The organism is Nocardiopsis sp. NPDC006832 (assembly GCF_040635885.1).
GTDB lineage: Bacteria > Actinomycetota > Actinomycetes > Streptosporangiales > Streptosporangiaceae > Nocardiopsis.
This window is the reverse complement of the sequence record NZ_JBEYLC010000036.1, coordinates 1-55877: the sequence shown is the minus strand read 5'-3', so window position 1 is coordinate 55877 and position 55877 is coordinate 1. Positions and strand designations below refer to the sequence as shown.

The following is a 55877-nucleotide window of genomic DNA, read 5'->3' as shown; positions in this document are numbered from 1 at the left end:
TGGCGGGTGCTGCGCGGGTTGAGCAGTGTGAGCTTCAGGTACGGGCGCTCGTCCACGGTCGTGCGTGCCACCACGGCCAGGCCCGAGGCCAGCAGGGCCTCACGCGCGTACCGGTTGGCGCCGTCGGCGACCTCCGGGGAGACCCCCGGCAGCGCGCAACGGAACACCAGGGTGCTGAGGGTGGGCCGGGTGACCACGGTGAAGCGCGGATCGGCGTCCAGGAGCGCCCACCCCTCCACGGCCAGGCCCAGCACCTGGTCGAAGAGTTCGCCCACCCCGTCGGCGCCCATGATCCGCAGGGTCAGCCAGAGTTTGAGCGCGTCGAAGCGGCGCGTGGTCTGCAGGCTCTTGTCGACCTGGTTGGGGGAGAGCAGTGGGGTGCTGCCGTCGGAGCGGGAGTTCAGGTAGTCGGCGTGGTAGGTGACGTGACCCAGGGAGCGGGAGTCGCGCACCAGCACGGCGCTGGAACTGACCGGCTGGAAGTAGGACTTGTGGAAGTCCACGGTGACCGAGTCGGCGTGTTCGATGCCGGTGAGCAGGTGGCGGTGGCGCGAGACCAGCAGCCCGCACCCGTAGGCGGCGTCCACGTGCATCCACAGGCCGTGGCGGGCGCACTGGTCGGAGATCTGCGGGAGCGGGTCGATGCTGCCGAAGTCGGTGGTGCCTGCGGTGGCCACGACCGCGATGGGCAGCAGGCCCTCGCTGCGGCAGCGGCGCAGTTCGGCGGCGAGCGCGTCCGGTCGCATGCGACGGCGGTCGTCGCAGGCCACGGAGATGACGGACTCGTAGCCCATACCCAACAGCGCGGCCGACTTCGCGACGCTGAAGTGGCCGACCCGTGAGGTCAGCACCCGCATGCGCGGAAGCAGGTCGGCCAGGCGGCCTCCCTCGCGCCGGTGAGTCTCGTCGCGGGCCATCGACAGGGCCTGAAGGTTGGACTGGCTGCCGCCGCTGGTGAAGACGCCGTCGGCCCGGTCGCCGAGGCCGATGCGGTCGGTGGTCCAGCGGATCAAACGCTGTTCGATGAGGGTGCCGCCCGCGCTCTGGTCCCAGGTGTCCAGGGAGGAGTTGATCGCCGAGAGCACGGATTCGCCGAGCAGGGCGGGCAGGACCACCGGGCAGTTGAGGTGCCCCATGTAGCGGGGGTGGTGGAAGTAGACGGCGTCGTCGAGGTAGAGCCGTTCCAACTCGTCCAGGGCGGCGGAGGGGTCGCGCAGAGGACGTTCGAGGTCGACGGACTCGACCCCGGGACGCAGGTCCTCGGCGGTGGCCCCGGTGCAGGGGCGGTCGACACGGGCGATGCGGTCGGCGATCCGGCCGACGGCGTCGTCGGTGAGGTCGCGGTAGCGGCCGGCGCTGTACGCGTCGAACAGCTGGTCCCTGTGGTCGGGGGCCAAAGACCCGGGCGGATCCTCAAGGGACCTCGCGGGAGAGCTCATGGATCGTCCTCCTGAAGGCGGGCACGCCGAAGAAGCCCGTGGCACGGACTCGGTACGGGGGATCGGGCAGGTCGGCCTGGGGATAGCCAACTCAGGGGAGGCTAACCTAAGTTGGAAACCGGCGCACTGTGATGAGTATTACGAAAAGAGATGTTTCAGCTACCGATAGTCACATTCTTCGAGGTGATCCGGCCCTTGGGAATCCTCGCGTCGGTACCCACCGCACGGAAAACGGGCGAGGCGGCCGGCCTCCCGTGGAGTACCGACCGCCCGTGGTTCCGCTTTTGGGATCAGTGCTTGCGGATCGCCCGCGGCAACACCGTGACCGGAACGGTCGCCCGGTGCAGCACGCCCTGACTCACCGAACCCAGCAGCAGCCCTCGCACGCTGCCCCTACCTCGGGAGCCCACCACGATCATGTCCGCCGTCGCACCGGTGTCCACCAGCGCGTCGGCCGGGTCGGTGTCCAACCGCACGACCGAGACCCCCACGTGCCGGGTCTCCTCGTCCTGGACCAAGGCGAGCATGTCCGAGACCATCTCCTGCGACCGCTGGTCCAGCAGGTCGTTCGGCGGCGACCAACCGCTCTGGGCCAGTTCCTCGGAATCGAACGGCAACGGCATCCGCCAGCCGTGCACCACGACCACCGAACCGCCCTCGGCCCGGGCCGCCTCGCGCAGCGCGAAGTCCAGCGCGCCACGGGAGTAGTCGGAACCGTCCACGCCCACCACGATCCGGCGCGGGGCCGTGACCACGGAGGCCTCGCTTTCGGGCACCACGACCACCGGGCACTCGGCGCGCGCGGCCAACCGGACGCTCACCGACGACTCCAGGGCCGAACGCGCGGCGCCCAGACCCCGTGAACCCGTCACCAGTAGGTCCTTGGGCCCGGTGCGCCTCAACAGGGCCTTCGCCGGGTCCTCCAAGGCCAGGGCGGTCTCCACCGGAAGATCCGGTTCGAGTTCACGCACGTGGGCCTCGGCGCGGCTCAGAACCCGCTGCCCCTGCTCGGTGATCTCCTCGTTCGGCGGGAACCGGGTGGGCCCGGCGTACACCGACATCACCAACGGCATGGCCAGGGCGTGGACCACGTGCAGAGGCCACCCGCGATGCGCGGCCTCGGACGCGGCCCAGCCCAAGGCCCTCTCGGCCGTCGCCGACCCGTCGACACCCACGGCCACCTTCGGCGTTCCGTTCTCGGCCATCCGTGTTCCTCCCCCTCAACGGCGGTTTCCTTCGAGAGTGCCTCATGGGACCCCGCCGCGCCTCTCCAAGGTGGGTGTGGCGCGCGAATCGGGAGGAAGGGCCCAGGTGCGAAGTGCCGCACGACCCACCGGCATCAGGCCTTCCGACTCAGATCAGCACCGGGTTCAGGTTCGGGTTCGTCGGATTCAGGTACGGCCTCAGGAACGGGGTCGGTTCGGGGTGCGGTTCCGGTTCGGGTTCGGGGGTCAGGAGGTGGGTGAGGGTCGCGGCGTCGGGCACTTCGGCCAGGCCGGTGGAGGAGGCCACCCAGAACGAACCGGTCTTCTCCCCGTACCAGACGATCAGGTGTCGGTTGCGGGCCTGGACGGAGGCCGCGAAGGCGTGTTCGTCGCGGTACTCGGCCTTGTGACCTCCCAGGATGGGCAGCTCCTCGGCGCGGATCCGGCGGCAGGAGGGGTGGGCGCAGGTGGGGCAGACCGGGCCGATGAGCGGACCGCGCCGGGGCAGCCCCGGGCGGGTGCGGTAGAGCGGGTCACTGGAGGGGCGGGGTGCGGGGATAGGATGCGTCACTGATCCTGCTTTCTAAGCATGTGCAAGTGTGTGGATTTTGGGATCTGAGGGCCCGGAAGGCGTTGGCGCGCTTTCTGGGCCCGTTTCGCGTCTATGGCGCGATGTACTGCTGTGCTTGCTGGGGTGGGTGGGTCACAGCAGGCTGTTCCAGCTGCTGCCGGACAGGTCGTAGGCGAGGAAGAACCAGACCTGTCGGGTGCCGGTGAACCCGTTGTCGCCCCAGTTGGTGGCCAGGGAGTCGATCATCGCCAGTCCGCGCCCGGATTCGGCGTCGCCGGTCAGGCGTGAGGCGTGGGTGGTCAGGTGCTCGAACCGGTTCGGCTGATCCTTCTGGTCGGTGTGCTTGCTTCCTTGGTCGCGGCAGGTCAGGCGTAGTCCGTTGTCTCGGCGTTCGCACTTGAGGGTGTAGTGGCCGTAGGGCTGCCCGGAGCGGGTGTGGGTCAGCGCGTTGTTGGCGAGCTCTGAGCCGAGCAGGGTGAACAGGTAGCGGTAGTCGGTGCCGCGCTCGGCTGCGCAGGTGTCCAGGAAGGCGCGGACCAGCGGCATGTACTGGACCGAGCGGCCGAAGGTGTAGCAGCGGGACTTGAAGAAGCGGATGTCGTCGGGGCCGGTGAAGTAGTGCCGCTGGAACGGCGGGACGAGTTCGCCGAGCGGGAGGGTGACGTCGGGCAGATCGGCCAAAGGTGCGTTTACGGGCATGGCGAATAGAACTCCTGTCACAAAGGTGAGGGAAATGGACAATTCGACGCACCCGCTAGGCCAACGACCTTCACGATTTCCCGGAGGAGGGAAAGGGGCACGGCATAATCTGAGCGACTGCGACTCTCTGTGAGACTCCAGTCACCGACCTCGTGTCCATATTGATCTAGGAATCCTCAACTGTCAATGCTAAACTTAGGATTCCTCAATCTGTTCGTCTCCGTTAGGCTCACCGCATGCCCACGCCCTACAGCCCCAGTATTCGACGGCGCCGCCTGTCCTCCGAGCTCAGACGCCTGCGCTCTGAGGCGGGGCTGACTCTGAATGAGGCCGCAAAACAGACAGAATTGAGCAAATCGAACCTGGGCAAGATGGAGCAGGCCGAATCAAAGAGTGTTCCGACCAATGCCTTGGATAAGCTCCTCGACCTCTATGGGGTGAATGACCCCTCAACCAGGGAAGCGATGCACTCGCTCGCGCGCGACGCGAAGCAACGCGGTTGGTGGTCTCGCTACAAGGACGTACTCCCTCAAATGCTTCCCGACTTCGAAGCCGAAGCATGCGCGTTTCGGACTTATCACGCACAAGTTGTTCCAGGGATGCTGCAAACTCCTGCATACGCCGACGCCGTGTTTCGCGCCAACAAGGTTCGGAACGACGGCGAGATCGCTCAGCGAGTCGCTGCGCGGGTTGCCCGGCAAGGCATCCTGAACGAAGTGAACCCACCGAGCTACCAGGCCATCATCGATGAAGCCGCTCTACAGCGCATGGTCGGGTCAGAGGAGGTGATGCGGGAACAGTTGCAGCACCTGATCAACATGGCGTCACGTCACAACGTGGACATCTTCGTTCTCCCGTTCGCGGCAGGAGCACATCCTGCTACTGAGGGGACCTTCATCGTCATGGACTTCCCAGACATTCGAGATTCGAGCATTGCGTACCTAGAGAACCCGGCGACTAGCCTGTACCTCGAAGAGTGCGATCAGATCAGGATGTTCAACGACATGTTCGGAAACGCGCAGGGGTGTTCGCTCACGCCAGCGCAGTCTCTGTCCTTCATCGAACGCATCCTCGACGAGCTAGAAGAGTGAGAGCAGTGACTGAGCTGGCGTGGCGTAAGAGCAGCTACAGCGGTGTTAACGGCGAGTGTGTGGAGGTCGCCCACTTCCCCAGCTTCCACAAGAGCAGCTACAGCGGTGTCAACGGCAACTGTGTCGAGGTTGCACACATCCCCACCGACTTCCGGAAGAGCAGTCACAGTGGCGTCAATAACGACTGTGTCGAGGTCGCCGAACTCCCCTGTGGTGCGGCCCTCCGGGACTCCAAGCACCCCACCGACGGACACATCCCCTTCCCCTCCTCCGAGTGGGACGCCTTCCTCGCCATCACCCGAGCCTGACCCCTCCTCCACGACCAAGACCCTGATCAGACCCCGAACGAACCGCACCGACGCCGGCGTCTCACCCCTTTCCGGATGAGGCGCCGGCGTTCCCGTCAAGAGGCCGGACCCGGGTGGCGGTGAGGGTGGGCAGCGCGCCCGGGGCCGCCCGCCGCACCCGTCCGTGGACCACCACCAGGTCGGAGCCGAACACCGAGGCCGCCGAGTGCCGTTGGGCGTCCTCGAACAGGGCCACGTCGACCAACCCGGTCCGGTCCTCCACGGTGGTGAAGACGACCCTGCGCCCCGACCGCGTGGGCGGGGTCTGCGTGCAGACCCGCACCCCCGCGACCATGACCCGCGCCCCGTCCGGAACCCGGTGCAGGTCCTCGGCCTGTACGAGGTCGTGGGCGGAGGCAAGCCCGGCCAGGTGTTCGGCGTACCGGTCCAAAAGGTGCCCGGACAGCTCGTAGCCCAGCACCCGCAGCTCCTCGGCGACGCGTTCGTCGTGCGTCATCGCAGTCCCCGCCCTTATCCCCGCCCCCACCGGTACCTCCGTGGGGTCGGTGTCCAACGAGAGCTGGTCGGCCGTACTCGCCACGACGCGGCGACCTCCCCCACGGGCCACTCCGTGCGCACGGACCAGGGCGTGGGCGTGCACGAGGACGTCACGCCGGTCCGGGGCACCGGGGGCACCGGTGACCCCGGCCAGGGAGTCCAGGGCCCCGGCCAACACCAGGTTGTCCATCGACTCACGGGACAGGGACGCCCGGGCGAGCAGGTCGCGCGGGTCGGTGAACGGCCGCCGGGTCAGCAACCGGTCGAGTTCGGCCCTGGTGAGGGCGCCCACGTCCGACAGGGACGGCCGCAGACCCCACCGCCCCTCGGCGTCGGTGTCCACGTGCCAGTGCCGGCCGGAGACGTTCACGTCCAACGCGAGCACCGGAACCCCCAGCCTGCGGGCGTCGTGCAACAGCACCCGACGTGGGTACATGCCGGGATCATGGGACATCACCCCCGCGAAGAACGCCGCCGGGAAGTGCCGTTTGAGGTAGGCGGACTGGTGGGTGGGCAGGGCGAACGCGGCGGCGTGCGCCTTGCAGAACCCGAAGTTTCCGAAGGCCGCCACCAGCCGCCACGTGTCCTCGATCGTCCGCTCGTCGTGCCCGCGCTCGGTCATCAGGACACGAACCCGCGTCTCCACCTCCCGACGCCCCTGGTCGGTGGCCAGCGCGCGCCGCATCGCCTCGGCCTCGTCGGCCCCGCAACCGGTCATGGTGTCCAAGGCGCGCAGGAGCTGTTCGTGGTAGAGCAGCGCGCCACCGGTCTCGGCCAGCACGGGGGCCAGGGACGGATGGGGCAGCCGGGGCGGCTCCGTGCCCTCCCGCGCCCCCAGGTAGGCGCCGACCATGTCGGTGCCCATGGGACCCGGCCGGAACAGGGAGATGTCGGCGATCAGGTCGGCGACCCCGCGCGGGCGAAGCCGGGACACCAGTTCGCGCTGTCCCGGGCTCTCGATCTGGAAGCAGCCCAGGGTGTGGGAGGCACCGATCATGTGGGCGGTGGCCGGGTCGCTGTCCGGCAAGGCCTCCAGGTCCGGGCGCGTCCCCTCGGTTCGGCCGATCTCCTCGACGGTGTGCGCCAGTGACGACTGCATCCTCACCCCCAACACGTCCAGCTTGAGCAGACCCAGGTGTTCCACGTCCTCCTTGTCGGCCTGCACCATCGGGTAACCGGCGCCCGAGGGTTGGGTGGGGACCCGGTCGCCCAGGGCGTGGTCGGACAGCACTAGACCACAGGGGTGCATCGCCACGTGGCGGGGCAGCCCGGACAGCCGCTCGGCCAGCGCGAACAGCTTCTTCACGTGTGCGGTGTCCAGACCGTCCAGGTTCCGTAGTTCGGGGAGTTCACGCGCGGTCTCGGTGATCCGGGACGCCCGGACCCGGGGGAAGACCGAGGCGATCCGGTCGACCTCCGCCGAGGGCAGGGACAGGGCGGTCCCGGCGTCGCGCAGGGCGCTGCGCGCCCGATAGGTCTCCATCATCGCCACGGCCGCGCTCGCCCCTGGGTGGGCGGCGATCACCGCGTCGTAGGCCTCCAACCTGCGCGCCGACTCCACGTCCAGGTCCACATCCGGCAGGCCGGGCCGGCTCGGGGTGCAGAACCGCTCGAACGAGAGCCCGTGCTCCAGGGGGTCGATCGCGGATATCCCGAGCAGGTGCACGACGAGGCTGCCCACGGCCGATCCGCGCGCGAAGCAGCGGATGTCCTTGTCCCGGATGGCTCGGGCGGCGTCGGCCACGGTGAGGAAGTAGCTCGCCAGCCCCATCCGGTCGATGATCTCCAACTCGTGCCGGGCGCGTTCCTCGGCGGCCCGCCCCATACGAATGGCTCCGTCGCCGACCAGGGAACGCAGCTCGGCGGCGGCATCGGGCCGGGTGGGCAGGTGGAGACGGCCCCAGCCCAGGTCGGCGACGGGGTCCAGGGCGCAGGAGGTGGCCAGGGCCAGGGTGTGGGCGACCAGGCGTCGGGCGCGGGCGATGTCGCCGCCGCACACCCCGGTCGCGATGAGGCGCATCTCCTCGCCTGTGGCCAGGTGGGCGCGGTCGGTGCGGGGTTCGGGTCGGTACCCGCCGGGGGCGTGGGCGCGAATCCGGTCCAGGGCCCGTGCCACCCCGGCGTGTTCGCCGGTCGGATAGCGGGCGGCGTTGGTGAGCACCGCCAGCACGTGTTCGTCGTCGGCCAGACGAACCAGGTCCCGGGCGGTGCGGCGTTGCCCGGCGGCGCCGTGGTCGTGCGGGGCCAATGCGATCTCCACACCCAGGTCCCGCCAGGCGCGCAGCAGGTCGCGGGCGCGCACGGGGAGGCCCTGGGCCATGGCGCGGCCCACGTCGGAGTCGTTGCCGAGCAGCACCACCAGCCCTTCGCGGTGTTCGGCGATCTGCTCGGGGGTGGCGGCCACCGGACCGGGGGAGTGGTGGACGCAGGTGACCAGACGGCACAGGTTCGCCCAGCCTCGGGCGCCGCGGGCCAGCAGGACCACCCGGCCGCCCTCGGGCGAGGCCAGGGCCAGGTCGACCCCGAGCGCGGGACGCACCCCGCTTTCCGCGCAGGCGCGAAGGTGTTCGGCGACCCCGAAGAGCCCGTCCCTGTCGGTGAGGGCCAGCACCGGTTGTCGATTGAGGGCGGCCCGTTCGACCAGGGCCGCGGGCGGCACGGTGCCGTGCCGGAAGGAGAACGACGACGTCGAACGCAGATGCGCGAACACCGGTGACACCCCTTCCGTGACCGGCAGAAGGGGAAGACGCCGTTATCGAACCTATGTTCGAAATGGTAGCGCAGGACGTTCGCCTCCGCATCCTGACCAGTGCGAACGGCCGCTTCGCCACGCCGCGTGGCTATACCCGGGGCGGAGACCGTGCCATAAGCTCAGAACTTCGCCCTCGGGCTGCTACGACCGGTGAAACCGTTGGAGGAGAGGCATCATGGCCACCACACCCCCCGCTCGAACCACCGACCCGCACGGTTGGACCGCCACCACACCCCCCACCCGCGCCACCGACCTGCGCGACGAGATCGCCACCGCGATCTCCACTGCGCGCGAACTCGGCCCGGACTTCGACACCGAGATCGCCGATTCGCTGGCCACGCGTATGGAATCGGAGACCGCACCAAAGGATCAGGGGGAGCACGAGCGATCCGGCTCCGCCACGCGCTTCGAACGCACGCGCAAGGTCGCCGGGTGGGGCGCGCTCGGTATCGTCGCCGCCGCCTGGGCGGCCGAGTCCACCCCCGAGGGAATGGCGTGGGGGATCCTCGCCGTGATCGCGGTCGTGCTGCACGTGGTGCGAACCTGGCGGTCCTGATCCGCCGCCATGGGACACGGCCCGCTGCCCCACTTCTGTGGCGGCGGGCCGGCGGTGGTTCCCCCGGCCGATGCCCGGGCGACTTCGCGCGGGCCCATAGGCGGGTGGTTCAGGTCCTGAACGGATCGGTGCTCCGGCCCAGGACCGGCAGCGCCAGGTCCACACCCTCGTCCTCCGCGCGCCTGGACAGGAAGTCCAGGGTCGAGCCGAGGTCGTCGACCACCCGAGGCAGCGGCCGTGGCGGCTGCTTAAGGGAGATGGTGAAGTCGTCCCAGTGGATCGGCACCACGCGCCGCGCGCCGGTGCGCTCCACGACGTGGTGCCAGTAGTCGGACCGGAACCCCCGGTCCTGTTTGCCGAGCGTGCCCACCCCCAGGTAGACCGTGTCCGCCTGGTGGCCGTCGAGGGCACCCGGCAGCCAGTTGGCGCTGGCGTGGATCAGCAACTCCCCGTCGGGATGGGCCACGTGCAGCGAGTAGCAGTCACCCGTCTTGAAGTCGCCGGCGCGCCCGGCCCGCAACGGGCGGCCGATCACACCGGGGGCGATGTCGCCGGGGCTGTGCTCCGCCGACAGCGCGGTGAGCGTGAGCGAACCGAACCGCATCGGTTCGCCCAGGTTCGCTTGGTCGAAGCGGCCACCGTCCATCCCCTGACCGGCGGCGATGTTGTAGGTGGACCCCGAACCGATGAGCCGAGCCCCGGTCAGCTCGGCCACCATGGGGGCGTCGAGCGCGTGGTCGAAGTGGGAGTGCACCACGAACACCGCGTCCAGGCGGGAGATGCCGAAGCGCGCGAGTGCGGCCTCCACCCGGGCCCGGTTCGGGGCGAGCCGCTTGAACGCCAGGTCGAGCTTGCTCGGGCGACTGAAGAAACCGTCGGTCAGTACTGCGGTCTCGCCGTCGGTGAGCAGGATCGTGGAGACCCCGAGGAACACCGCGCGCAACCGTCCCGGGGCGTCGTCCGCCGCGGGTTCGCGCAGGTCGGCCCAGGGGGACATGGACGGACGAAGCAGACCGCCCCGTGCTCCGTGCGTGGGTCGTCGGGGGTGAGTGGTCATCGCGTGCCTCGTTCTTCGGAAGTAACCCTTGGGCGGATGGCCGTCCAGTCTGCCGAACGTCCCTCTTCCCGGAGTATCGGGGCTGCCCGACACATGCCGATGTGCTCGAAGGCTCATGACCATGGGCCCTTGAGAACCATGTGCCGCTCTGTTCTCGGTGTTCTCGGCGCGGCTGAGCTGAAGGGTTTTGGGTGGCCGGGTCCCCTGAAGGATGAGGCGGAGTTGGTGTGGGGTGTGTTGGTGGGGCGCCTGGGGTCGAGAGCCTGCCGGTGGTTGGGCGGGGTGGGGGTGGGTTCTCCCTCCTTCCCCGCCGCGTGATTGTTGCCGCCCGCACCACACGCGTCAAGGCAATGTCGGGTGCTCTGGCAGCGGTGCTGGTGGCCTTGACCCGTACGGCACGGGCGGCGGTTTGGCGGCTATCGGGGAAGGGGGGAGAGTGGTTGAGGTCCCAAGGCCCTGTGGGCCTTCGGCCCACTCCGGCCGCAAGCGGCCGGATCCCTTCCCTTCCGCCTGGTGTCCTCGTTGAGCGCGTCGCCACTACGTGACGGGCCCGGTCACGAAGGGCCCGCTACAGGCCAGGCACGGGGCCGGCCGCGTCCCTGCGGTAGCCGGCACTGGTAGCAAGACCACGCCGAGGCCCCCATCAGTCCCCGGCACCGGCGCCGGTAGCGGTGACGGGGGCGGGAGCAGTCTCGTTGCCGGTACCCGGCGGTGGGGGTGGCAGTGGTGCCGGTACTCGCAGTAGGAGCCGATGCTGGCATGTGTGCTGCCGACACCCCCCCAATGGGGCCACCCAGGGCCCTGGGATGTGGCTCTGGGTGGGGGTTCGGGGTGTGGGCATGCTGATATCCCCACAGGGCACGGGGCCCTTGGGGTCTGACACCCAGATGGGGTGGTCTCTCCGGGGTGGTGTTCCGCCTAGTGGAAACGGGTGGTGGTGGTCAGGGCGCGGTGGCTGGGGCTGGCTCTCCTTCCCCGTCCCTGTCCCCGCTGGTCTCGGTGTCCTGGCGGTTCTGGGCGTGGTGGTGTTCCCAGATCTTCCGGTTCATCTTGGTCTGGAGCCGGTGCTTGAGCCGGTTGTGGGTGGAGCACAGGATCTGCATGTTGTCGGCGCTGGTGGCCCCGCCGTGGGAGAAGGGGACGATGTGGTCGTATTGGGACCAGCTACGCGGCACATCACAGCCCTGGTGCCATTCGCAGTAGGACTTCTTGAACCCGGCCGCCTGACGGACCGGGTCCGGGGCGCACCGCTTCTTCTGCCCCACATCCAGCAGGGTTTGACCTTCCTCGTCGGTCACGAACCGGCGCAGCCAGCTGTTGGGGGTCAGGCGGGACACCATCTGGTCGGGGATGACCACACCGTCCTCCGTGACGGCGGGTTCAGCGGTTTCGTCTCCGAGGAAGCGTTTGAGGGGGACGGTGATGTTGAGGGTCGCCAACGGCTGCCGGCTCAGACTGGAGCAACCCCGGTGGGTCAGGGCGGTCTCGAAGATGCGCATCATTGCGTCATAGACTCGCTGGTGCTTCGGGGTGGCGGCATTATCGGGACCGTACGGCTGGGTGTACGCCTCCAGGGCGGCCTGGATGAGCTCGTTGTCGGCCCCCGGCCCCCACATCCGCAACAGGAACCCGGACTCGAAGGTGGGGGAGAACTGCGCGCCCCGCTTCTCGAACGTTTCGTCATAGTCCCGGTCGGCCTTATCCGGGTCCAGGCGGGCCACGAACCATTTCGCCGCGTCCCGCAACTGGCGCACCGAGGTCTGCGGGCACTCGGCCTTGAAACCGATCAGCCCGAATTCCAACCGAGCCCGAAAACCCTCCACCGAAGGGCGCTCCGCGCGGAATTCCTCATCCACCGTTTCCAGGACCTTCGCCCACTCAGCGGTGGCCTTTTCCGTGGAGGTCGCGATCGCGCACGCCTCACCCAACGACAAGACTTCGCCCTGGAAGGCCTCTTCTACGAGCGGCAACTGCTGCTTGTACAACGCCCGGGCGAGGATGGCGAGATCGCGGGCCTCAGCCGGAGAGGTGCCCCACTGGTGAGTGATCCACGCCTGGATGCTGCGCTGGCCACCCTCTTCCAACAGGGCACCGGTGGCCTCCATCCGGGCCAGGGCGGGCAGCATCCCATAGCGGATCCGGTCTGTTTCCTGGTTGAGGCGGCCGAACTGGGCGAGCACATCGGCTTCGCACCCGAACGGGACATCCCGGCCGGAGAATTCCACCGCCAACTCCCGCGCACCCGCCATCGCCTGATCGACCGGGGTGTTCCCGGTCGGGCGTGGTGTGCTGGGAGGAAAACTCATACTCTGATTATATGCGAACACCCCCAAGAAGGGCAGACTTACTGGCTGGTATATTCAACCTATTTCCGAGTCGACGAATGCGCCTACCATAGATGGGGTGGCCATTCTGGGTTATCCACAACCCCTTTTTCCCGCGACTTTCCCACCGCCAGAGCCGGCTACCGCTGGGACGCGACTCGCCCTGAGCCTCACCTGTAGCGGGCCCTTCGTTACCTCACCCGTCACGTAGTGGCGGCGCGGCCCACGAGGACACCAGGCGGAAGGGAACGGATCCGGCCGTCTGCGGCCGGAGTGGGCCGCAGGCCCACAGGGCCCTTGGGACCTCAACCACTCTCCCCCCTTCCCCGATAGCCGCCAAACCGCCGCCCGTGCCGTACGGGTCAAGGCCACCAGCCCCGCTGATGAGTAACTCAACATCGCCTTGACGCGTGCGGTGCGGGCGGCAACAATCACGCGGCGGGGAAGGAGGGAGAACCACCCGAGCAACGCCCAACAACCCCCAGAGCCAGAAACCTGAGGCGCCCCACCAACCACCCGAGCACCCCCACCAACCCCAAGAACCAAAAACCTGAGGCACCCCACACCCCACCCCCACCACACCCACCCACCCCGAGCAGCACAAAGCCGGCGAAACCAGCGGCTCCCCCAAGATCAATGGGATCACGTGGGCGGAACGGTTCACCACCCCGAACTCTCCCGCCTGTGGATAACTCAGGGGAGAACCAGCACCCAATACCGGGCTCCGCTGCCTCCCTCTGGCTGGAAGTCTCGGACCCACCGACCCCACCGAGCCCTGAGTGTCTCGGGGTGAGTGAAACTTCTTGCCGGACGCTCAGCACGGTGCGTAGTGTCACGTGTCGTTTCCGCGACAAGGTCTATGTGTCGCGCGTCATGCGCGATTCGCACAGGAGATCTGGAGCAAGTCGTGGAACACCAACCCCGCACACCCGGTCTGCGAAGGACCGCCGCGGTGGCCTGCACCGCCGGCGCGCTCGGCGCCGTGCTGGCACTGCAACCGGTGGCAGCGGCGGCCGACATGGAACCGTCCGTGGCCCAGGAGCCCACGGACGTCGAGGTCGCCGAAGCGCTTGAGGACTGGGAGGAGCTCGACCAGCCCGAAGCCGATTCCCCCGAAGCCCGCAACGACTTCTATCTTCCCCCGGACCCCCTGCCCCAGGGTGAGCCCGGCGACGTCGTCCGCGCCGAACCCGCCGAGGCCTACACCGCGCCCCTGGGCGTCGGCGAGTTCGACGCCGACGTGTGGCGGGTGATGTACCTGTCCACGAACGCCATGGGCGAGCCGATGGCGGTCACCGGCACCGTCATGGTCCCCGACGCGGAGTGGGAGGGCGAGGGCGAGCGTCCCCTGGTCTCCTACGCCATCGGCACCCACGGCCTGGGCTCCCACTGTGCTCCCTCCATCGGCCTGGAACAGGGCCTGGACTACGAGGCCTCGATGATGAAGAACGTCATCGACCAGGGGCACGCGCTGGTGGTCACCGACTACGAGGGGCTGGGCACGCCCTCACCGCACACCTACATGGTGGGCCACTCCCAGGGCGCGGCGGTGCTGGACGGTCTGCGCGCCGCGACCCGCATGGACGAACTCGACATCTCCGCCGAGGCGCCGATGGGCGTCAGCGGATTCTCCCAGGGCGGCGGGGCCTCGGTGTGGGCCGGTCAGATGCAGCCCGACTACGCCCCCGAACTGTCGCTGGCCGGTGTGGCCGCCGGGGGTGTTCCGGCGGACCTGACGCAGGTCGCCGACCAGTTGGACGGCAGTCTCTACTTCGCCTTCGTGGGCTTCACCGCCTACGGTTTCGCGGCGGCCTATCCCGAGCTGTCCTTCGAGGAGCACCTCACCGAGAAGGGGCAGCGGCTCCTGGACGCCTCGGTCGACGGCTGCATGATCGAGGCGCTGACCTCCGGTGCCGGCATGACCATGGACGAGACGGTCGACGTCGACCTCATCAACAGTCCCGAGTGGCAGGCCCGGCTTCAGGAGAACAAGCCCGGCGAGACCGTGCCGGAGGCGCCGCTGTACCTCTACCACTCCTCGGGCGATGACGTCATCCCGATCGAGCAGGGCGAGGAGTTGCGCGACGCCTACTGCGCCGGGGGCGCTTCGGTGGAGTGGCGACGGACCTTCTCCGGGCCGCACCTGACGAGCTTCTTCCTGGACACCCAACGTGCTCAGGACTGGCTCAGCGGGCGGTTGGTCGGGGAACCGGACTCCAGCACCTGCTGACACCAGTGACACGGATGGAGTGACACGGTCGCCGGGAACCTCGTCCCGGCGGCCGTTCTCATGTGGGCGGGGTCGACCGGAGCAATCGCTCCACCCGCAGCGCCATCTCCAGCTCGAAACGCGGATCGGGCTCCTCCAGCCGATCGCCGAACAGCTCCGTCAGTCGGCGCAGGCGATACCGCACCGTCTGCGGGTGGAGGTGCTGTACCTCGGCCACCCGCTTGGCGTTGTACCCGTGCTGCAACCAGAGCAGGAGGGTCTCGGACAGGCGCTCGCGTTGCCCGTCGGACAGCTCCCGCATGGGGGCCAACCGGGAGATGGTCATCTCCCGCATCAGATCCCGGTCCCGCAACAGCAGGAGCGGCGTGAGGTGTTCGCTCCACAGGGAGATCCCGTCGGCGGGCACCACCCCCGACTCGACCAGTTCGAGGGTCTCGCGCGCGTGGTTCAGGGAGAGGGCCGTCTCGGTGACGTCCACGGCCGGACCCGCCGCGGCGTGCCGGCCGCGCAACAGGCGTTCCAGGGTCCGCATCCTGCCGGGCCCTTCCGGATCGGGGAGCACGAGACAGGGGTCGGACCGGTGGAAGTCGTGCAGCACGTCGGAGGGCAGAGTGGGCGGGGCCGTCTCCTTCCCGTCTCCTTGGAGGACGATCACCGCCACCTTGTCGGGGACGCGCCACTGGGCGGAGGAGGCCAGGTCGGCGATGGCCCGGGGCGAGGGGGCCGGGTCGGACAACAACAGGTCGACCAGGCGCCCCCGACGTCGTTGGAGTTCTCCCGATGCCCGGGCCCGCGCCTGGTTGTAGCCCTCGGAGGCGGCGGAGGCCATCTCCTCCAGGAACAGGAACGCGGCCTCGGCGACCGGGCCGATGTGCCGCTGGGGCAGGAGTTCGGGGCGCTGTTCCTGAACCTTCAGGAGTTCGCGCCACATGATGACCAGGGCGGTGCGCATCGCGGTCTGGAGGTCGTCGAGGCTGCGGCCCTCGTGGACCTCGGCCTCGCCGAGCATGCGGAATCGCTCCCAGAGTCGGTGCTCGGGCGGATCGGCCACCCCCACCCGGTCCAGGAACACGGTCAGGGCCTCACGGACCGCGGTGCGGGTGGCGGCGGCGTACACCTCGTTGCCGGGCCGCAGGTATTCGGGCACGCTCTCGTGGATCCGGGCCACCACCACGTCGATGAGGGGTTCGACGTGGGCGCGGAAGTGGTCGGCGAACTCCACGGGGACATCGGCCAGGGGATTGGTACCGCCCCGGGGCCGACCCTTCGTGGGCATTGGGGGCACCTTCACGAGTCGTGTCCTCTCCGCCTGGAACGAAAAAGTTACTGACGAGTAAAGGAGAGGCTACGGGACCCGGAGGTTGATGTGAATCCCCGCACGGCCAGGAAAGGGGCCCGTCCGGACCCGGTGTGCGCCCGGTGCGGGGTCGGTGACGTCTCGCCGACCCCGGCCGCCCCGGCGGTGATCCACCGAGGAAGCGCGCTCGAACGACGACGGCACCCACCATCCGGTGGATGCCGTCGAGGTGCCCTTCACCCGGGAGGCGAGGCGCCGATCAGTCGACGTAGCGCAGGCCGGCCGTGGCCAGCTTCTCGCGCATCTTGTACATGTCCAGCCCCAGCTCGCCGTCGCGGAACCGGGCACGCTTGGACTCCTCGTTCTCCTCACGGAGTCGAGACGCCTCGGCCACCTGAGCGGCGGACTCGCGCGGCACCACCACGACACCGTCGGCGTCCGCGACGACGACGTCACCCGGCTCGACCAGGGCGTTGGCCACGGTGACGGGCACGTTGACCGATCCCAGCGTCGCCTTCACGGTGCCCTTGGCGTTGATGGAGCGGCTGAACACCGGGAAGTCCATCTCGGAGAGCTCGGCGACGTCGCGGCAGCCGCCGTCGATGATCAGGCCGGCCGCGCCCCTGGCCCGGAAGGAGGTCGCCAGCAGCTCACCGAAGAACCCGTCCTCGGACTCGGTGGTGCAGCCGGCCACGACCACGTCACCGGGTCGGATCTGTTCGGCGGCGACGTGGAACATCCAGTTGTCCCCGGGCTGGAGCAGCACGGTGACGGCCGTCCCGCACAGCTTCGCCTCCGGGTAGATCGGTCGGACGTAGGGCCGCAGCAGGCCGGTGCGGCCCTGCGCCTCGTGCACGGTGGCGACCCCGAAGTGGGACAGCGCCTCGACCGCCTCCGGGGCGGCGCGCTCGATGGAACGGTGGACGACTCCGAGCTCGGTCATGACTCTCCTCGTGAGTGGGTGGACGGGATGTGGAGTGGTACTCAGCGGCCCTGGCGCTTCAACCTGGCGTCCAGGCGCGGGTAGACGCGGCGGACGTTGCCTTCCAAGATCGCCTCGCGTTCGGCGTCGGGCAGCTTCACGCCCTCGATGTAGCGGCCGGTGTCGTCGAAGTAGTGGCCCGAGCACGGGTCGACGTCGCGGACGGCGCCGATCATCTCCGAGGCGAAGAGGATGTTCTCGTTCGGGACGACGTCGAACAGCAGGTCGATGCCGGGCTGGTGGTACACGCAGGTGTCGAAGTAGACGTTGCGCATCACGTGTTCCTCCAGCTCCGGCTTGCCCAACGCCATGGCCAGCCCGCGGAAGCGGCCCCAGTGGTAGGGGGCCGCGCCGCCGCCGTGCGGGATGATCAGCTTCAGGTCCGGGAAGTCGGCGAACAGGTCGCCCTGGACCAGCTGCATGAAGGCCGTGGTGTCGGCGTTGAGGTAGTGCGCCCCGGTGGTGTGGAAGGCCGGGTTGACACTGGTGGACACGTGCACCATCGCGGGGATGTCGTACTCGCACATCGCCTCGTAGATGGGGTACCAGGACCGATCGGTGAGCGGGGGCGAGTCCCACAGTCCACCGGAGGGGTCCGGGTTGAGGTTGATCGCCACCGCGTCGAGTTCCTCCACGGCGCGACGCAGCTCGGGCAGGCACTCGGCCGGGTCCACGCCGGGGGACTGCGGCAGCATGGCGGCGGTGGCGAAGCGCTCGGGGAAGAGTTCAGACACCCGGGCGATGAGGTCGTTGCAGATCGCGGCCCACCGGGAGGAGGTGGCCGCGTCGCCGACGTGGTGGGCCATGAAGGAGGCCCGCGGTGAGAACACGGTCAGGTCGATGCCGCGATCGTCCATGAGGCGGAGCTGGTTGCCCTCGATCGCCTCGCGCAGGTCCTCGTCGCCGATGTTCGGATCAGCGGGCTGGGGACCACCGTCGAGCGCGGCGATCTGAGCTTGACGCCAGTCGCCGAGCGCGGCGGGTGCGGTGGTGAAGTGCCCGTGGCAGTCGATGATCATCAGTGTGCTTCCTTCTTCAGGGATTCCAGATGCCCAGAGGGACGTAGAGCTCTCCGGCCATGAGCGCGCGTGCGGTGCGCACGAGCGCCGAACGGGTGATGCGGGTGGGATCCCCGGGGTCCTGGCCGAGCCGCACCTCGAAGGCGCCGCTCGGGTGTTCGATGGCCAGGGTGGTATCGGTGTCGTTCGCGACCGGGAGGGTCGCCGATTCGTGCGCGACCGTGCCCGGTAGCACGCAGGCGGTGGCGGCGGTGACGGCGGCCAGCACGCCGATGGATTCGTGGACCACCCGAGGGATGAAGCTGCGGGTGGTCAGGGCGCCGCCGTCCTCGGGCGGCGAGACCAGCGTCATCTTGGGATAGTTGCGGTCCGAGACGTCGCCCAGTCCCATGAGCTCGCCGCAGATCAGGCGCAACGTCTCCACCCGCTCGCGCAGCTCCGGGTCGGCGGTGAGTTCGGCGGGACTCTCCCGCCCGGTCACGCCCAGAGCGGAGGCGCCCACGATGACGAGGGGTTGTCCGTTGTCGACGCAGGTGACGTCGATCGATCCCACGCCGGGAAGCTCGACCGCGTCACGTCGGTTCCCCGTCGGCAGCAGGGAACCGGCGATCGACCCGGCGGTGTCGAGGAACCCGATCGTCACCGGAGCGGAGGTGCCCGGGACGCCGTCGATTCGGGTGTCGCCGTCGTACTTCACGCCCCGCTCGCCGCCCTGCTCGGGCGTGCGCACCGAGATGTGGGCGATGGCCCCGGTGTTGAGGGTGCGCACCCGCACGGTGGTGGTGTCCTCGACGGGCACGACCATCCCGGTCTCGATGGCGAAGGGCACCACGGCGGCCAGCAGGTTGCCGCAGTTGGCGTTCATGTCCACCGAGTCGTCGTCCGGCCTGAGCTGGGCGAACCGGAAGTCGAGGTCGGCCCCCGGCTCGCTGCTCGGGCCGACGATGCCCGCCTTGGAGGTGAGCGGGTGCCCGCCCCCCAACCCGTCGACCTGCAACGGGTGGGGGGAACCGAGGGCGGACCGCAACACCCGGGCGAGGGTCTCGTCGTCGTCGGGCAGGTCGGCACGGGCGAAGAACGGCCCGCGGGAGGTACCGCCGCGCATCAGCACGGAGGGGATCGCGCGTCGGCCCCCGCGGACCGATGGTGTGCTCGAAACTCTCATCTTCATCCTCGCGGCGCTATTCCCGGACCTCGGACCAGACCAGCTCGTCGTAGTCGGGAGCCTCGTCGACCAGACCGGACTCCACGTGGAAGTCGGTCGCGACACCGAAGGCGTCCCGCCCCACCTGCGTGGAGGTGGCGAACTCCTGCGGGAGGATCTCGGTGAGCGCCTCGACCGCCTCGGGGTCGGTGCCGTCCATGTAGGACGAGAGCAGCTCCGCGGTCCCCTCGGGGTCGGACTCGATGAACTCCAGCGCGCGGTTGATGGCGCGGTTGAAGCCCTCGATCTGCTCGCTCTTGTTCTCGATCACGTCGGAGGTGCTGAACAGCGCTCCGTGCAGCGCCCCGGACATGTCGGGGATGTCGCCGCGCTGCGGCGACAGGTAGATCTCGCCGGCGCCCTCGGCCTCGGCCATCTGCCCGGCCGGTTGGAAGAAGGCCAGGGCGTCCACCTGCCCCGAGGACAGGGCACCGATGGCCGACGACGACACGGCGCCCAGGTTCACCAGGGTGGCGTCGGTGTTGGCGTCCATTCCCGCCTGCTCGAACAGGTAGATCAGCAGCGCCTCGGTTCCCGAACCCGGGCCGGTGATGCCGATGTTCTTGCCCTCCAGGGCCTGGATCTTCTCCTCCAGGGGCGCGTCCGGGTCCCCGTCGAAGTCCGGGGCCGTCACCACGTCCACGTAGTACTCGGTGACCAGCGAGCCGGTGAGCCGCGTGTCGGGGTCGTTCTCGGCGAGGTTGAACGTGTCGGTGAGGACCCCGGCGGCCACGTCGATGGAGCCCGAGGTCAGGGCCGCCGCGAGCTTGGCGCCGGTGCCCAGGCGAGGACGCTCGCCGAGCTCGACGCCCTCCTCTTCGAAGTAGCCGTTCTCCTCGGCGACGTGGAGCGGGAAGAACGCGACGGAGTCGCTGATCTGGCCCACGTTGAGAACGTTCGGGTCGGAGCCGCCGCCGTCGGCGCAGCCCGAGGTCGCGATGAGGCTCGCGGTCGCCGCGATGGCGGCGGCCGTCCTGAGGTGGGTGCTGAGTTTCATGATGTGGCTCTCGATCGAGTGTTGGGAGGGGCGCTACTCGGAGTCGAGCGGCTTCCAGCGGTTGGCGCGGGAGGACAGAACGCTCACGAGGGCGTTGAGGACCATGGCCAGCGCGGTCAGGACCACGACCGCGGCGAACACACCAGCGGTGTTGAACTGCGCGGCGGCGTCGTTGATGAGGTAACCCAGGCCGCGGTTGGAGGCGACGAGTTCACCGATCACCGCGCCGATGAGCGCGTAGGGAATGGAGACCTTCAGACCGGTCAACAGACCGGACATGGAGGCCGGCAGCACGACCTTGAAGGCGACGTCCTTGTTCGACCCGCCCATCAGCCGGACGGCGTCGATCAGGCCGCGGTCCACGTCGCGGACCCCGGCGGCGGTGTTGAGGAAGACCAGGAAGAACACGCTGACGGCCGCCAGGATGACCTTCATGTCCAGGCCGATGCCGAACCACACGATGAACAGTGGGGCGAGCGCCACCTTGGGAATCGAGTACAGCGCCATCATGAACGGCTCGAACACGTCGTAGACGAGACGGACCGAGGCGAGCACGAAACCGGCGAGCGCGCCGGTGAGGGCACCGATGACGTAACCGAGCACCACTTCCTGGATGGTGATCCAGGTGTGCGTGCCCAGGGTGCCGTCCCGGATCCAGGCGACCAGCTGCTCCCCGACGGCGATCGGGTCGGAGACGAACATGGGGTTGGCGACCAGGCCGCCGGCCAACTGCCAGAGCACGAGGAAGAGCAGTAGGGCCCCCGCTCGCAGCCCCCACACCAGGGTGGTGCGGCCGTGGCGGTCCCACCAACTGCGGCGGCGGTCCTCTTTGACCGGGCCGCTCGTGCTCAGTCCGTCGTTGGTCCGCGTGGCGGAAACCGATCCGGTGGTCATCACCGCGCTCCTTTCTTCAGCGCGGCGGTCAACGTGGAGTGCAGTTCCACGAACCGCGGTCGCACCTTGGTCTCGTCGGGGTCGCGCGGGCGCTCGATGTCCACTTCCTGGTCGAGCAGGATGGTGCCGAGCGGGCCCAGGACGACGACGCGGTCGCCGAGCAGCAGGGCCTCCTCGATGTCGTGGGTGACGAACACGATGGTGTGCCCGGTCTTGGACCACAGCCGCAGTAGCTCGCCCTGGAGTTCGGAGCGCAACTGGGCGTCCAAGGCGCCGAAGGGCTCGTCCATCAGGATGGTCTCGGCACCGTTGGCGAGCATGCGGGCCAGACTCGCGCGGCGACGCATACCGCCGGAGAGCTCCCGCGGGTAGTTGTCGGCGAAGTCGGACAGGCCGACCGTGGCGACGAGCTCAAGGGCCTTGGCCTCGCGCTCCGCCTTGTCCACGCCCGCGATCTCCATGGGCATCTCGACGTTGCGCCGTACGCTCCGCCAGGGCATGAGCGTGTCGGTCTGGGTCAGGTAGCCGATGTCGGGCGTGGGGCCGGTGTGCGCCCTGCCCCGGTGCAACACCTGGCCCGAGGTGGGCTTGGAGAGCCCGGAGAGCAGGTTCAACATCGTGGACTTGCCGCAACCGGACCGGCCCAGGATGGTGACGAAGGTTCCCTCTTCGATGGTGAGGTTGAAGTCCCGCAGGGCCACCGTGGCCACGTCGTCGCGTTGGAACTCCTTGGTGAGGTGCTCGACCTCCAGAACGACGCTCATGTGGTGACCGCCTCTTCCTCGTGGTGGGCCGACGGGGCGTCGGGCAGTGGGTCGGCTCCCGCGAGCCGGCGCGAGTTGTGCACGACCATCAGGCGCACCTCATGGTCGGAGAAACCGTCCTTGAGCAGGACGTCCGCGGCCAGGGCGAGGCCGTCCTCCACCGGTGGGTTGAAGGGCTGGCCCAGGTCCGAGCTGATGACGGAGGACTCGGGGCCGGCCGCGCGGATGTTGTCCAGCCACACCCGCCAGGACACCTTGCCGGTCAGCGGGGTGGTCAGGCAGCGCTCCAGGTAGGCGCCGTGCTCGGCGAGCGTCTTCTGGTTCTCGGCGGGGATGCGCTGGGAGGTGAACTCGGGGTGGGTGACGACGATGCGTCGCACGCCGCGTTCACGGGCGTAGGCGATGACCTTGGACGACTCGTCACCGTGCAGGTGCCCGGTGGCCAGCGTCATGTCGTGCCTGGCGATGACGTCGAGGACCTGGCGGGCGGCCAGGACCACCTCGCCGTTCTCGTCGAGCACGTCGACGGTGGGACTGATGATCCCGTCGTCGCGCAGGTCCTGCTGGATCTGTGCCCACATGGGAGGGGTGGAGCCCTCGGGGGCCTCGGCGAGGCAGCTGCGCTGGTTGTCGCTGTCCACGGTCGGGAGCCAGACGAACTGTGCTCCGCCCCGTGCCGCGATCTCGACCGCGACGGGGTTGAGACCGCCCACGGAGGCGTTGAGGGTGATGGCGCCGAGTACGTCCACGTCCGGGTGGACGTTGCGGACGACCTCGGCGCGTTCGGTGGTGGGGGTGTAGTGGGACTTGAGCACGAAGCCCGCCAGGCCGTGCCGCTTGAAACGGGGGGCGAGTTCGAGATCGCCGACCCTGCGCTTCATCACATCGGGGGCGATGTGAACGTGGATGTCATAGGCACCCTGGACGAGCCGGCGGGCGTGTGCGGTGGGTTCTTGGTGATGCGACATGCCGCCCCTTCGCTAACGAACTAGTGAGCGACATTGTTAACGATCTTGGTCACATCCGTCAATGCCCACGTAACGTCAGGTCAGGGCGGGTCGCCTCCGGGGGGTGTGTCATAGAACACGTGCTTTGTGGTTTTACTTCCGGTTTCCGAAGTACTCCTTCGTCGCCGAGAAGACGCTCTCCAGGTGCGCCCGCATCGCGTTCGCGGCGCGTTCGGGGTCCTTCGCGCAGACCGCCTCCACGATCTCCAGGTGCTCGGGAAGCGACGTGGCCGGGCGATGCGGCTGCATGGACAACTGGATTCGGTACCGCACGTTCTGGGCGCGCAGACGCTGGACGATGTCGGGTGCCACCTTGGATCCGCTGATGTCCATCACGGCCTGGTGCAGATCACGGTTGGCCTGCGAATAGGCCTCTCCGTCGCCCGAGTCCACCGCCCCGCGCATCACCTCGCCCAAGTCGCGTAGGCGCGCCATGCCCGCGTCGTCGACGCGCTCGGCCGCGCGGGCCGCGCACATCGATTCCAGGGCCGCGCGCACCTCCACGATCTCCAACGCCTCGTCCAGGTCGACGGCCCGCACCCGGGCTCCCCGGTTGCGGATCTTCTCCACCAGGCCCTCCACGGTGAGGGTCGCCAGGGCCGCGCGCACCGCGCCCCGGCTGGCGTCGAACATCTCGATGAGGTCGGTCTCCACCAGACGCTGTCGGGGGGCGAAGTCGCCGGCGACGATGGCCTGGCGAAGGCGCGAGGCCACGCGGTCGGCGTCACTGACGCTCTCCCGGGTCCCCTGGTCTACTGCCTCCTGGGTCATGGTCTTCCTTTCGCTCATCTTGGTGTGCATTATTGTAAACAATGTTGTTCACATCTGAAGGGCACTTGGTACAGGAGGACGCGATGACCGTCATCACAATGGTCGGCCTGGGAGAGGCCGGCAGGCTCATCGGCGAAGGACTCGCCGAGGCCGGGGCCCGGGTCCAGGGCTACGATCCGTTCGTCGCGTTGCCCGACTCGCCCATCGTGCAGTATCCCGAGCCGGCGGAGGCGCTCGCCGAGGCGGAGATCGTCATCAGCCTCGTGGGCCCCGACGCCGCGGAGAAGGTCGCGACGCGGGTACTGGCCCTGATGCCCGCCTCAGCGGTCTACGCGGACCTGAACACCCTCTCCCCGGGGGAGAAGAAGGCGCTCGGGTCCCTGGCCTCCGGCGCCGGTGTTCCCTTCGCCGACGTCGCGGTCATGGCCCCCGTCCCACGGGCGGGCAGTCGGACACCGCTGCTCGCCGCCGGCAGCGGAGCCCGAGCCTTCGCCGCCGCGCTCTCGCCCCTGGGCACTCCCGTGCGCGCGATCTCCGAAGAGGCCGGTGACGCCGCCGCCCGCAAGATGCTGCGCAGCGTGTTCATGAAGGGCCTCGCGGCGTTGATCATCGAGTCGCTCGACGCCGCGAGCGCGGTCGGAGCGGACGGCGACCTCCGTGACCAGATCGCCGCCGAGTTCGGTGAGAACGGTGCGGCCCTGGTCGACCGCCTCGTCGATGGCACACTTCAGCACGCCGGCCGCCGCGTCCACGAGATGGAAGCGGCCCGGGCCTACCTGGAAGAACTCGGAGTGGACCATCCCGTCACCGACGCCACGGTCGCCCACCTGCGCCGCCTGAGCACCTGACGGCGGGCTCGACGCCACCTGGGATGATCTTGATCGACACGCGACAGCGTTGAGCCCCCAATGGCGTCACGGAAAAGAGGAAAAGGGATGGAAACGTCGGCGAGCGAGCAGCCGTTCAGAGAGTCTGAATGGAGGAAGGTCGAGGGCTTCGACTTCACCGACATCACCTACCACCGCTATGTCGGACCCGCGCGTAGTGGCGCGGGCAAGGACATCGGTGCGGTGCGTATCGCCTTCGACCGTCCGGAGGTGCGCAACGCCTTCCGGCCGCACACGGTCGACGAGCTCTACACGGCGATGGAGCACGCGCGCTCCTGGACGGCGATCGGTACCGTCCTGCTCACCGGGAACGGGCCGTCCGCCAAGGACGGCGGTTGGGCCTTCTGCTCCGGCGGGGACCAGAGGGTGCGCGGTCGGGACGGCTACCTGTACGAGGGCGGTGAGGACGGTGGCGAACAGCGCAAGGCCGACCAAGGCCGGTTGCACATCCTGGAGGTCCAGCGGTTGATCCGCTCCATGCCCAAGGTCGTCATCGCCGTGGTCAACGGCTGGGCGGCCGGCGGCGGACATTCGCTCCACGTGGTGTGCGACCTGACCGTCGCCTCACGACAGCACGGGTTCTTCAAACAGACGGACGCCACCGTCGGATCGTTCGACGGTGGGTACGGTTCCGCGCTGCTGGCCCGTCAGGTCGGCCAGAAGCGGGCGCGGGAGATCTTCTTCCTGGCCCGGCCGTACTCTGCCACCGAGATGCAGGAGATGGGCGCGGTCAACACCGTGGCCGATCACGGCGAGCTGGAGGACACCGCGGTGCGGATGGCCACCGACATCGCCGACCAATCGCCGCAGGCGATCCGGATGCTCAAGTACGCCTTCAACCTTCCCGACGACGGGATGCTCGGGCAGCAGCTGTTCGCGGGAGAGGCGACCCGGCTCGCCTACATGACCGAGGAGGCCGTGGAGGGCAAGACGGCGTTCCTGGAGAAGCGCAGCCCCGACTGGTCGGGCTTCCCTCGCTACTACTAGCCGGTGCGGCCGGGATCGCGTCGCGCGGTCCCGGCCCCTGACCGTGCGAGCCGCTAGCCGGTGACCGGATATGTGACGTCGCGGTGGGGATCGATGACGGCACCAGGACTCGGCCGCGCCGCGTCGATGTGGTCGACGCCGAGGATGTGCCGCACGTACTCGGCGTGGGCGAGGAGGTGATCGGCGATGATCCTCCGGTGGCACCGCCACCACACCGCCTCGGAACACATCACGGCCGCGCGTCGCGTGCGTCCCCACTCCCGCAGCTCGGCGAGGGCACTTCGGAACTCGTCCGAGAGCGCGTGGTCGGCGTAGTTGTGGAAGCCGCGGTTCTCCCACCAGGCATTGACCTCGAAGGGCACGTCCTTGCTCACCGGACGACGTCCGGTCAACCCCTCGGCGCGCCGATATCGGATCCCCACCTCACCGAGGGCGGCTGAGAGCGGGTCCTGGTCGAACCACGGATATCGGGTGGAACCCGGAAGCCGCCGAACATCGACGATCAGCTCGACGTGGGGCTCCCGGAGCAGCTCGACGAACTCGCCGAGCGTCCGGTTGGAGTGCCCGATCGTGAAGAACGGCTCATTCATCGACCGGCCGCAAGGCGCTGCCCTTGTGGGCGGCGACGTGGTCGGTCTTGTCGCTCTTGATCTCGTACTGCGGATCGTCCTTCGACGCCCGGCGGGTGTGGCCCTTGTAGTCGAAGTCCTTCGTGTGCACCTTCGTCACCGTGCCCGAGACGTGCCCCGCCTCCGAGTTCCAGGTCACGTGGTCGCCCACGCTGAACCGCTCAGACATCTCGACTCCCTCCCTGGTCATTTCATTGAAACACCCGCACGGACAATGCGGGGGCACCGGCGTGCCCGGGAAACGGAGACGTCCATACGGGCTCAGGACTTGCGGGCGACACCGCCGTACTGGGCGACCTCTCGGACAGAGCCCACCCGGCTCTCCTCTGGCCGCCAGAACGGGACGGAGACCACGCCGGGATCCAACAGCTCCAACCCCTCGAAGAAGGCGCCGATCTGCTCCGGGGTGCGCAAGTGGATGGGTTGGGCCGCGTTCTCGTTCCAGGCCTTGGCCGCCTCCACGATCTGCGGGCTGGTGTCGGTGCTGTCGCACAGGGCCAGGAAGCTCCCCGAGGGCAGGGCGTCCACGTAGGCGCGCGCCACGGCGTAGGTTCGCTCGTCGGCGGGGAAGTGGCCGAGCGTGCCCATGATGACCAACCCGATCGGTCGGGTGAAGTCCAGGTGCTCGCGGGCCTGGGCCAGTAGTGCCCGCGGGTCGAGCAGGTCGGCGTCGATGTAGTCGGTGGTGCCCTCCTCGGTGCTGGTCAGCAGGGCCCGGGCGTGCGTGAGGACCAGGGGATCGTTGTCGACGTAGACGATCTTGGACTCGGGGGCGACCGCTTGGGCGACCTCGTGGGTGTTGTTCGCGGTGGGAAGACCGGTCCCGATGTCCAGGAACTGGCGGACGCCCTCTTCCCGGGCCAGATGGGTGACCGAGCGGAGGAGGAACCGGCGATCGGCGCGCATCACCTCGACGATCTCGGGGAAGGCCGATTCGACCTGTTCTCCCAGAGCGCGATCGACCGGATAGTGGTCCTTGCCCCCCAACCAGAAGTTCATCACCCGTGCGGAGTGGGGAACGGTCGTGTCCAGGGGGATACGCGGGGTGTTCATCGGCGCCTTCCTGCGCGGGGGACGATTCGGGGGATCATCGGTCATTCTCCTCGCGCGCAGACCCTCTGCGCAACAAAAACCCCTGTGCACAAGGGTTTCCGCGAACATCGACGCGCTCGACCGTGAACCGAAGGTCCATCGCGAGTCGATGTACATCATGCGGTCGGATACAGCCCGTGAGAACGCTATGACGGCCTGACCAGGAAGTTTTCCCCAGGAGGCCTGCGTCTCGGTCGGATCTCCGAAAAATATCCTCCCCCGACAGAACTCAAGTGTCCCGACCACCATCGGAACACACAGAAAGCAGCCACACTGACACAGATCCTGACACCGAAACCGACACAGACACATGTAGGGCGACGGCAGGAGCGACCAACCCGTCGGGCGCGGACGACCGGTCGTCGAGCCGGACCGGGTCGCCTCGACGGTCGAACCCGTCCGGTGCACCGGCTCCCGAAGCCGATGGGGCGTAATCCAGAGGTCACACCACCTCTCGATGAGGGCCACTGACAAGAACGGGGTTTCCCGAATACCGATTTCCACTCATAGCGCGATTTCCGCATCCCCGAAATCACTTTCACAGGCTTGATCACAGCCACCTGTCCGCAATTTTCCACGTCCTTCCTTGGGAAGAAAGGAACATCATGAAGCTCGATGTCCGTTCCAGCGTCCTGGCCCTCGCGACCTCTGGTCTGGTGGTCGTCGGTTCCGCGGCCTGCTCGGCCCAGGGAATGGTCGACGCGGTGTCATCGGTCGACCCCGCGCATACGGGCGAGAACTCCCAGGTCGACGAAGGGGTGGAGACTCTGGCGGGCGAGCTGGAGTTCCTGGCCCCGGGCGAGTTCATCATCGACGGACAGGCCTTCTACATCGCCGAGGACACACGGATCCTGGGCGGCCATCACGTCTGCCCCGCCGAAGACGGTGTCGACGAGATCGGCTTCGGAATCGTGGAGTGCGACCTGGAGACGCTCGAAACCACCGTCCAGGGGGACACGGCCGTCTTCGCCGAGGTCGAGGTGAACGAGGAGGGCAACGCCGAGTCGGTCACCGAGTACGACAACGACAGCCACTACGACTCCGTCGAACCCGAGGCCCCGGAGGAATCCGGTGGGTTCACCGGGACCGCCACGGGAGAGCTGGAGTACATCGCCCCGGGCGAATACCGCGTCGACGGCACGGCGTTCTATGTGGCCGAGGACACCACGATCATCGCTGGGATCTACGCCTGCGCCGAAGGTGTTCAGGACCCCGACACCGGCGAGGTGAGGTGCGACTTCGACGAGTTCGACGCCACTCTCGCGAACGGGACCGTCATCCTGGCCTCGGTCGAGATGGTCGACGGGATCGCCGAGTCGATCACCGAGTACGAGGCCTGAGGCACCTCCCAAAGGAAGCCCGGGAAACACCGAAGGCCAGAACCGTGGGTTCTGGCCTTCGGTGTTACATGTGGGCGATACAGGACTCGAATCTCCCGGTGGTCGGCCGCCGCTCCGACGATTCCATGGGTCGCCACGACGATGGCTCAGACGTGGAAGGGCACGGTGGTGACGACGATCTTGGGACGTTCACGCAGGGCGTGCCTGAGCCGAAAGGCCATCCGGTCGTGGAGTAGCCGGTGCCACCAGCGCAGGGGCACCACCTCGGCCAGGATCACCGTGATCGTCAGGTCCGACCGTTGTTCGTGCAGCGCCTCGACGTAGTTCACCAACGGCGCGATGATCGTCCGGTAGGGGCAGACCACCACTTCCAGGGGCAGATGGTCTCCCCACTGCAGCCAGTACCCGCGCATCCTCTCCGCTTCTTCCTCGGAAGGGCTGAGGTGGACGGCGAGGACCGGTTGTCGGAGTGACGCCGCGTAGGCCAGGGCGCGGATGTTGGCCAGATCCAGCGTCTCGACGGGCACGACCGACAGGTGGTGGATCTCCTCGGGGGTCTCCTCGGCTTCCCGGTCGCTTGTCCTCCCCGCCCGGCTCGAACCCGCCATCGTGTGGGCTCCCTCATCGGGTGGACGACGGACCACACTGATCGGGCCGCCCGGAGCGGAGGCCGCGTGGGGGCGCAGGCGAAGCGCACGCCCGACGGTGTCGTAGTGGACCCGCACGCGCACGGCCACGGTGACGAACACGGCCACGGCCAGGAGCGCCACCCACGCTCCCGCACTGAACTTGACGATCGCGGCGGTGACGAACACCGCCGCGCACATCACGGCCCCCGCGGCGTTGAAGGCGAGGCTCTTGCGCCAGTGCCGTGCGCGTGAGCGCCACCAGTGCACCACCATGCCCGCCTGCGAGAGCGTGAACGCCAAGAACACACCGACCGCGTACAGCGGGATCAGGGAGGTCGTGTCGCCGCCGAAGGAGACGAAGATCAGGGCGGCCGCGACCGAGAGCAGGAGGATGCCGTTGCTGTAGGCCAGTCGGTCACCCATGCGCATGAAGCCGCGTGGAGCGTAGTGGTCCCGTGCCAGCAGGGACAGGACCCGTGGGAAGTCGTTGTAGGCGGTGTTGGCGGCCAGCAGGAGGATGGCCGCCGTACTCGCCTGGACGAGCACGTACATGGCTCCGGTCCCGAAGGAGTGCCGGGCCAGCTGTGAGAGCACGGTCTGCCCCGGTGCCGGAACCGTACCGGTGACCAGGATGAGGGCCATCAGACCACCGAACAGCGCCAACAATGTGAGAACCACCCAGGTCAGAGCGGTGCGAGCGTTGCGCCATTCGACGGGTTCGAACGCCGGGACGGCGTTGGTGATGGCTTCGATTCCGGTCAGGGCGGTGGCCCCTGACGTGAAGGCCCTCAGGATGAGGAACAGCGTGACGCCCGTGGTGGCGTTGACCTGGGTTGTGGGCGCCGGGGGGAAACCTCGGAGCGCCGCGTCGACGAGACCGACGACGATCACGGCGCCGACCGAGAACACGAAGACGTAACTGGGGACGGCGAAGAGGATTCCCGCCTGGCGCACCCCGCGCAGGTTCCCGGCCAGGAGCAGGGCCATGACTCCCAGGCCGAGCGGAACGGTGGCTCCGCTCAGCGCGGGCAACGCGGAGGTGATCGCCGCGATGCCCGCGACGATCGACACCGCGACGGTGAGGACGTAGTCGACGATGAGGCCGCCCGCCGCCAGGAGGCCGGGTGTCGGCCCGAGGTTGTGGCGGGCGACGATGTAGGAGCCGCCGCCGTTGGGATAGGCGCGGATGGTCTGTCGGTAGGAGAGTCCCACCACCAGCATCATCAGCATGATCATGAGGGCGATCGGCAGGGACAGGGACAGGCCCGCCACACCGGCGATGACGAGGATGGTGAGCATGGCCTCGGGGCCGTAGGCGACGGAGGAGAGGGCGTCGGAGGACAGCACGGGCAGGGCGACGAGTTTGCGCATGCGTTCGCGGACCAGCGCGGTGCTCTTCAGGGCCGGCCCCAGGAGTACTCGGCGTAGGCGGTAACCGGCGCGGCCCGCGGGTGTGGAGGCTTCGCCGGGAGTTTCCGAGGCGAGTGTGGTTCTTGGGTCCGCGCCGAGTTCGGAGACGGTGACGAAGCGTTCGTAGCGTGGCTGCCGGACCTGGTGGCGTGCCGGGTAGCTGCCCACATTCGGGTCCACGGGAAGGGCGCGGCGCCACTCCTCGGACTCTCCGGCGACGCGATCCCACTGACGTCCGATCTGGTGGAGCGCACGCAGTTGTTCGGTGGTGAGATCGGGTAGGAGATCACTCGGAGCCGGTGGACGAGTGGAGCGTTCCTCCGTCATGCGAACCAGTGTCGTTCACACCGGCCTCGCGCTCCCGCATTTGGGGGAGGTGTTGATGTGCCTTCGAGGGCAGGAAACCGAACTCGAAGAGCACTTCCGTGTAAACAGCGAAAGCGGGCTCCCGGAGGAACCCGCTTCGATGATGATCTTCTTCGCCGCCACAGTCAGATAACTCTCTGACCCGCGGTGCTACTTGTGGGCGATACAGGACTCGAACCTGTGACCCCTACCGTGTCGAGGTAGTGCTCTAACCAACTGAGCTAATCGCCCTGGGTGGAACTGGGAGGTGGAGACGGGATTCGAACCCGTGTAGACGGCTTTGCAGGCCGCTGCCTCGCCTCTCGGCCACTCCACCGAGTACACGTGGGCGGGGTGAACCGCACCAGCGTCTCCTCCGAGCGGACGACGGGATTCGAACCCGCGACCCTCACCTTGGCAAGGTGATGCTCTACCAGCTGAGCCACGTCCGCGTGCTTTCGGGCCTGACCACCGGTTTTTGCCGGGGCCGTGCCTTGCCGCTGGTTAAGACTTTAGCGGAGATTCGACGGACGGCAAAATCGATGTTGGGCGGGGTTGGGTGCGGCGGTGGTCGACGTGCCGAGGGCACCCGGTAGCGTCCGCGACACAGGGCCCGGTAGGGACGGGGCGCACCTTGCCGGAGAAGGAGGATCTGACCGTGGCGGAGGAGTGCGGGAGACACCAGGGGGAGACGACCTGGTCAAGGGCTCGGGAGCTGGCCCGGGGACTGGGGGAGCGGCGGGGTTGTCCCGTGGTGGACCTTCCGCTGGAGGGGGCCCTGGGCGGCCGGTTGGCCGAAGACCTGAAGGCGTTGGTGGGACTGCCCGCCTTCGACGCCTCGGCGATGGACGGGTACGCGGTGGCCGGCCCACCCCCATGGAAACCGACCGGAACCCAACTGGCGGGTACCCCGGTGGCCGGACTGTCGTTGACCGCCGGAGAGGCGGTGGAGATCGCCACGGGCGCGCGGGTTCCCAAGGGCACCGAGTCGGTGTTGCCCTACGAACACGCCGAGGTCGTGGACGGGTGGGTGAGCGGGGAAGCGCCGCCCGGCCGGCACGTGCGCTGGAGCGGTGAGGAGACCGCCCCCGGCGAGACCGTGCTGGAGGCGGGCACCGAGGTCACCCCGGCGGCGCTGGGACTGGCCGCCTCGCTGGGGCACGACACGCTGCCGGTGCGGCTGCCCACCGTGGAGGTACTGGTCACCGGGGACGAGATCACCGCCGACGGACTACCGGGGGAGGGAGCGGTACGTGACGCCATCGGCCCGCTGATGCCCGGGGTGGTGTCCTGGGCGGGCGGCCGACTGCTGCGTACGCGCCACCTGGGTGACGGCCATGACGACCTGCGCGAGGCGTTGATCGGGGGCGGGGCCGACGTGGTGGTGGTGTGCGGATCCTCCTCCAAGGGCCCGGCCGACCATCTGCGCGCCGTCCTGAACGGACTCGGAGCGAACGTGGTGGTGGACGGGGTGGCCTGTAGACCGGGACACCCGCAGTTGTTGGCGCACACCGAGGAGACCGTCTTCGTGGGTCTGCCCGGCAATCCGAACGCCGCGCTGGTCGCCTCCCTCACACTGCTGGTCCCACTGCTGGCCGGGATGGTCCGCCGGGACGAGGCGACCCTGGGGTTGGGTCGAGCGCCGTTGGTCGGTGAGGTCCGAGGACGGAACGGGGGGCGGACCCGGCTGGTGGCGGTGCGCGTGGTGGACGGTCGCGCCGAACCGGTGGGTCACGACCGACCGGGGAGTCTGCGAGGGGCCGCGCTGGCCCGGGCCTACGCGGTGGTCCCACCGGAAGGCCCGGGGACGGATGTGGAACTACTCCGGTTGCCGGGGACGTAGGCCCCCGCCGGTTCCGTCCCTCGGCGTGGAGTCGGGGACCTCGGTCACCGATCGGATGTGCCATGAACCACAGGGGGCGGCCCCGGGGAGAACACGCTCCCCGGGGCCGCCCCTACCTCACCGAACCCGGGCTCGTGCGCCCTCTTCGGATTCGGACACCTGGGTCGAGGCCGGGACCGGGGTCTCCACGGCCGGGTTGCCCCGCCCTCGCAGCAGGAACCAGGCTTGAACGGCCGCGACCAGCACGATCACCACGGCGATCGTCGAGGTCAGGTGCATGCCGTCGGTGAACGCGGCCCGCGCGCCGTCCATCAGGGCCGCGCCCGCGCCACCGCCCACCTGGTCCGCGGCGGTGGCCGCGCCGCCCAACGTCTCCCGTGCCGCCTCGGTGGCCGCGGTCGGAACCCCGTCCAGTTCGGTCAGGTTGGTCCGGTAGAACGCGGTCAGCACACTGCCCAGCACGGCCACACCGAGCGCTCCGCCCATCTCGTAGGCGGTCTCGGAGATCGCCGAGGCGGCGCCTGCCCGCTTGGGCGGGGCCGCGGACATGATGGCGCCGTTGGTCAGGGTCTCGGCGAAACCGGTGCCCAGGGCGATCAGCGCGAACGCCGTGGCGACCAGGACCACACCACGAGTGACGTCGTCGGCGGGCGTGAACAGCAGGGCGGCGAACCCGCTCGCGGTGACGGTCAGGGACACCCCGAGCACGGTGGACAGGCTCAGGTGGCGGGCCACCCGGGCGGCGACCAGGCCGGCGACGACGGAGATCACCAGACCGGGCACCAGCACGATGCCGGCGCGCATGGGCGAGACACCGAGGACCAGTTGCAGGTACTGGGTGAGGAAGAACAGCGACCCCACCATCGAGAACACGATCATCAGGTTGGTGACCACGGCGACGCTGAACACCCGTGAGCGGAACAGGTCGACGTCGATGAGCGGGTCCGCGAGCTTGCGCTGGCGTCGGACGAACAGGTAGCCCAGGGCCAGGCCGAGCACGAGGGAGACGACCGGCGCCACCGTCAGGCCCTCGGAGGCCAGCTTCTTGATCCCGTACACGACGGGCAGCATGGCGCCGAGCGACAGCACCACGCTGACCAGGTCGATCCGGCCGGAGTCGGTGTTGCGCGACTCGCGCACCAGCAACGGCACCAGGATCAGGATGAGCGCCATCACCGGCAGGTTGATCAGGAACACCGAGCCCCAGAAGAAGTGTTCCAGCAACCAGCCGCCCAGGATCGGGCCGAGGGCGGCGCCACCGGAGAACCCGGACGCCCAGATCGCGATGGCGAGCAGGCGCTGGCGTGGGTCCAGGAAGATGTTGCGCAGCAACGACAGGGTCGAGGGCATCAGTGAGGCGCCCGCGACGCCCAGCAGGGCGCGGGCGACGATCAGGGTCTCGGCGTTGGGCGCGAAGGCCGCGAGCAGGGAGGCCACGCCGAAGGCGGCCGATCCCGTCATCAGCAGGCGTCGTCGCCCGATCCGGTCACCGAGCGAACCCATGGTGATCAGCAGGCCGGCCAGGATGAAGCCGTAGATGTCGACGATCCACAGCAGTTGACCGGAGGTGGGGCGAAGCGCCTCGCTCAGCGCGGGTACGGCGAACCCCAACACGGTCATGTCGACCGAGATCAGGACCACGGGCAGGACCAGGACCGCGAGTGCGGCCCACTCGCGCGGACCCGCGAGCGCGGGCGGGGCCCCGTCGCCCCCGTGTGCGCGGACAGGGCCGTTTCCGGCCTTGGCGGAACTCATCTTTCCCTCGTTATCGGATCGCAGGGTCTCGCGCGACTCGTGTGAGGGCGCGGAGGTGGCCCGGGACGCGAGGTGTCGTCGTGTCCGGGCTGGGCGGGAAGTCTGGTCGACCGGTCGGGCCGCGGGACGCAGGACCGGGACTCTTCAACCGTCCAGCCGGTACAGTACCGTCCAGCCGGTACAGTGTCAATCGTGAGTACTTCGAACACACGTGACCGCATCCTCGACTCGCTCCAGGACATCCTCGTCGGCGTCGGTTACTCCGCGGTGACCCTGGAGGCCGTGGCGCGCGACGCCCAGGTGTCCAAGGGGGGACTGCTGTACCACTTCCCCTCCAAGGCCGCCCTGATGAACGGGCTGGTCCAGCGGCTGGTCGAGCTCGCCGAGGCCGAGTTCAAGGAGGCCCGGGAGGGCGGGGAGGGCGTGGTCCGGGTCTTCCTGCGCACGTCGCTCCCGCAGAGCCCCGAGGAACGGGAACTGTACTGGGCGCTCATCGCCGCCCTGCGCAGCCACGAGGAGTTGGAGGAGGAGGCGGTCCGGCACGTGCAGTACCTGTTCGCGCACTGGCGTGACCTTCTGCACGAGGAGCTCACCGACCCCGTTCTCGCCGAGATCATCCTGCGGGCCGGGGACGGCCTGTACATGGCGGCGATCGCCGGGCTGGGCCGACCCGACCCCGAACTCACCCAGAAGATGATCGACCGCCTGGTCGAGGAGTCGGACCGGGTCCGGCGTCACCGCTAGCCCGGCGGCCCCTACACCCGGTCCTCGAAGACCTGGACCTCGGTGCCGCGCACCGGCACGCGCAGGCTCCGCGTGAAGCCCTGGTCCTCGTAGTAGCGGACCAGGGCGCCGTCCCCACCGGCCCAGCAGTCCACCCGCACCAGGGACGTCCCCCGCTCGCGCGCCCGCCTCCGGGCGTGGTCCAACAGGCGTCCGCCCACGTTGAGCCCCCGGTGTCCGCGGGAGACCAGAAGCAGGTGCACGTACAGCTCGGGTTCGGCCACGGGCGGGGTGTAGGAGATGGGGGTGTCACTGACGGCCAGTGCCCCGACGGTCGTCCCGTCCACCTCCGCCAACCACAGTTCCTCGGCGGCGATCTCCTTCACCTTCGCCACCTTGTCGGGGTCGCTCGACCAGGGTTCGGTGCCCCACTGGGCGCCGGACCCGCGTTCGGTCAACCAGGCCACCGCCTCGTCGAACAACCGCGTCAGCGTCGGAACGTCCTCGGTGCCGCCTCGGCGTAGCCGCATGGGCTCACTCCCGTGCTCGTGGGGGCGTGTGCGACGTGCCCCGCCGGTGAACAGGACGCGTCGAGGGCATGATGCCGGCCCCGGTTCCCCTCGCGCCGGCCGTTTTCGTGGTCCCCTGTACGGGTCCGGAAGGTGACAATGTGGTGCTGTTCACGCGTCCGGGAACGTGGTTTACTTCCCAGTAACTTCGTTGCCGTAGTCGGGTTTCGTGCCGGTCACGGGCCTGCTTACCTGGTGAGGTGAAGTGTGCACTACCTCGATGAGTGGGGTGTGCCGGGTCGACCCGGGGGCCGCCCTTCGCGAGACTGTTCCCACCTCGCCGGGGTGTCCACGGGGTGAGAACACGTAGACGGGAAAGTGGGGAGCGGATGCACAGGCTCACCAACCAGGTACGACCGTACGCCTGGGGAGCGCGGGCCGCCATCCCACGGCTGTTGGGTGTCGAACCCGACGGCACGCCCCAGGCGGAGCTGTGGCTGGGAGCCCACCACGGCGCGCCCAGCACCGCGCACTGCCGGGACGGCTCCAGGCCCCTGCCCGAGCTGATCACCCAGGACCCCGAGCGCGTGCTCGGTCCGGCCACCACCGAACGCTTCGGCGCCCGTCTGCCCTACCTCCTCAAGTACCTGGCGGCCGAGGCGCCCCTGTCCCTACAGGTCCATCCCGACGCCGCCCGCGCCCGCTCCGGATACGAGGCCGAGGAGAGCGCCGGGATCCCGGTCGACGCCGCGCACCGCAACTACCGGGACCCCCACCACAAACCCGAACTGCTGCTCGCACTGGAACCGTTCGACGCCCTGTGCGGTTTCCGAGAACCCGCCGCGACCCACGCCGACCTGGTCGGTCTCGACTCCGACCTGTCCGTGCGGCTGCGCGAGGACCTGTCGCACCCCGACACCCACGCCGCGCTGCGCGCCGCCCTGACCCGCCTGCTCAGCCTCCCGGGCGCCGACCGCGGTCGGATGATCGACGAGTTCGTCGCCGAGTGGGTCGAACGCGACCGCGTCTGCGCGCACGCCGAGATCGTCGCCGACCTGGCCGCCCGCTATCCGGGCGATCCCGGGGCGATCGCCGCGCTGCTGCTGAACCGGCTCACCCTGTGGCCGGGCCAGGCCCTCTTCCTGCCCGCGGGCAACCTGCACGCCTACCTGCAGGGCACCGCGGTGGAGGTGATGGCCAGCTCCGACAACGTGCTCCGCGCCGGGTTGACCGGCAAACACGTCGACGCCCCCGAGTTGCTCGACGTGGTGGACTTCTCCGTCCTGCCCATCCCCTACGCCCGGCCCGACTTCCTCGACGGGCGCCGTGAGTTCCGCCCGCCCGCCCCCGAGTTCGCGCTGCACGAGATCGGCCCCGGCCGCGTCACCGCGCACCTGCCCGGGGCCGGACCCACCGTGATCCTGGTCCTGCACGGCGAGGTGGAACTGGTCGCCGAGGTCGGCGAGGGCGTCACCCTGAGCCGTGGTGAGTCGGTGTTCGTGCAGGCCGACAGCGGGCCCATCAAGGTCGAGGGGCGGGGCCACGTGATCGCCACGACCGTCGGGTCGCACTGAACCATTCCGGGACGAGTGCACCGACAACACCGATAACGTGGGCCTCGCATTTCACAGAAGCGAGAGGGGACCCGTTATGGCGCTTGAGCGTCCGGAGATCGACTTCATCGAGGGCCCGCCGCCCGCCGACCTGGAGGTCACCGACATCCAGATCGGCGAGGGCGAGCAGGCCGGCCACGGCAGCAGCGTCAGCGTCCAGTACGTCGGGGTCGCCCACTCCACGGGCGAGGAGTTCGACGCCAGCTGGAACCGGGGCGAGCCGCTCAACTTCCGTCTGGGTGCGCGCCAGGTCATCCCGGGCTGGGAGCAGGGCGTCATGGGCATGCGCGTGGGCGGCCGTCGTCAGCTGGTCATCCCGCCGAACCTGGCCTATGGCGACCGTGGCGCCGGCGGCGTCATCAAGCCGGGGGAGACCCTGGTGTTCGTGGTGGACCTGGTCGGCGTCAACTGACCCGGTTCCGTCCCGTCGGGGGCTGACACGGCAAGGGCCCGCGGCACGCCTGGGCGTCCCGTCGGGCCCTTGCCCCTCCCGCTCGTCCTACCCCAGGGTTGCGCCCACCTTCACGTGGCCCTTGAGCAGGTCGCGGGCGATGGTGCGGCGCTGGATCTCGTCGGTGCCCTCGAAGATGCGCAGCAGCCGGACGTCCCGGTAGAAGCGTTCGATGGGCAGCTCGCGGGTGTAGCCCATGCCGCCGTGGATCTGCATGACACGGTCGACGATCTCGTTGGCCTTGACCCCGCCGAACAGCTTGGCGATGGACTGAGCGTGTCGTGAGTCGCGCCCCTGGGAGACCTGCCAGGCGGCGTGCAGCACCAGCAGCCGCAGCGCCTCGATCTCGGTCTGGGAGTCGGCGATCATCCACTGGATGGCCTGCCGGTCGGCGATCGGGGCGCCGAAGGTCTCGCGGGTCTTGGAGTACTCGATGGCCATGTCGAGCAGTCGTTCGCAGCCGCCCAGGGCACGGGCCGGCAGCAGGTAGCGGCCCTTGCCGATCCACTTCATGGCCAGCGCGAAGCCCTGTCCCTCCTCGCCGAGGACGTTGGCGTGCGGGACGCGCACGTCCTGGAAGACGAGCGAGGCGGGTCGGCGCTCGCCCATGGTGTCGATGGGCTCGGAGGTCCAGCCCATCTCGCGGTCGACGAGGAAGCACGTCACACCACCGTTGGCGCCCTTCTCGGGGTCGGTGACGGCGAAGACCATGGTGAAGTCGGCCTCGTTGCCACCGGTGATGAAGGTCTTCTCGCCGTTGATGATCCACTCGTCGCCGTCACGGACGGCCTTGGCGCGGATGGCCTTGGCGTCGGAACCGGCGCCGGGCTCGGTGATGGCGAAGCAGGACTTGCGCTCACCGGCGATGGTGGGCAGCAGGTAGCGCCGCTTCTGCTCCTCGTTGGCGTAGTAGAGGATGTTGTCGGCCTCACCGCCGAACTTGAAGGTCAGGAAGGTCCTACCGAGTTCGATCTCGATGAGGGCCTCGCTGACCGCGTCCAGGCCCATGCCGCCGTACTCCTCCGGCGTGGCCACGCCCCAGAAGTCGGACTTGCGGGCCAGGGCGCGCAGCCGGTCGCGCTCCTCGGCGGTCAGCCCGGGAGGGTGGCCCTCGCGTTCGCGCCGCAGAACCTCGTTCTCCAGCGGCATCAGCTCCCGCTCGACGAAGGTCCGCACCCAGCTCTGGATGGCGCGCTGCTCCTCGCTCAGTGAGAAATCGATCACGGCTGCTCCCCAATAACCTAACGCTGTTCGGTTATTTGAGGGTACGGTGTGCCTCGCCCTCCCCGCAAGGGTGTAACCGAACAGTGTTAGGACGAATGGTCGCGGGCCCACCTCACCACGCCGTCGTGCGATGATCGGCGGACGCCGAGCCGGACGGGCCGGTGGCGGCGCAGCGTAGAAGGAGAGCCTTTCCGTGGCCCGACCCAAGACTCCGCTTCTGAGCAAGCCGGCCATCCGGCAGGTCGCGCTGACGCTCATCGACCGAGATGGCCTGGAGAAACTCTCCATGCGCAGGATCGCCCAGGAGTTGGACGTCCAGGCCGCCTCGCTGTACAGCCACTACCGCACCAAGGAGGAGCTGCTCAGCGACGTCGCCAACGAGGTCATGGCGCACGTGGACGTCAGCGAGTTCGAGGGCGGGGACTGGCGCGCCGGGTTGATCGCCTGGGCCCGTTCCTACCGCGCGGCGTTGGCCGAGCACCCGAACCTGCTGCCGGTGATCGCCTCCGGGCCCGGGCGTCGGGAGGAGGCGCTGCGCCGCGCCGACGCGGTCCACGGGGGACTGGTGGGCGCCGGATGGCCGCCGCGCTTCGCCACGATGATCGGCGCCTCCACCAAGTACCTGGTCGTGGGCGCCGCCACCAACTCCTTCGCGCGCGGGTTCGACGACGACGCGCGTGTCTACCAGGACCGTTATCCGAACCTCTCCCAGGCCCACCGGCTGGCCGAGGTCGCCGCGGAGATCGACGAGGACAGCTTCGAGCTGGCGCTCACCGCGTTCCTGGACGGACTGGCCCCGGTCTTCGAGAAGGTCCGGGTCGAGGCGGCCCAGACGACCGAGAGTGCGAAGGATCGATCCTTTAACTGAGGGCGGGTGCCTGGGCGTCGATCCAGGCGCACAGCTCGTCCAGGGCCGACTCCACGCGTTCGACGTCGCCGGTGATCAGGTGATCGGTCTGTAGGCCGGAGAAGGCCGCGTTCAGGAGGGTGGCCAGGTGCGAGGCCCGGCCTCCGGGGACTCCTCGCAGGGTCAGGCAGGAGGCGACGAACTCCGCCCGTCCGCGCACGAAGCCCATACCGGAAACGGGCAGGCGTTCGGCGGCGGCCAGCCCTTCGATCTCGCGGATGAGCCGGGTCATGGCGCGTTCGTCGACCAGGTTGCGCCGCCACGCCGACCGGACGATGTCACCGATCGGGACCGTCGGGTCCTCCCAACCCCCGGTGTCGAGCAGGGCCCTGTGCTGACGTTCGTCCAGGCGCTCCAACACCGCCGTGACCAGGGCCTCCCTGTCGGCGAAATGATGGGTGAGCACGCGTGTGCTCTGCCCCAGGCCCTGGGCGAGGCCGCGCAACGTGAACCCGGTGACCCCGGTGTGCGCGAGCTGGTCGATGACGGCGTCCAGTACCTCGCGGCGTCGTGCGGGGTCGGCCCTGCGCGGCATGCGCACCTCCTTGATCCCCACACTCTGGCACACAGCATTAGGGTAACAAGTGTTACCTTTATTCTATGCGAACCCCACCCCTCTGGCTTCTCGCCCTCGCCCTGGCCGCCTTCACCGTGCAGACCGACGACTTCGTCATCATCGGGGTCCTGCCCGCCCTGGCCGCCGACACCGGGGTCTCCGAAACCGCCGCCGGCCAACTGGTGACGGTGTACTCGCTCGTGTACGCGCTCACCGCGCCGCTGTGGGCGGTCGCCCTGGTCCACACCTCTCGACGCCGTGCCCTCATGGTCGCGCTGGCGGTGTTCGTCCTGGCCAACCTGGCCGTCCTCGGAGTGGACGACCACGTGACCCTCATGGTGCTGAGAGTGGTCGCGGCCCTGGCCGCCGCGGTGGTCCTGCCCCTGGCCCTGGCCGCGGCGAGCAGCGGCGCCCCCGAAGGCGAACGAGGCCGCTATCTGGCCACGGTGATGACCGGACTGACCGGGGCGGTGTTGATCGGGGTGCCCACCGGGACCTGGATCGGGGCCGTGGCCGATTGGCGCGCCACCTTCGTGTTCTGCGGGCTGCTGGGGCTGGCCGCCCTGACGCTGATCGCATGGGGCCTCCCCGAGACCGACCCCGTACCGAAGGAGCCCGACGAGAGCGCCCCCGGACGGTTCCGTCTCGACCCGGTCCTGATGGGGCTGCTCATGGTCACCGTGCTGGTGGTGGCCGGCAACCTGGGGTTCCAGACCTACCTGGCGCCCTTCCTGGCCGGCCTGTCCGAGGTCGAACCCCGGGACCTGGCCGTACTACTGGTCGTCTCCGGGGTGGGCGGGCTCCTGGGCACCCGGTACTCGGGACGGCTGGTGGACCGGTCCGGGCCCCGAGCCACGTTCTTCCTGGCGGGTGGGGTGTTCTGCCTGACCATGGTGGCGCTCGCGCTGCTCTGGCTCCTCGCGCCGGTGCACGTCGTGGTGACCGGTGCACTGCTGGTGTGCTGGTCGGCCGCGGCCTGGGCGCTGCCGCCCACCCTGCAGGCCCTGGTGCTCGATCGAGTGGAAGCCCGCACGGCGACCCGGGTCCTGGCCGTGCTCAGCAGCGCCGTGTACGTGGGTGCCGCGCTCGGCGGGGCGGTGGGCGGCACGGCCATCGCCCATGGGACAGGGCTGGTACCGTTCGTCGCCGCGTTGGTGGCCGGCGTGGGTCTGGCCCTGGCACTACCGCTCACCCGCCGACGGAGCCCGCTCAGGAACCGGTCGGCTTGATCTCCTCGTTGGTGGCCAACGCGCCGCGTTCCAGCCGGTCGAGCAGACCGCCCCCGGTCATGGACAGCGACTGTCGCGCGATCTCCTTGCCGTAGCGGATCCGGGTGAAGGTCTCCGGCAGCCGGCCCGCCAACCTTCGGTGGGCGACCCGCCCCAGCAGCCAGGCGGCCAGGACCCCGTTGAGCAGGGCCACCGGCACCGACCACCACGGCGCCCCCTGGAACGCCCCCCACACCAGGACCGCCAGGGTCGGCGACGACAGCGGCGGGACGGCGAGCAGCATGATCCACACCTGCACCTGGTTGTCACCGGTGTCGTTGGCGTCCACGCGTTTGTGGGGGTCGACGCCCGGGGTCACGGTCACCACCGACAGCAGGGACGCCAACCCGTTGCTCACCCCGACGAACACCAGCAGACAGGCGAGCACGTAGGGGACCGCCCAGTACTCACCGGAGACGACGATGGCCGCCGCGCTCAGCAGGGTCGCCGGCGGGGCGATGAGCACGGCGATGGCGATCTGTCTGCCGCGCACGTCGGCGCGGAGGGTGTCGTGGTCCTGACCGACCACCGTGAGCCACAGGGCCGTTCCGTCGTGCCCGTACATGTTCGCCCCGCCCATGCCCATGATGAGCACCGCGAACACCCCGGAGAACAGCATGACCTGGGGGATGTCGGTGAGCAGCCCCAACAGACCGATGAACAGGCCCGCGTACAGGGCCGCCCTCAGTTCCAGGCCGCGCCAGGGGTCCCGCCACCAGGAGCGCAGCTCCTTGCCGACCACCGCGCCCATCGGGGTGTCGGGCAGCAACGACCGCCGGCGCTCCAGGACCCCGGAGCCCAGGGGACGGGAGCGCCGGCGCACCCCACGCGTGGACACGCTCGGCGCCAGCAGACGCCCGGTGACCAGCACCGTCACCACGGTCAACAGCGCGAACGCGCCCAGCCACGCGAAGGCGGCGCTCCACGAACCCGCGGTCGCCGCGTCCACGGCCAGCACCGGCCAGGAGGTGGGCAGCACGGCCAGGACCGTCGCGGTCGTTCCTCCGAAGCCCCTCTCGGTGAGGGCCCCCGCCGCGACGAACGCCGGCTGGACCGCCACCCAGCCGAAGAACAGCCCGGCGACGATCAGACCCCACTGGAGCGAGGCGATCTCCATCCCGATCCGTGAGTGCATCGCGGCGCCCAGCGCCCGGAACACCAGTCGGCCCAGGGAGACCGAGAACACCACCAGCGCCAGCATGCCCAGCAGCCCCAGGAAGAGGGTCGCCGGATCCGAGGCATGGGCGTGCCAGACCAGGGCGGCGGCGGACACCAGCGTCATCGCCGGCCCGAACCCGGCGAACATGGTCACCAGCAGGCCCATGCCCACCCGGTCGCGGTCCAGCGGCAGGAGGGTGAAGTACTGCGAGCGCAGTACCCCCACCCCGTTGGTGATGGTCGGGCCCAGGATCCACGAGCCCGCCCACACCGCCAGGGCCAGCATCAGCAGACTCGACCGCACGGCGTCCGAGGCGGCGGCCACGGCCAGGAACCAGGTGGAGGCGGTGCCGCCCACGAGCAGGATCACCGTCAGCCACCGGGTACCGCTCTTGGTGTGCCGGCCCAGGGTGAACTTGAGTCGGATCAGGAGCTCAACCACGCCAGGTCCCCCTCTCCGACCTCGCGCGCTCCGACCAGCCGCACGAAGGTGTCCTCCAGGGTCGCGTCCGTCCCCCGCACCTCGGAGAGGGTGCCGTCGGCCAGCACCCGACCGTCGGCGATGATCGACACCCGGTCGGTGAGCTGCTCGACCAGCGCCATGACGTGGCTGGAGATGACGACGGTCCCGCCGCCGTCGGTGAACCGGCGCAGGATGGCGGTCAGCACCCGCGCCGACACCGGGTCCACGGCCTCGTACGGCTCGTCCAGGACCAGGACCTCCGGCGCGTGCAGCAACGCCGTGGCCAGCCCGATCTTCTTGCGCATACCGGTGGAGTACTCGGCGACCAGGACCCCGTCCCCTTCGGCCCGATCCAGCTCCAGCACCTGGAGCAGTTCCTCGGCCCGGGTACGGGTGAGCTCCCGTTCGAGACCGCGCAGCCGCCCCCAGTAGTCGAGGAGCTCCCCGGCGGTGAGGCGCTCCGGCAAGGAGAGACCGTCGGGGAGCACACCCAGGCGCCGTTTGGCGCCGACCGGGTCGGTCCACACGTCCACGCCCAGGACCCGCGCGGTCCCCGAGTCCGGGCGCAACAGTCCCACCGCCATCGACAGCGAGGTGGTCTTGCCCGCGCCGTTGGGGCCGACCAACCCCAGCATCGTGCCGCGGGGGACGGCCAGGGACACCCCGTCCGCGGCCCGGGTCTCGTTGAAGGTCTTGGTCAACGCGTCCAGCTCCAGGGCCGGAATGTCACTCGTGGGCGGGTCTGTGCTCTTCATGCCTTCCATGCTGGTCGTGGACACGGGCCGCGCGCATCGGCCGTACGGACATCCACGGCCGGTCGGGTGGACAGGCGGGCTCGCCGAATCCTCGGGTTCGGTGGCCACACGATCGAGGCCCGACGACGGGTGACCGTTCTAACCTGGGGTGGACGGCCGCGGTACATGGGGGAGGAGGCAAGGCGTGGAACCAGACCACCGAAGTCGCCGTAGCCGCCGCGACGTGGCCGTGGACGCCCTGCTGATCGCGTTCGCCGTGCTCTACGGCCTGGCGGGTTTCTCCTCCTACGGCGGGGACCTGCACCCCGTCGACCGGGTGCCGGACTGGGTGCTGTGGCTGGACCTGGCCTTCCTGCCACTCTCCTGCGCCGGCCTGTGGCTGCGACGCTCGCACCCCCTCACAGTGGCCCTGTGCGTCACCCTGGTCTCGGTGTTCTCGGTGTCGGCGGTGGGCGCGCTGGTCGTCGCCCTGATCTCGCTCGCGGCCTACCGGCCCTTCGTGCAGGCCGCGGCGGTCACGCTGTTGGCCGTGGTGTTGTCGCTGCCCTGGGTGCTGCTGGTCACGCCCTACCCCGCGGGCGCGATCGTGACCATGGTGACGATCGTCGTGATGCTCAGTGCCTGCCTTGCCTGGGGCACGGCGATCCGGTCCCGGCGCAGCCTGGTCGAACGTCTGCGCGAGGACGTGCGCCGCGAACGACAGATGCACGAGGAACGTCTGATCTCGGCGCGGGTGGAGGAACGCCGCCGGATCGCGCGGGAGATGCACGATGTCCTCGCCCACCGGATGTCGCTGCTGTCCGTGCACGCCGGGGCGTTGGCCTACCGCACGGAACGGGCCGAGACGGGGGAGGCCGAACCGCTGGAGCCCGCCGAGGTGGGGTCGGCGATGCGGGTCATCCGCGACAACGCCCACCGGGTGCTGGACGAACTCGGTGACATCCTCGACGTGTTGCGCTCGGGAGACCTGGTCGGGGAGGGACCGGAGGAGGACCGCTCCGCACCGCAGCCGCGCCTGGACGACCTGTCGCGGTTGGTCCGGGAGGTGGTCGAGGCCGGGGAGCGGGTCGAGTTCGACCTCGCTCTTCCCGAGAGCGATCGGCCCCGCGAACAGGTGCAGCGGACCGCCTACCGGGTCGTGCAGGAGGGACTCACCAACACCCGCAAGCACGCCCCCGGCGCGCGGGTCGCGGTCGCGGTGACCGGAGCGCCGGGTCGCGGGCTGGAGGTGGCGGTGCGCAACGTGTTGCCGATGGGCCTGGTGGCGCTGGAGCTCCCGGGGGCCGGGGTCGGGCTGGCGGGGTTGGGCGAACGGGTACGCCTGGACGGCGGACGTCTGGAGCACGGCCCGGAGAACGGGTGGTTCCACCTGGTCGCGGCCCTGCCCTGGCCCGCGGCGGGGGCCGGCGAGGGCTCAGGGCCCCATACGGAGGAGGCCGAGGCCGCGCGGCCCGGTGACGGCATGGAGAACGAACCTCGGAAGGTGACCTAGTGGCGACCGATTCCCCGATCCGCGTCCTGCTCGTGGACGACGACCCCCTGGTCCGCTCCGGACTGCGCATGATGCTGTCCGGAGACGGTGACATCACGGTGGTGGGCGAGGCCGCGGACGGGGCCGAGGTGCACGCCGCGGTCGCCGGACACCGTCCCGACGTGGTCCTGATGGACGTGCGCATGCCGGGGGTGGACGGGATCGCGGCCACCGAGGAACTGCGTTCGGGCGACGGTACCGGACCGCAGGTACTCGTCCTCACCACCTTCGACGCCGACGCCACCGTGGTACGGGCGCTGCGCGCCGGGGCCGCCGGCTACCTGCTCAAACACACCGAACCGGAACGGATCGTGGAGGCGGTGCGCAGGGCCGCCGCCGGTGAACCGGTGCTCTCGCCCGGTGTCGCGCGCACCCTGATGGACCGGGTGGCCGGGGAGGATCCGGCCGAAGGCGCCCAGGCGCCCCGTCGCGGGGAACGGGCCCGAGCGCGCCTGGAGCTGCTCAGCGTCCGGGAACGGGAGGTCGCCGAGGCGGTGACGGCGGGGTTGTCCAACGCCGAGATCGCCGATCGGCTGTACATGTCGATGGGAACGGTCAAGGCGCACGTGTCCAGCGCCCTGACCAAGCTGGACCTGAGCGGAAGGATCCAGTTGGCGTTGCTCACCCACGACGCCCAGAGCCCCGACTGAGCCGGAGGAACCACCCCGTGTCGCCGTGTGTCGAGGCGATTCCGCGTGGGGTGCACGGTTCGGGGGGCGCCCCCGGACATAGCATCGCCTTCGACGAGACGTTCGACCGAGGAGGTAGTGCCCGTGGCCGAGAACCGTGTGGTCTGGGGGAAGAAGGTCCCGCAGGTCTACAAGAAGCTCGACGAGGTCGACCAGCTCCTGGCCGAACACCTCGACACCACCGTGCTCGAACTGATCAAACTGCGTTCCTCGGTGCTCAACGGCTGCGCCTACTGCGTGGACCTGCACACCCGGCGGGCACTGAAGGAGGGCGAGTCGCAGCAGCGCCTCTTCCTGGTGCCCACCTGGTACGAGGCGGGTGACATCTTCACCCCCCGCGAGCGGGCCGCCTTCGCCCTCACCGACGAGATGACCGAGATGGGCGAACACGGGGTGTCCGACGCCACCTACGACGCCGCGGCCGGGCACTTCGACGAGACCGAACTCGCCGCCCTGATGTCCGCCATCGCGATGATCAACCTCTACAACCGACTGGCCGTGACCGGACGGCTGCACGTCAAGAGGCGCTGATGGGCAGGGGGTGGGGACGGTCGGGGTTCGCGGTCAGAGTTCCTCGCCGGGGACCCGGCAGTGCCCTGCCCCGTACTCCAGGGCGGACAGGGTCATCTCCACCACCCGGGCCCGGTGCTCGGCGAGTCGGTCGACGTCGACGAAGGTGCGCAGGGCGCCCGGGACCAGGGTGGCCAGGGCGCCCTCCACCAGGGGTTCGGTCAGCCGGGTGCGCAGCCCGGCCACCGTGCCGGGCCATCGGGCCTCAAGGATCGCGCCGTCGGCCACCGCGGTGTGCCAGACCGAGGTCAGGTACGGCTCCGGGATCACCCCGGACAGGCCACCGTGGTGTGCCTTCAACGCCGTGGCCAGGTCCTCTTCCGAGGTACCCCAACCGGCCAGGACCGCGGCCAGTGGTCGGTGCGCCTCGGGGACGTCGTGGTCCAGGTCGACCAACACCGGCGTGCCGAGGTTCCAGCGCAGGAACGGCAGGGCCCTGGGGGGTTCCAGGACGCCACCACGGTGGCGCACCGGCCCGGGGGCGAAGCAGACCGACCTCCGAGGCCCCTGCGTGTCGTTGCCGACCAGGCTCGGATGGTCCTCGTGTTCCACCGGGTTGGGCACCGCGACCAACGGGGCGAGGCCGCGCTCGCGCATGAAGCGTAGAACCGCGCGATCCCCGGGCACACCGGAGAGCTCGGTGTCCTCCAAAAAGCGCGCCAGCTCCACGGAGAGCCCCCGTGGCAGGACCAACGCCACGATGGGCGCGTAGGGGTTGACCACCGGGACCGCGCCGGCCCCGGTGAACACCGCCCAGCGGGCCAGGACGGCGGTGCGCGAGCCCCACTCGACGAACAGCGACACCGGTGACCCGGGGTGAGCGGCCAGGATGGTCCCCAGGGTGCCCGCGAACCCGTCGGCGAGACGGGCGTCGTCCTGCAACACCAGGTGGTGATCGGTGCGGTGGAGCGCGGCGGCCCCGAACGCCACCCGGGCGGCGCGCAAGGCGGTGGGCGGCCCGTCCGGTTCCGGGTCGGTCGCCACCCCGGCCCTTGGCAGCCCGGTCCGCTCGGCGAGCAGCGAGGCCCGTTCGGCGCGGTCGGGGTGGGTCATCACCACGGCGGACACGGAGGGAGGAGGCGCCCAAGCGCCGTCGAGGGGGGAGGCCATGCCCCCATTCTAGTTCTCCCGACCCGCTCCGGAGGGTCGTCCACAGGTTGTTCCCCTCGTCGGTGGGGTCTCCGCCCCGTTCCGGAACAGGCGGAACGGGGCGGAGGTCGGGTGTGGTCAGTTCGTGGACCGGCGGCGTGGTCCGTCCTGTTCCGGGGAGGCGGTGGGCCGGGGCGTGGTGGCGGGTTTCTCCTGAGCCGCCCGGTACCCGGCCCGGTAGACGGCTGTGGCGCCGCTCTCGCGGACGGCGGTCGGCCACGCCGCCGTGAGGCCGAAGACGATCAGGATGTCGATGGCGATCACGATCGCCGACCACAGCGGCATGGCGATGAGGAAGACCAGTTGGGCGAGCGCGTTCACCGAGGCCAGGAAGGCGCCGAGGGCCCGCGCCCAGGTGTGGCCGGTCAGCACCGCCGCGCCGGCGGCGATCATCAGCACGCCCCAGGCGCCGAACAGCAGGCCCCAACCCTCGTACTCCAACAGCAGCAGCCGTGACTCGGGGGCCAGGAAGAAGGAGGGGGTGAGGAAGGCGGTGAGCCCTTGGACGAGGTTGACGGCACCGATGACCACGAGCAGGATGCAGACGAAGTACCGCCAACCGTTGGCTGCGCGCATGTGATGCTCCTTACCGGTCGTTCGACGGGCCGTGGGCGGGCCGCTGGGGACGAAACCTCGGGTGGACAAGGGGCGAGCGGCTGCCTGGACCGCCCCTTCATCATGGGATACGCGCCGTCACGGGGACGGAACCGGTTGCTCTGGATCGGGCAAAGTCGGGCGGGTCTGTCCGAGCCCATAGTTCGTTCTTACGTAATCCCGTAGCCTTCGGTAGGCTGGGCGCGTGAGCCAGAGATCCACCGAGCAACGCCTCGCCGACCTGGAAGCACGGGTCGCCGAGCTGGAACGGCGTCCCGAGGCCGCCACCGGACCGAGGGGCGAGCCCTCCGCGACCGAGACCCTCCGGGTTCTGGAGACCCTCAAGGAGCACGGGCCCCGAGGCGGATCGGTGTTCTACGCGGGCCACCTCGAAACCGAGGAGGGACCCGTCGAATGGCAGTACGGCCTCGGCGTCGACAAGCTCGCCGAACTCGACTGGGCCTCCCTCGCCGCCGGCTTGGACGCCTTGGGCAACCCCGTCCGGCTCAACATCCTGCGGGCCGTGTGGTCGGGGATCTCCACCGTCGCCGAACTCAAGGAACAAGAGGGCTTCGGCACCACCGGCCAGATCTACCACCACGTCAACCAGTTGGCCTCGGCCGGTTGGCTCACCACCCGCCGCCGCGGCCACTACGTCGTTCCCGGCGATCGTCTGGTGCCGCTCCTGGTGATCCTCGTCGCCACCAAGGGTGTCCTTTGAACCCGACGGCGGCCCAGGCTCGGTGACCGGTGCGCTCCCTATACCGGCTACTGGCCGCCCATGCCCGTCGTGGCCACGCTGTTGACGATCTGTCGCTGGAACAGCATGAACACGACCACCATCGGCGCCGCCGCGACCATCGAGGCCGCCAACTGGGAGGCGTAGAACGTCCCGTAGGAGTCCAGGATGTTCGGAATGCCCACCGGCAGCGTCATCAGGGCCGGGTCGGTCGTGACGATGAAGGGCCACAGGTAGTTGTTCCAGGCGGTGATGAACACGAAGATCGACACCGCCGCGAGGATCGGCCGGGACAGCGGCAGGATCACCGAGGTGAACAGCCTCCAATACGACGCCCCGTCCATGCGGGCCGCCTCGTCCAGCTCGCGTGGTACCGCGTCGAAGAACCGCTTCAACACGAACACGATGATCGGCGCCACCAACTGCGGCAGGATGACCGCCGCGTAGGTGTCGACCAGGTCCAACGACACCATCTGCTGGAACAGTGGCACGATCAGCAACTGCGGCGGCACCACGATCGCCACGATCGTGAAGGCCATCAACGCCCAGCGCCCCCGAAAGTCCATCCGCGACATCGCGAACGCCGCCGGCGCCGCCACCACGATCGTGAACAGCGTGACCAGCACGGCGATGACCAGGCTGTTGAACAACCACATCTGGATGTTGCCCGCCGCGAACAGGTTTGCGTACTGCTCGAAGGTGAACCCTCCCTCGGGGACCAGGGTCGGCGGCAACGCCACCGCGTCGCCCTCGGTCTTGAACGAGGTGATCAGCGACCACACCATGGGGAGGAGCCACAGCACCGCGAGGACCACCAGCACCGCCATGGCCACGACCCGCGGCCCGCGTCCACCACCCAGGATCAGGTCGCGCTGTCGGGCCCGATCGCGGACCCTCTCGGCCCGCCGCGTCGAACGAACACTCCGCATGTCCATGTCAGCCCCTCCTCCGCGCGCTGATCCACAGTTGGAACGCGGCGACGCCCAGGACCAGCACCAGGAACAGGTAGGAGACGGCGGCGCCGTATCCGAACCGGTAGCCGGTGAACCCCACGTCGTAGATGTAGAGCAGCAGTGAGCGTGTCGAGTCGCCCGGGCCGCCCCCGGTCAGCAGGTAGATCTGGTCGAAGACCTTCAGCGAGGCCAGCATCTGCAACAGCAGTACGACCAACGTGGTGCCTCGCAACCGGGGAAGGGTGACGAACCACAGTCGGGCCCACGCCCCCGCGCCGTCCAGGGCCGCCGCCTCGTACAGGTGGTCGGGGACCGACTGCAGGGCGGCCAGGTACAGCAGGAAGTTGAATCCGACCGTCCACCACACCGTGGTCAGGGCCACCGACCACATCGCCACGCCCTCGTCGGTCAGCCAGCCCAGCCCTTCCATCCCGAACAGGCCCAGCACGCTGTTGAACAGCCCGAAGTCCTCCACGTACAGGAACTTCCACACCAGCCCCACGGTGGCCACCGGCAGCAGGAACGGCAGGAAGAACGACAGCCGCCACAGCCACTGCCCGGGCAGCCCCGTGTGCACCAGGACCGCCATGGTCAACGCGACCACCACGAGGGGGACCGTGGTGATGAGGGTGAACAGGACGGTGTTGCCCAGGGTCCGCCACACCAGTGGGTCGCCCAAGACCTCGGCGTAGTTGTCCAGGCCGACGAACGCGCCGCCCGCCCCGTTGAGGGCGATGTCGGTGAAGCTCATCCACAGGCCGCTCAGCAACGGCCAGACCAGGAACACCGCGTACACCAGCAGGAACGGCGCCAGGAAGACCAGGGGCGAATCGGCGAAGCGTCGCCGGGCGCGGGCCAGGGCACCGGGCGGGGGCGGCGGTGGCCCGGCGCCGGTTTCGGAACGGACGGGGGAGTCGGTGAGGGCGCTCATCAGGCACCTCCGGGGTCGGTACGGGAGGCCCAGGAGTCCAGCGTGCGACCGAGTTCCTCCAGCGCCGCCTCGGGACCACTTCCGGTGAGCGCGGTGCGCAGGGTCTGGCTCACGTCCGTGTGGAACTGCGAACCGGCGCCCGCGAACCACACCTCGGGGTCCAGCACCGGGGTCTCACCGGCCACCGCGTAGTCCGACTGCGGCGACAACCCCTGGTACTCCGGGGACTCGGCCACCGGGGAGTAGGCGGGGATGTGCCCGGCCTCGCCCCAGGTCAGGCTGTTGCGCACCATCAACGCCACGAACTCGTGGGTGGCGCGTGTCCGCTCGGGGTCCGTGTCACTCTGGCGGGGTAGTACGAACGCGTGCGAGTCGGCGTAGGAACCCGGCTGCTCGAACACCGTGGGGAAGGGCGCGGCCCCCAGGTTCTCCACGTGCTCCATGAGGTAGGGCAGCTCCCACTCACCGGAGATCAGCATCCCCGAACGCCCGGACGCGAACGCCGCGAGGGCGGTGGGATAGTCCTGGCCGGGTTCGGAGGTCCGCCCGTCGAACGCCTCGGCGAGGAACTCGAACACGCGCAGCGCCGCCTCGTGGTCGAGCCCGGCGGGCCCGCCCTCGGGTAGTTCCAGGGAGGCCCCGGTCTGGTTGTAGAGCATCCAGAACAGCCGCCACCCCTGGGAGTCGTCGTTGACGTGCCCGAAGGAGACCCCATCGCCGCCGCCGGCCTCGGCCAGCGCCCGCGCGGCCTCCACGAAACCCTCCGGCGAGTCCATCCCGATCAGGTGTCCGTCGCCGTCGAGCGCCCCGGCCCGTTCGGCGATCTCGGTGTCGTAGAACAGGACGACCGGGTGGGTGTCCATCGGGATCGCGTACGTGGCGCCGTCGTGGACGCAGCGATCCCACAGGTCGGGTACGAAGTCCTCGGCGGTGACCCCGAACTCGGCCAAGAGGTCCAGGTCGAAGGGTTGCAGCAGGCCGCCGGGCGCGTACCCGGGCAACCGGGACATGTGCAGGATGGCGGTCTCGGGGGCGCGCCCGCCCACCGAGGCCACCGCAAGCTTGGTGTAGTACGGCGGCCCCCACGCCAGGGTGCTGGAGGTGACCCGCAGGTGCGGCGCCTGTTCGCGCACCGCCTCCAACATGGTCTCCACGCGTGCGCCGTCCCCGCCCTGGAACAGGCTCCAGAAACGCACCCGGGCGTCGTCGGGACCGGGGGAGCAGCCGGTCGCTCCCAGGGCCGAGCCGAGGGCGAGGGCGCTCGCGCCCAGGAGCACACCGCGACGTGAGGGTGGGGGAGCCGAACCGGCCGGTGGTGGCGGTCTGTGGGGGGTGAGGGACATCGTCGGCCTCCTTGAGATGTCCTGGGGGGTCGAAGAGGGTGAGGAGAGGGGGAGCGGGGGACGGTCAGTCGTCTCGCGGGTCGCTTTCGAACGCGGCCGGTCGACGCTGCGCGGTCGCGATCCGGTCGACGTCGAGCTTCTCGCTCCGGTCGAACCGGTAGACGCCGTTGCGTTCCTGGAACACGTCGGTGAGCTGGGTGTAGCAGTAACCGAACATCTCGGGGTTTTCCAGCAGCACGCCGGTCAGCCCCTCGAAGCGGGTGTGGAACTCCTCGACGGTGCGAGGTCCGGCCCCGTATCCCCAGGACCCGCCGCCGTCGTCGGTGTCAGGATCCCAGCGGATCCCGCCGAACTCGCTGCAGAAGTAGGGCTGCCCGCGGTAGGGCACGGACCACTCGCGCCCGTCCTCACCACGGTTGACGTAGGGGTCGTCCTTGGCCGACCCGCTCATCTGTTCGCGGAACGCCTCGGGGTCCTGCTCGTAGCTGTGGGAGTCGTAGACGTCGGTCTCGGGGACGCGGTGGGAGTAGCCGGAGGCGTCCACCACCGGACGCGAGGGGTCGATGGCCTTGGTGGCGAGGAACATCGCGCGGGTGACGTCGTCCAGCGCGGTGAAGCGGTCGTGCAGCCGCTGGAAGGTCTCGTTGAGGGGGCACCAGCCCACGATGCTCGGGTGGGAGTGGTCGCGCTCCACGGCCTCCAGCCACTGGGTGACGTAGGAGGCGTCCGGGCGTTGGTTGTCGAGGGCGGCCGGGCCTTCGGTCGCGCACCCCCAGTCGCCGAACTCGCCCCACACGAGGTAGCCGAGCCGGTCCGCGTGGTAGAGGAACCTCTCCTCGAAGACCTTCTGGTGCAGGCGGGCTCCGTTGAACCCGGCCCGCAGCCCCAGTTCGATGTCGCGCACCAACGCCGCGTCGTCGGGGGCGGTCATCAGCCCGTCGGGGTAGTAGCCCTGGTCCAGAACCAGCCGTTGGAAGACGCGGCGGCCGTTGATCAGGATCGCCTTGCCCTCGATGGAGACCGAGCGCAGGCCCGCGTACGATCCGGCCCGGTCCACGACCTCGCCGTCGGCGTCGAGCAGCTCCAGACGCAGGGTGTACAGGTGGGGGTCCTGCGGAGCCCAGATGCGTCGTCGCTCCTCCGGGACCGTCAACGTCACCCGGGGCGCGACGTCGAGGTCGGCGCGGACCTCGGCCACGGCGACCTCCCCGTCCCCGTCTTCGAGGGTGGCGCGGACCCGCAGTCCACGGCCGGTCCGGGACAACGGCAGGCGCACGTGGAAGGCCCCGTTGGCCAGGTCGGGGGTGATGTGCGGGCGCCTCAGGTGCGCGTCGGGGACCGGTTCCATCCACACGGTCTGCCAGATCCCGGTGGTGCGCGTGTAGTGGCAGCCGGAGTTCTCGTACCAGGTGGCCTGCTTGCCGCGGGCCTGGTGGCCGTGCCTGCTGTCGCGGGCGCGCACGACGATCACGGCGTCCTCGCCCGGAGCGGCGATCCCGGCCAGGTCCGCGGTGAAGGGGGTGAAACCGCCGCGGTGGCGGGCCACCTCCACTCCGTTGACCCACACGGTGGTGTCGTGGTCCACGGCCTGGAAGTGCAACAGGGCGCGCTTGCCGGCCCAGGCCTCGGGGACGCGGACGGTGCGCCGGTACCAGACCGCCTCCAGGAAGTCGGTGTCGCCCACTCCGGACAGCTCGGACTCCGGGCAGAAGGGCACGGTGATGGTGCCGGAGAGTTCGGCCTCCCGTAGTCCGCGTTCCAGACCGCTGTCCCCGCGGTCGACCTCGAAGTCCCAGGCGCCGTTCAGGCACAGCCAGTCGGGGCGGGTGAACTGCGGGCGGGGGTACTCGGGGCGGGGCGGGGCCGTGGGCCCCTCCTCGTGCGGCGGCTGGATCTGCGTCGGCACGGGTTCTCCTTGCTGCGCGGTGGCTCTGTGACTGGCGTCACGGATATGGGAGCATACTTTTACATCGATGTAAATACCCGGAAACGGAGGTCGAGAGGGCTGCCGATCCCGGTTTCGTACCGGGGTGGGACGCGGGTTCGGTACGGTCCAGGGTGCTGTCGAACGGAGGTGGACGTGGGTACGAGGCCACGCATCAAGGACGTCGCGCGTCGAGCGGGGGTCTCGGAGAAGACGGTTTCCAACGTCATCAACGACCATCCCCACGTCAGGCCCGCCACGCGCGCCGCGGTGGAGGCGGCCATCGAGGAACTGGGGTACCGGGTCAACCTGGCCGGGCGTCACCTGCGTCGCGGCGAGACGGGTGTGATCGCGCTGGCCGTGCCCGAACTCGACCTCGGCTACTTCGCCGAGCTCGCCGACCTGGTCATCCGTGAGGCCGAACGCCGCTCGCGCACCGTCCTGGTCCACCAGAGCGAGGCCCGGCGCGAGAGGGAGGAGTCCGCCCTCGACGGGTTCGGGGCCGACTTCGTCGACGGGGTGATCCTCAGCCCGCTCGCGATGGACGACGCCGCGCTCCAGGCCCACGGATCCCGCCTGCCGGTGGTGCTCCTGGGCGAGGTGCCGCACGCGGTCCGGCACGACCACGTCGCCATCGACAACGTGGCCGCCGCCCGGGAGGCGACCGAACACCTCCTCGACGGTGGACGGACCCGGATCGCGGTGGTGGGCGGGCGCCCACCGGGCCCGGCCGGAACCGCGGAGCTGCGAACCCGGGGCCACCGGGAGGCGCTGGAGGCCCGCGGTATGTCCCTCGACCCCGCGCTGGTGCGACCGGCCGAGGCCTTCCACTGGTCGGACGGGGCCGAACTCGCCGCCGAGCTCATCGCCGGCCCCCGGCCGCCCGACGCGCTCCTGTGCATGAACGACCTGCTCGCGCTGGGCGCGATGCGGGCCCTGCACGACGCCGGGGTCCGGGTCCCCGAGGACGTGGCGGTGGTCGGGTTCGACGACATCGCCCCCGGGCGGTACGCCGTGCCCAGCCTGACCACCATCGCCCCGGACAAGTCGACCCTGGCCGGCGAGGCGGTGCGTCTGTTGGTGGCGGCGGTGACGGCCCGTCGCGGCGCTTCCACCGACGACCCCGGAGAGCCCCGGCGACCGGAGAGGGTCGTCGTCGAGCACACGCTCCTCATCCGGGAAAGCAGCTCCGCCGCCGGCTGACCG

50 protein-coding genes and 3 tRNA genes (1 of these 53 running past the window's edge) are annotated in these 55877 nt (G+C 69.5%); 18 read left to right on the top strand and 35 right to left on the bottom strand.

The window, feature by feature from the left end; genetic code table 11:
* The 4 genes from ABZ717_RS17865 to ABZ717_RS17850 form a co-directional block, all read right to left on the bottom strand.
* Nucleotides 1-1439, bottom strand: the 5' portion of a protein-coding gene (locus ABZ717_RS17865; protein ID WP_358511519.1) for an aspartate aminotransferase family protein. Its footprint begins 76 nt before the window's first position; only the first 1439 of its 1515 coding nucleotides appear in the window; it begins with the start codon at nucleotides 1437-1439; its stop codon lies off the left edge, out of view.
* Between the two features lie 290 nt (nucleotides 1440-1729).
* Nucleotides 1730-2644 carry a universal stress protein gene (locus ABZ717_RS17860; protein ID WP_358511516.1) on the bottom strand — a complete coding sequence of 305 codons (915 nt, stop codon included), beginning with the start codon at nucleotides 2642-2644 and terminating at the stop codon, nucleotides 1730-1732.
* Nucleotides 2645-2792: 148 nt separating this feature from the next.
* Nucleotides 2793-3215: a hypothetical protein gene (locus ABZ717_RS17855; RefSeq protein WP_358511513.1), complete on the bottom strand. Its 423-nt coding sequence runs from the start codon at nucleotides 3213-3215 to the stop codon at nucleotides 2793-2795.
* A 132-nt stretch (nucleotides 3216-3347) separates the two neighbouring features.
* Nucleotides 3348-3914: an ATP-binding protein gene (locus tag ABZ717_RS17850; RefSeq protein WP_358511510.1), complete on the bottom strand. Its 567-nt coding sequence runs from the start codon at nucleotides 3912-3914 to the stop codon at nucleotides 3348-3350.
* Between the two features lie 236 nt (nucleotides 3915-4150).
* Between ABZ717_RS17850 and ABZ717_RS17845 the strand changes: the two genes are divergently transcribed.
* Both ABZ717_RS17845 and ABZ717_RS17840 read left to right on the top strand, forming a co-directional pair.
* Nucleotides 4151-5005 (top strand): helix-turn-helix transcriptional regulator, encoded by an 855-nt coding sequence (locus ABZ717_RS17845; protein ID WP_358511507.1) that lies wholly within the window; start codon nucleotides 4151-4153, stop codon nucleotides 5003-5005.
* Between the two features lie 5 nt (nucleotides 5006-5010).
* On the top strand, nucleotides 5011-5313 hold the full coding sequence (locus tag ABZ717_RS17840) for a DUF397 domain-containing protein (RefSeq protein ID WP_358511504.1): 303 nt from the start codon (nucleotides 5011-5013) through the stop codon (nucleotides 5311-5313).
* Nucleotides 5314-5374: 61 nt separating this feature from the next.
* Here ABZ717_RS17840 and dnaE read toward each other — a convergent pair whose 3' ends face one another.
* Nucleotides 5375-8560 (bottom strand): DNA polymerase III subunit alpha, encoded by a 3186-nt coding sequence (dnaE, locus tag ABZ717_RS17835; RefSeq protein WP_358511502.1) that lies wholly within the window; start codon nucleotides 8558-8560, stop codon nucleotides 5375-5377.
* Between the two features lie 217 nt (nucleotides 8561-8777).
* Here dnaE and ABZ717_RS17830 point away from each other — a divergent pair, with 217 nt between their 5' ends.
* A complete protein-coding gene (locus tag ABZ717_RS17830; RefSeq protein ID WP_358511499.1) occupies nucleotides 8778-9158 on the top strand; it encodes a hypothetical protein in 381 nt (126 codons plus the stop codon).
* A 109-nt stretch (nucleotides 9159-9267) separates the two neighbouring features.
* On the opposite strand, the gene ABZ717_RS17825 is transcribed toward ABZ717_RS17830, so the two are convergent.
* Together ABZ717_RS17825 and ABZ717_RS17820 are read right to left on the bottom strand one after the other, a co-directional pair.
* Nucleotides 9268-10155, bottom strand: coding sequence for an MBL fold metallo-hydrolase (locus ABZ717_RS17825; RefSeq protein ID WP_358511496.1), 888 nt, complete (start codon nucleotides 10153-10155; stop codon nucleotides 9268-9270).
* Nucleotides 10156-11156: 1001 nt separating this feature from the next.
* The gene (locus ABZ717_RS17820; RefSeq protein WP_358511493.1) at nucleotides 11157-12521 is read right to left on the bottom strand and encodes a DUF222 domain-containing protein; all 1365 of its coding nucleotides are present in this window, start codon (nucleotides 12519-12521) and stop codon (nucleotides 11157-11159) included.
* 925 nt (nucleotides 12522-13446) lie between these two features.
* On the opposite strand from ABZ717_RS17820, the gene ABZ717_RS17815 reads away from it, so the two are divergent.
* Complete coding sequence (locus tag ABZ717_RS17815; RefSeq protein ID WP_358511490.1) at nucleotides 13447-14769, top strand: lipase family protein; 1323 nt, start codon at nucleotides 13447-13449, stop codon at nucleotides 14767-14769.
* Nucleotides 14770-14827: 58 nt separating this feature from the next.
* Here the strand turns inward: ABZ717_RS17815 and ABZ717_RS17810 are convergent, their stop codons facing one another.
* The 9 genes from ABZ717_RS17810 to ABZ717_RS17770 form a co-directional block, all read right to left on the bottom strand.
* Nucleotides 14828-16045 carry a helix-turn-helix domain-containing protein gene (locus ABZ717_RS17810; RefSeq protein WP_358511487.1) on the bottom strand — a complete coding sequence of 406 codons (1218 nt, stop codon included), beginning with the start codon at nucleotides 16043-16045 and terminating at the stop codon, nucleotides 14828-14830.
* Nucleotides 16046-16325: 280 nt separating this feature from the next.
* Nucleotides 16326-17009, bottom strand: coding sequence for a 4-carboxy-4-hydroxy-2-oxoadipate aldolase/oxaloacetate decarboxylase (gene ligK / locus ABZ717_RS17805; RefSeq protein ID WP_358511484.1), 684 nt, complete (start codon nucleotides 17007-17009; stop codon nucleotides 16326-16328).
* Nucleotides 17010-17050: 41 nt separating this feature from the next.
* On the bottom strand, nucleotides 17051-18067 hold the full coding sequence (locus ABZ717_RS17800; RefSeq protein WP_358511481.1) for an amidohydrolase family protein: 1017 nt from the start codon (nucleotides 18065-18067) through the stop codon (nucleotides 17051-17053).
* A gap of 16 nt (nucleotides 18068-18083) precedes the next feature.
* Nucleotides 18084-19232: a 4-oxalomesaconate tautomerase gene (locus tag ABZ717_RS17795; protein WP_358511478.1), complete on the bottom strand. Its 1149-nt coding sequence runs from the start codon at nucleotides 19230-19232 to the stop codon at nucleotides 18084-18086.
* A 16-nt stretch (nucleotides 19233-19248) separates the two neighbouring features.
* Nucleotides 19249-20268 (bottom strand): ABC transporter substrate-binding protein, encoded by a 1020-nt coding sequence (locus ABZ717_RS17790; RefSeq protein ID WP_358511475.1) that lies wholly within the window; start codon nucleotides 20266-20268, stop codon nucleotides 19249-19251.
* A 33-nt stretch (nucleotides 20269-20301) separates the two neighbouring features.
* Nucleotides 20302-21162, bottom strand: coding sequence for an ABC transporter permease (locus ABZ717_RS17785; protein WP_358511472.1), 861 nt, complete (start codon nucleotides 21160-21162; stop codon nucleotides 20302-20304).
* Nucleotides 21162-21926: an ABC transporter ATP-binding protein gene (locus ABZ717_RS17780; protein WP_358511469.1), complete on the bottom strand. Its 765-nt coding sequence runs from the start codon at nucleotides 21924-21926 to the stop codon at nucleotides 21162-21164. Before ABZ717_RS17780 ends, ABZ717_RS17785 begins: the two co-directional genes overlap by 1 nt.
* Nucleotides 21923-22894, bottom strand: coding sequence for a DUF6282 family protein (locus ABZ717_RS17775; protein WP_358511466.1), 972 nt, complete (start codon nucleotides 22892-22894; stop codon nucleotides 21923-21925). Before ABZ717_RS17775 ends, ABZ717_RS17780 begins: the two co-directional genes overlap by 4 nt.
* A 132-nt stretch (nucleotides 22895-23026) precedes the next feature.
* A complete protein-coding gene (locus tag ABZ717_RS17770) occupies nucleotides 23027-23722 on the bottom strand; it encodes a GntR family transcriptional regulator (RefSeq protein WP_358511464.1) in 696 nt (231 codons plus the stop codon).
* A 65-nt stretch (nucleotides 23723-23787) separates the two neighbouring features.
* Between ABZ717_RS17770 and ABZ717_RS17765 the strand changes: the two genes are divergently transcribed.
* Both ABZ717_RS17765 and ABZ717_RS17760 read left to right on the top strand, forming a co-directional pair.
* Nucleotides 23788-24552 carry a DUF1932 domain-containing protein gene (locus ABZ717_RS17765; RefSeq protein ID WP_358511461.1) on the top strand — a complete coding sequence of 255 codons (765 nt, stop codon included), beginning with the start codon at nucleotides 23788-23790 and terminating at the stop codon, nucleotides 24550-24552.
* A gap of 87 nt (nucleotides 24553-24639) precedes the next feature.
* Nucleotides 24640-25578, top strand: coding sequence for a 1,4-dihydroxy-2-naphthoyl-CoA synthase (locus ABZ717_RS17760; RefSeq protein WP_358511458.1), 939 nt, complete (start codon nucleotides 24640-24642; stop codon nucleotides 25576-25578).
* 53 nt (nucleotides 25579-25631) lie between these two features.
* On the opposite strand, the gene ABZ717_RS17755 is transcribed toward ABZ717_RS17760, so the two are convergent.
* From ABZ717_RS17755 to ABZ717_RS17745, 3 genes are all read right to left on the bottom strand, one after another.
* A complete protein-coding gene (locus tag ABZ717_RS17755; protein WP_358511455.1) occupies nucleotides 25632-26168 on the bottom strand; it encodes a DUF488 domain-containing protein in 537 nt (178 codons plus the stop codon).
* Nucleotides 26161-26376, bottom strand: a complete 216-nt coding sequence (locus ABZ717_RS17750) for a DUF2945 domain-containing protein (protein WP_358511452.1) — start codon at nucleotides 26374-26376, stop codon at nucleotides 26161-26163. The genes ABZ717_RS17755 and ABZ717_RS17750 overlap by 8 nt, the downstream gene beginning before the upstream one ends.
* A 92-nt stretch (nucleotides 26377-26468) precedes the next feature.
* Nucleotides 26469-27260 carry an SAM-dependent methyltransferase gene (locus ABZ717_RS17745; protein WP_358511450.1) on the bottom strand — a complete coding sequence of 264 codons (792 nt, stop codon included), beginning with the start codon at nucleotides 27258-27260 and terminating at the stop codon, nucleotides 26469-26471.
* A 644-nt stretch (nucleotides 27261-27904) separates the two neighbouring features.
* On the opposite strand from ABZ717_RS17745, the gene ABZ717_RS17740 reads away from it, so the two are divergent.
* The gene (locus ABZ717_RS17740) at nucleotides 27905-28639 is read left to right on the top strand and encodes a hypothetical protein (protein WP_358511447.1); all 735 of its coding nucleotides are present in this window, start codon (nucleotides 27905-27907) and stop codon (nucleotides 28637-28639) included.
* 146 nt (nucleotides 28640-28785) lie between these two features.
* On the opposite strand, the gene ABZ717_RS17735 is transcribed toward ABZ717_RS17740, so the two are convergent.
* The 4 genes from ABZ717_RS17735 to ABZ717_RS17720 form a co-directional block, all read right to left on the bottom strand.
* Nucleotides 28786-31005 carry an APC family permease gene (locus ABZ717_RS17735; RefSeq protein WP_358511444.1) on the bottom strand — a complete coding sequence of 740 codons (2220 nt, stop codon included), beginning with the start codon at nucleotides 31003-31005 and terminating at the stop codon, nucleotides 28786-28788.
* A 196-nt stretch (nucleotides 31006-31201) separates the two neighbouring features.
* Nucleotides 31202-31275 (bottom strand) — tRNA-Val (locus ABZ717_RS17730).
* A gap of 14 nt (nucleotides 31276-31289) precedes the next feature.
* Nucleotides 31290-31360 (bottom strand) — tRNA-Cys (locus ABZ717_RS17725).
* Nucleotides 31361-31402: 42 nt separating this feature from the next.
* Nucleotides 31403-31475: transfer RNA gene (locus ABZ717_RS17720), tRNA-Gly, on the bottom strand.
* Nucleotides 31476-31657: 182 nt separating this feature from the next.
* Between ABZ717_RS17720 and ABZ717_RS17715 the strand changes: the two genes are divergently transcribed.
* Nucleotides 31658-32866: a molybdopterin molybdotransferase MoeA gene (locus tag ABZ717_RS17715; protein WP_358511441.1), complete on the top strand. Its 1209-nt coding sequence runs from the start codon at nucleotides 31658-31660 to the stop codon at nucleotides 32864-32866.
* Between the two features lie 117 nt (nucleotides 32867-32983).
* On the opposite strand, the gene ABZ717_RS17710 is transcribed toward ABZ717_RS17715, so the two are convergent.
* The gene (locus ABZ717_RS17710) at nucleotides 32984-34621 is read right to left on the bottom strand and encodes an MFS transporter (protein WP_358511438.1); all 1638 of its coding nucleotides are present in this window, start codon (nucleotides 34619-34621) and stop codon (nucleotides 32984-32986) included.
* A gap of 192 nt (nucleotides 34622-34813) precedes the next feature.
* Here ABZ717_RS17710 and ABZ717_RS17705 point away from each other — a divergent pair, with 192 nt between their 5' ends.
* Nucleotides 34814-35365 (top strand): TetR/AcrR family transcriptional regulator, encoded by a 552-nt coding sequence (locus ABZ717_RS17705; RefSeq protein WP_358511436.1) that lies wholly within the window; start codon nucleotides 34814-34816, stop codon nucleotides 35363-35365.
* Nucleotides 35366-35376: 11 nt separating this feature from the next.
* Here the strand turns inward: ABZ717_RS17705 and ABZ717_RS17700 are convergent, their stop codons facing one another.
* Entirely contained in the window at nucleotides 35377-35874 is a 498-nt protein-coding gene (locus ABZ717_RS17700; protein ID WP_358511433.1) for a GNAT family N-acetyltransferase, read from the bottom strand.
* A 368-nt stretch (nucleotides 35875-36242) separates the two neighbouring features.
* Here ABZ717_RS17700 and manA point away from each other — a divergent pair, with 368 nt between their 5' ends.
* A complete protein-coding gene (gene manA / locus ABZ717_RS17695) occupies nucleotides 36243-37427 on the top strand; it encodes a mannose-6-phosphate isomerase, class I (RefSeq protein WP_358511430.1) in 1185 nt (394 codons plus the stop codon).
* A gap of 76 nt (nucleotides 37428-37503) precedes the next feature.
* Nucleotides 37504-37878: an FKBP-type peptidyl-prolyl cis-trans isomerase gene (locus tag ABZ717_RS17690; protein ID WP_358511427.1), complete on the top strand. Its 375-nt coding sequence runs from the start codon at nucleotides 37504-37506 to the stop codon at nucleotides 37876-37878.
* A gap of 87 nt (nucleotides 37879-37965) precedes the next feature.
* Here the strand turns inward: ABZ717_RS17690 and ABZ717_RS17685 are convergent, their stop codons facing one another.
* Nucleotides 37966-39141, bottom strand: coding sequence for an acyl-CoA dehydrogenase family protein (locus ABZ717_RS17685; protein WP_358511425.1), 1176 nt, complete (start codon nucleotides 39139-39141; stop codon nucleotides 37966-37968).
* 193 nt (nucleotides 39142-39334) lie between these two features.
* Between ABZ717_RS17685 and ABZ717_RS17680 the strand changes: the two genes are divergently transcribed.
* Complete coding sequence (locus ABZ717_RS17680) at nucleotides 39335-40009, top strand: TetR/AcrR family transcriptional regulator C-terminal domain-containing protein (protein WP_358511422.1); 675 nt, start codon at nucleotides 39335-39337, stop codon at nucleotides 40007-40009.
* Here ABZ717_RS17680 and ABZ717_RS17675 read toward each other — a convergent pair.
* The gene (locus ABZ717_RS17675; RefSeq protein WP_358511549.1) at nucleotides 40002-40583 is read right to left on the bottom strand and encodes a TetR/AcrR family transcriptional regulator; all 582 of its coding nucleotides are present in this window, start codon (nucleotides 40581-40583) and stop codon (nucleotides 40002-40004) included. The two genes, ABZ717_RS17680 and ABZ717_RS17675, sit on opposite strands and share 8 nt — an antisense overlap.
* 65 nt (nucleotides 40584-40648) lie before the next feature.
* Between ABZ717_RS17675 and ABZ717_RS17670 the strand changes: the two genes are divergently transcribed.
* Entirely contained in the window at nucleotides 40649-41833 is a 1185-nt protein-coding gene (locus tag ABZ717_RS17670; RefSeq protein ID WP_358511419.1) for an MFS transporter, read from the top strand.
* Here the strand turns inward: ABZ717_RS17670 and ABZ717_RS17665 are convergent.
* A complete protein-coding gene (locus tag ABZ717_RS17665; RefSeq protein ID WP_358511418.1) occupies nucleotides 41814-43472 on the bottom strand; it encodes a hypothetical protein in 1659 nt (552 codons plus the stop codon). The two genes, ABZ717_RS17670 and ABZ717_RS17665, sit on opposite strands and share 20 nt — an antisense overlap.
* Entirely contained in the window at nucleotides 43457-44248 is a 792-nt protein-coding gene (locus ABZ717_RS17660; protein WP_358511416.1) for an ABC transporter ATP-binding protein, read from the bottom strand. The genes ABZ717_RS17665 and ABZ717_RS17660 overlap by 16 nt, the downstream gene beginning before the upstream one ends.
* Nucleotides 44249-44432: 184 nt before the next feature.
* On the opposite strand from ABZ717_RS17660, the gene ABZ717_RS17655 reads away from it, so the two are divergent.
* From ABZ717_RS17655 to ABZ717_RS17645, 3 genes are all read left to right on the top strand, one after another.
* Nucleotides 44433-45740: a histidine kinase gene (locus ABZ717_RS17655; protein ID WP_358511414.1), complete on the top strand. Its 1308-nt coding sequence runs from the start codon at nucleotides 44433-44435 to the stop codon at nucleotides 45738-45740.
* A complete protein-coding gene (locus tag ABZ717_RS17650) occupies nucleotides 45740-46429 on the top strand; it encodes a response regulator transcription factor (RefSeq protein ID WP_358511412.1) in 690 nt (229 codons plus the stop codon). The genes ABZ717_RS17655 and ABZ717_RS17650 overlap by 1 nt, the downstream gene beginning before the upstream one ends.
* Before the next feature lie 123 nt (nucleotides 46430-46552).
* Complete coding sequence (locus ABZ717_RS17645; protein ID WP_358511410.1) at nucleotides 46553-46999, top strand: carboxymuconolactone decarboxylase family protein; 447 nt, start codon at nucleotides 46553-46555, stop codon at nucleotides 46997-46999.
* A 33-nt stretch (nucleotides 47000-47032) separates the two neighbouring features.
* Here the strand turns inward: ABZ717_RS17645 and ABZ717_RS17640 are convergent, their stop codons facing one another.
* Nucleotides 47033-48148 carry a hypothetical protein gene (locus ABZ717_RS17640; protein ID WP_358511408.1) on the bottom strand — a complete coding sequence of 372 codons (1116 nt, stop codon included), beginning with the start codon at nucleotides 48146-48148 and terminating at the stop codon, nucleotides 47033-47035.
* A 117-nt stretch (nucleotides 48149-48265) separates the two neighbouring features.
* Nucleotides 48266-48763, bottom strand: a complete 498-nt coding sequence (locus ABZ717_RS17635) for a hypothetical protein (RefSeq protein ID WP_358511406.1) — start codon at nucleotides 48761-48763, stop codon at nucleotides 48266-48268.
* Between the two features lie 223 nt (nucleotides 48764-48986).
* Between ABZ717_RS17635 and ABZ717_RS17630 the strand changes: the two genes are divergently transcribed.
* Nucleotides 48987-49502 (top strand): ArsR family transcriptional regulator, encoded by a 516-nt coding sequence (locus tag ABZ717_RS17630; protein ID WP_358511404.1) that lies wholly within the window; start codon nucleotides 48987-48989, stop codon nucleotides 49500-49502.
* A 47-nt stretch (nucleotides 49503-49549) separates the two neighbouring features.
* On the opposite strand, the gene ABZ717_RS17625 is transcribed toward ABZ717_RS17630, so the two are convergent.
* From ABZ717_RS17625 to ABZ717_RS17610, 4 genes are all read right to left on the bottom strand, one after another.
* Entirely contained in the window at nucleotides 49550-50455 is a 906-nt protein-coding gene (locus ABZ717_RS17625) for a carbohydrate ABC transporter permease (RefSeq protein WP_358511401.1), read from the bottom strand.
* A 1-nt stretch (nucleotide 50456) separates the two neighbouring features.
* Nucleotides 50457-51404 carry a sugar ABC transporter permease gene (locus ABZ717_RS17620; RefSeq protein WP_358511398.1) on the bottom strand — a complete coding sequence of 316 codons (948 nt, stop codon included), beginning with the start codon at nucleotides 51402-51404 and terminating at the stop codon, nucleotides 50457-50459.
* On the bottom strand, nucleotides 51404-52747 hold the full coding sequence (locus tag ABZ717_RS17615; protein WP_358511395.1) for an extracellular solute-binding protein: 1344 nt from the start codon (nucleotides 52745-52747) through the stop codon (nucleotides 51404-51406). The genes ABZ717_RS17620 and ABZ717_RS17615 overlap by 1 nt, the downstream gene beginning before the upstream one ends.
* 64 nt (nucleotides 52748-52811) lie before the next feature.
* Nucleotides 52812-54653 (bottom strand): sugar-binding domain-containing protein, encoded by a 1842-nt coding sequence (locus ABZ717_RS17610; protein WP_358511392.1) that lies wholly within the window; start codon nucleotides 54651-54653, stop codon nucleotides 52812-52814.
* 174 nt (nucleotides 54654-54827) lie between these two features.
* Here ABZ717_RS17610 and ABZ717_RS17605 point away from each other — a divergent pair, with 174 nt between their 5' ends.
* A complete protein-coding gene (locus ABZ717_RS17605; protein WP_358511389.1) occupies nucleotides 54828-55874 on the top strand; it encodes a LacI family DNA-binding transcriptional regulator in 1047 nt (348 codons plus the stop codon).
* Nucleotides 55875-55877: the final 3 nt, after the last annotated feature.

What these genes read in the sequence shown, in the direction of transcription:
- ABZ717_RS17860 (WP_358511516.1), bottom strand. Translation starts at nt 2,644, where the DNA reads ATGGCCGAGAACGGAACGCCGAAGGTGGCCGTGGGTGTCGACGGGTCG.
- ABZ717_RS17850 (WP_358511510.1), bottom strand. Translation starts at nt 3,914, where the DNA reads ATGCCCGTAAACGCACCTTTGGCCGATCTGCCCGACGTCACCCTCCCG.
- ABZ717_RS17845 (WP_358511507.1), top strand. Translation starts at nt 4,151, where the DNA reads ATGCCCACGCCCTACAGCCCCAGTATTCGACGGCGCCGCCTGTCCTCC.
- ABZ717_RS17830 (WP_358511499.1), top strand. Translation starts at nt 8,778, where the DNA reads ATGGCCACCACACCCCCCGCTCGAACCACCGACCCGCACGGTTGGACC.
- ABZ717_RS17825 (WP_358511496.1), bottom strand. Translation starts at nt 10,155, where the DNA reads ATGTCCCCCTGGGCCGACCTGCGCGAACCCGCGGCGGACGACGCCCCG.
- ABZ717_RS17820 (WP_358511493.1), bottom strand. Translation starts at nt 12,521, where the DNA reads ATGAGTTTTCCTCCCAGCACACCACGCCCGACCGGGAACACCCCGGTC.
- ABZ717_RS17810 (WP_358511487.1), bottom strand. Translation starts at nt 16,045, where the DNA reads ATGCCCACGAAGGGTCGGCCCCGGGGCGGTACCAATCCCCTGGCCGAT.
- ligK (WP_358511484.1), bottom strand. Translation starts at nt 17,009, where the DNA reads ATGACCGAGCTCGGAGTCGTCCACCGTTCCATCGAGCGCGCCGCCCCG.
- ABZ717_RS17800 (WP_358511481.1), bottom strand. Translation starts at nt 18,067, where the DNA reads ATGATCATCGACTGCCACGGGCACTTCACCACCGCACCCGCCGCGCTC.
- ABZ717_RS17795 (WP_358511478.1), bottom strand. Translation starts at nt 19,232, where the DNA reads ATGAGAGTTTCGAGCACACCATCGGTCCGCGGGGGCCGACGCGCGATC.
- ABZ717_RS17790 (WP_358511475.1), bottom strand. Translation starts at nt 20,268, where the DNA reads ATGAAACTCAGCACCCACCTCAGGACGGCCGCCGCCATCGCGGCGACC.
- ABZ717_RS17785 (WP_358511472.1), bottom strand. Translation starts at nt 21,162, where the DNA reads ATGACCACCGGATCGGTTTCCGCCACGCGGACCAACGACGGACTGAGC.
- ABZ717_RS17780 (WP_358511469.1), bottom strand. Translation starts at nt 21,926, where the DNA reads ATGAGCGTCGTTCTGGAGGTCGAGCACCTCACCAAGGAGTTCCAACGC.
- ABZ717_RS17775 (WP_358511466.1), bottom strand. Translation starts at nt 22,894, where the DNA reads ATGTCGCATCACCAAGAACCCACCGCACACGCCCGCCGGCTCGTCCAG.
- ABZ717_RS17770 (WP_358511464.1), bottom strand. Translation starts at nt 23,722, where the DNA reads ATGAGCGAAAGGAAGACCATGACCCAGGAGGCAGTAGACCAGGGGACC.
- ABZ717_RS17765 (WP_358511461.1), top strand. Translation starts at nt 23,788, where the DNA reads ATGACCGTCATCACAATGGTCGGCCTGGGAGAGGCCGGCAGGCTCATC.
- ABZ717_RS17760 (WP_358511458.1), top strand. Translation starts at nt 24,640, where the DNA reads ATGGAAACGTCGGCGAGCGAGCAGCCGTTCAGAGAGTCTGAATGGAGG.
- ABZ717_RS17755 (WP_358511455.1), bottom strand. Translation starts at nt 26,168, where the DNA reads ATGAATGAGCCGTTCTTCACGATCGGGCACTCCAACCGGACGCTCGGC.
- ABZ717_RS17750 (WP_358511452.1), bottom strand. Translation starts at nt 26,376, where the DNA reads ATGTCTGAGCGGTTCAGCGTGGGCGACCACGTGACCTGGAACTCGGAG.
- ABZ717_RS17745 (WP_358511450.1), bottom strand. Translation starts at nt 27,260, where the DNA reads ATGAACACCCCGCGTATCCCCCTGGACACGACCGTTCCCCACTCCGCA.
- ABZ717_RS17740 (WP_358511447.1), top strand. Translation starts at nt 27,905, where the DNA reads ATGAAGCTCGATGTCCGTTCCAGCGTCCTGGCCCTCGCGACCTCTGGT.
- ABZ717_RS17735 (WP_358511444.1), bottom strand. Translation starts at nt 31,005, where the DNA reads ATGACGGAGGAACGCTCCACTCGTCCACCGGCTCCGAGTGATCTCCTA.
- ABZ717_RS17710 (WP_358511438.1), bottom strand. Translation starts at nt 34,621, where the DNA reads ATGAGTTCCGCCAAGGCCGGAAACGGCCCTGTCCGCGCACACGGGGGC.
- ABZ717_RS17700 (WP_358511433.1), bottom strand. Translation starts at nt 35,874, where the DNA reads ATGCGGCTACGCCGAGGCGGCACCGAGGACGTTCCGACGCTGACGCGG.
- manA (WP_358511430.1), top strand. Translation starts at nt 36,243, where the DNA reads ATGCACAGGCTCACCAACCAGGTACGACCGTACGCCTGGGGAGCGCGG.
- ABZ717_RS17690 (WP_358511427.1), top strand. Translation starts at nt 37,504, where the DNA reads ATGGCGCTTGAGCGTCCGGAGATCGACTTCATCGAGGGCCCGCCGCCC.
- ABZ717_RS17675 (WP_358511549.1), bottom strand. Translation starts at nt 40,583, where the DNA reads ATGCCGCGCAGGGCCGACCCCGCACGACGCCGCGAGGTACTGGACGCC.
- ABZ717_RS17670 (WP_358511419.1), top strand. Translation starts at nt 40,649, where the DNA reads ATGCGAACCCCACCCCTCTGGCTTCTCGCCCTCGCCCTGGCCGCCTTC.
- ABZ717_RS17660 (WP_358511416.1), bottom strand. Translation starts at nt 44,248, where the DNA reads ATGAAGAGCACAGACCCGCCCACGAGTGACATTCCGGCCCTGGAGCTG.
- ABZ717_RS17640 (WP_358511408.1), bottom strand. Translation starts at nt 48,148, where the DNA reads ATGGCCTCCCCCCTCGACGGCGCTTGGGCGCCTCCTCCCTCCGTGTCC.
- ABZ717_RS17635 (WP_358511406.1), bottom strand. Translation starts at nt 48,763, where the DNA reads ATGCGCGCAGCCAACGGTTGGCGGTACTTCGTCTGCATCCTGCTCGTG.
- ABZ717_RS17625 (WP_358511401.1), bottom strand. Translation starts at nt 50,455, where the DNA reads ATGGACATGCGGAGTGTTCGTTCGACGCGGCGGGCCGAGAGGGTCCGC.
- ABZ717_RS17620 (WP_358511398.1), bottom strand. Translation starts at nt 51,404, where the DNA reads ATGAGCGCCCTCACCGACTCCCCCGTCCGTTCCGAAACCGGCGCCGGG.
- ABZ717_RS17615 (WP_358511395.1), bottom strand. Translation starts at nt 52,747, where the DNA reads ATGTCCCTCACCCCCCACAGACCGCCACCACCGGCCGGTTCGGCTCCC.